The sequence below is a fragment of the Bacillus sp. A260 genome (assembly GCF_009861435.1).
Classification (GTDB): Bacteria; Bacillota; Bacilli; order Bacillales; family Bacillaceae_G; genus Bacillus_A; species Bacillus_A cereus.
The window spans coordinates 4,189,067-4,246,737 of sequence record NZ_CP046398.1; the positions used below are offsets into that span (position 1 = coordinate 4,189,067).

Genomic DNA, 57,671 nt, shown 5'->3' on the forward strand with positions numbered 1-57,671 from the left:
CCATAACTCTTACTTACGGTTATAAAAGCTTTTCTTTATTTATGAGCTAAGCGAGTAGCTATTTTTTGACCAAGACGAAGCTCTTGTCCACTCTTTAATTCCTGCACTACTTCTATCATATCTTTTTCAAACAATAACACAACTGTTGAACCAAATGTAAAGTATGCCATTTCTTCACCTTTTTGAACAGTGTCTCTCTCATGCAAAAGCTCAATACTATTAACAAACATGGCACCTACTTTTACAAGAGCCATATGCTCGCCATCACTGCTTACTTCTGTAACAGAACGATAATTTTTTGACAGTGGTTCTTTCCCGTATTCCATACCAGCTGCATTTACCGGATATGATTTTCTACCGAGTACAAATCTTTCAGTCACAGAACCAGAAAGCGGACTATGAATGCGATGATAATGACTTGGACTCAAATAAATTACCATATATGTACCGCCTGCATATCGCGTTGCACGTTCTTCATTACCTAGCATATCCACAATCGAATAACGCTTTCCTTTAATATCAAATGTTTTTGTATCCTCAATAGGACCTTGATCTGCAAAAACACCATCAACAGGACTAACGATACTCGATGCATCTGTATCAATACTACGCTTTCCTTCTTTTAGCTTACGCGTAAATAATTCATGCAATGTTCTATATTCCTTCAAACCCTTTTCCATCTCATCTTGATTAATTTGAAAAACTTTCGCATACGATGGAATAATGATAGAGCTCAAACGAGATTGTGCAAATTTACGTAATATATAAGAAGTAAAGCGACCATTTGTAAGTTCTATCATAAGTCGATATAATGTACGTCGCAAATTGCGAAACCCCCTAATCAGTCTATAACTTTAGTTTTCCCTTCTTTTCTTTCTATATCATATGTAAAATTGGTTCTTATTCCCACATATCATATAAAGCAGCCTTATTATACATACAGAAAACTAAGTATGGTATTATTCTTAAATTATTTAGCACCTTCTAATATTACAGATAGAATCCGTCATTTTCAACAGTGAACATGTATTTCTTCTTAGCATAACGCGTTTTCTTTTCTTATTTACAATAAGAAAAGCAGCCCATTTTAAATATGGCTGCTTCTAATACACTTTACTCTTTCGCTTTTTTCTCTTTCTCTGCCCTTACAAACTCGTGGAACATTTTCATTAAAGCACGCTTTTCAATCCGTGATACATAGCTTCTAGAAATACCAAGCGCCTTAGCGATTTCCCGCTGTGTTTTCTCCTTATCTAGCCCAAGTCCAAAACGTTTCACAATCACTTCTTTTTCTCTTTCGTCTAAAATATCGATATACTCTTTAATTTTTTCTAACTCCATACTAAGCTGAATCATATCAATTACATCTTCAGACTCTGATTTTAATATATCAATAAGCGATATTTCATTGCCCTCTTTATCTTGCCCGATCGGATCATGAAGTGAAACATCTTTTTTCGTTTTCTTTAGTACACGTAAATGCATCAAAATTTCATTTTCAATACAGCGTGCTGCATACGTCGCAAGCTTCGTTCCCTTTCCAGCAGAATAGCTCTCGATCGCTTTAATGAGCCCGATCGTACCAATTGAAATTAAATCTTCTGCATCTTCTCCTGTGTTCTCAAATTTTTTAACGATATGAGCTACAAGCCGTAAATTATGTTCAATTAAAAGATTTCTCGCTTGAGCATCACCTTGCTCCATTAACTCTAAGTACTTTCTCTCATCATCTGATGATAACGGCTGCGGGAACGCATTATTCTTCACATAAGAAACAAAGACAAACACTTCTCGAACCATATATCCAATTGCGGCGAATAGACTCAAACCTTTCACCTCCGCCAAAATAGTGGTCTTTATTATGTGTATGTGGGCGTGAGGTTGTTTGTGTCTGTACAGTTTATTTATAAAACTCAACACTTCCAACATTTAAAATAATTTATTGTTATATTATAATTATATAAAATTGTTATTTATATATGAATATGCTATTAAAGGGGACATTATTCATGATTACATTAGAACGATTATTAAATGTAACAATTTATTTAGGAGTATTTTTACTTTTCATTTCGTTCATTACTTTTGTTATTAAAAGAGGGCCTGATTTATTATTTTTTCAATTTGGAATTTCTTTATTTTTTGGAGCTCAAATTATAACTGGAATAAAATTTTTTCATAACTATGGTTTCTCGTTTCACTCAAAACTAGAACTACTTATCTTTATTTTCTATGTAATTGGAATTATTACATGTATACTATTGTTCTTTCATTTTCAAAATCTGTATCGAATTTTTTTATTAATTTGTAGTTTTTTATTTTTAACTGGATCCAATTATTACTTTAAAGAAACATTAAATTTTAGTAAAAAAATTCCAAAGCAACATAAAACTTTTTTAAGTACACAAGAAGACTCTTTTCCAAAAGAAGTCCGTAAATTTTCAGAGGATTACAATAACATAATAAGGAATGACTTTTATGAAATACCGATGATTCCTACTGAATTACAGATTACAAGCAAAAAAGATTCTTCCCATAGTACATCTTTCTTAGTTGAACTTCATAATAGCGAGAATGAAATTACTGATGACTCTGTACAATTAACTCCATCAGACCGTTTTTATGTGCTGTTAAATACACAAAAAACAAAAATATCAAAAATAGTATATGAAGGGCAGAATTTTTTCACATTTACAGTCACACTAAAGGCTCTTAATTTACAGCAAGAACCAGAAATTCATAATATGTTTTTAGAAATAGATAAACGTAGAGCGATAAATCTTCTTAATTTTGAAATTAAAGCCCATACTAAAGAATGGAAAGTAATATTTAAAAGTGATAGTTCTCATTCCAATCTTCCTATCACATTTACTTTTGAAAAGCGAACAGGCAAATTATAAAAATAAAAAGAGTTATTTTTCAAAGAAAATAACTCTTTTTATTTTACTTACTCCAAATCTTTCTCCCAGTTTGGGCATCAATATAACGAATTTCCCGACTACAATCAAAAGGTTCTTTATATTTTTCATCTGTCGTTTGTTTGTACAGTAGTTTGTATTTCGTTTCCTCTGCATCATGATCTACAAACCATTCTAATTTAACTCGGATAGCCGCTCTGTATATTTCTAACGCTTTTTCTTTTGTTACTTTTGGTGTTGTTTCATATGTAAGTAATTTTTTTATAAAGTTGCTAGACTCCCCCGAGTAGTGCATAACAGCACCATTTTCTGCATTGATGTTGATCATAAATTGGTTATACTCTGCCAGAATATCATTTATATATACAGAAAAGATAAATCTTTCAATCCCATCTTCTTCTGCTTCCCGTTCCTCCCAAAGACGCAGATATTGTTTGATATCTGGAATAACTCGTTCTAAAAATTGAAGTGCTTTTTGTAAACATTCCTCTCTAGACAGTATTTGCTTTACTTCTTTATCATCTGTCAGTTTTATAAAACCAGTTAATTCATTGGTTAATTTATCAATTGTAACGCTAACTAAATTATTATATTTCAACATCGGTAAATGCTTGTTAAAGAATTCATTCATTAAATATGGATTCTTTTCTTCTTTCTGTTTTTGTAATTCCTCTTTCGGAACAAATTTCATCCTTATTTCATCATCATTTTCCGTCTCAACTACTTTTGTAAAACTTTCTTTATCCCAGTCAAATAAATCGAATACATCATCTTGTTGGCTACCCTTTTTTTGTTTTCTAACAGCCACTGTTGGCGGTAATTTATAATGATCTGGTCCAAATAAATCTTTACCTGTACTTGCATCAATAAATACATGACTAGGTTCTGGTACATACACAAGGTGGTACCCTTTTACTTCTTCTCCATTTTCATATTTACATAAAGAATGTGTTAAATCTACAAATACAAGCCTCATATCTTGTTTGGCCTTTAAGTTGTCTAAAACGATATTCTCCTCAACAATCTCACTTGGCCATAACGGCTTTTCTTTTATGCTTTCTCGTCCGTTATAATGAAAATTCACAACATTCCCTGAAGGATGCACTTGCACCACACATCCTGTATCCGGTAATGGATATCCATTTACTTCTTGCATATAATTTATTTCTTTCCAGCCACGCCAATCATCCTGGATAGTTACATATGTATAAAACTCTAATCCTTCTTCCACATGTTTTTTTATAAATACATTTGCAATCTCTCTTACCCTATTCTCCTCTATAACTTCCTTATCACTCGAAAAATAATTTCCATCATCTATCCTAAATTCAATTAAATTACCAGTATGTCTATTCAATGTAATTTGTATCGTTCTCTCCTGATCCTCTTTATGCTCCCACCATAATAGATGATACGGGTCATCAACCCCTTCTTGATCATCTACAACAAGACTATATTCATCTGGAATGTTAATAATATGAGCCACTCGCTCTTTTCTTTCCTTATCTTTTTGATTCATCATACCGCTCCCTTTATTACATTTTAAGGTAATTATAACAAACAAAACCAAGGAACTATAAAAAAAAGACTAGAGATATCTCTAGTCTTTTACTTCGTCTCACGATGTAACGTTACTCGCTTTAATCGTGGACAATATTTTTTTAGTTCGATGCGTTCTGGATTGTTTCGTTTATTTTTCTTAGAAATGTAATTACGATCGCCGCACTCCGTACAAGCTAATGTAATATTTACACGCATATTTAATTCTCCTTTCTTTCAAAGATCGCAACTAAAACGTAATGATTACGATTTATATATTATAAAACTTCATTCTATTTGTCAATTGCAAAAACAAGAAGATTCCATTTAGAATCCCCTTGTTTTTATAGTTAAATCAATTTTGTCCCGCATTAACGGGCAGTAAGACCCCCACTAATTAAAAGTTTCACTTTATTAAAACGATTCGTATGTAACAAATTCACTAATCGGCTTTCGATATCCTCGTGGGCGAGTTTTAGTCATATCACTTTTTCCTATCGTAATCATTAAAACAGGTACTATATGCTCCGGCATATTTAATTCACTTTGTACTGCTTTTTCATCGAAACCAATCATTGGACATGTATCATAGCCATAATATTTAGCTGCGTACATAAAAGTCATCGCGCTTAACGAAGCATTTCTAATCGCTTCATCCTCCATGAAACGCTCTCCTTTTCCTTCATATAAACCTTTCGTTTGCCTAATTGTATCTTCATATTCACATTCATCAATCATTTTTAAAACTTTCATACCGAAGTAAATATTTTCAACATTTTGGTATGCTTTTTTATCACCACAAACGAGCACTACCGCTGATGCACTCGATACTTTATATTGACCGAAAGCTAATTCTTTTAATCTTTCTTTTCGCTCTTGATCACGAATTACAACATAATGTGTGTGCTGCAAATTATAGCAAGATGGAGAAAGCTTAGTTAACTCAAATATTTTTTTAAAATCCTCATTAGGGATTTCTATACCTTGTATAAATTTCATTGCAGAACGTCTAGCGATTGCTAATTCTTCAAAGTTCACCATATATCCTCCTCAATAACTATAAATTCAAATATACATTAATTTATACAAATAGATAAATCAAATAAAAACACTTTAAATCCGAATAATAATTATGATTAACAGCAAAAAAGACAAAAAGCTGAAACAATTAGTTCATACGAAATTCACACGAATCTATTACTATAGAAACTGTACATAGTGAACTTATTAACAATCACGTTTATTTATATAAAATCTTACTCGAAAGGAGTTGAAAGTATGAAAACTAAATATCGCTTTATGATCTCATCATTTGCTGCTTGCGCTTATATGATTTGGTATTTAGTATAATAACGACCTCACTTGCAAATAGGAAAAGGTGTGTATATAAATGGAATATAATCAATCAACAGTTAACTACTGGAAAGCTTTTGTATTACCATATACATTTGCTTTAGAAGAGTTAAAAACTAAATTTGAAATTATGAACCGGGAAGCTCAATTTCTAGAGGATTACAACCCGTTTGAACATATAAAAACAAGACTAAAACAACCTGAAAGTATTATTAAAAAACTAGAGCGCAAAAGCTTATTACCAACAGTTGAAAACGCTCAAACACATTTACAAGATATTATTGGTATTCGTATTACATGTTGCTTCGTAGAAGATATCTATCATTTGAAAGAAGTCATTCAAAAACGCGAAGATATGGAAGTCATAGAAGTAAAAGATTATATCGCTAACCCAAAACGAAACGGATATAAAAGTTTACACATGATTATTAAATACCCTTTATCACTAAATTCTGGTACAAAAGATGTATTTGCAGAAATTCAGTTACGTACACTAGCAATGGACTTTTGGGCAAGTTTAGAACACAAACTTTATTATAAATATGAAGGGAAAATACCGGAGTATTTAAAAGATGAACTACATGATGCAGCAATGAAAGCTGAAGATCTTGATAATAAAATGGCCACAATCCGTCAAGATATTGATGATATTGAGGCATGCTCAAATCAAATTATGCTACCACTATAAAAAAAGGTTCTCGCCAATGAGAACCTTTTTTCTACCATTTTGGGAAGTACGACTCCTACACTTATTAAAGTTTCACGTTATTTTTTCTCTATTGTTCGAACCTCTTCAATCTTCCATTTATCCTCTTCTTTTCCAAGGGCATACTGTACTTTCTTTTGAAGAGTGATACTGTCGTCTACTTCCTTTTCTTTCGTTTCAACAATAACATACCCTACTTTACTAACTTTCATATCTATATGTTCCAATTCAATTTTCTTATTTCCCTTTTGAAATGCGGCTTCTTTTTGTGTTTTTAAGTCTTCAGCACTAGGCATCTTCTTTGAAAATAACTCCATATGTTCTGCAAGATTTTTTTCATTCGTCGTTCGCACAAATGTATGAATAACATCTTGAATAGATCTCTCTTCTTCTTTTGTTATTTGTACCTTTTCCTCAGTTTTTTTAGTAGTAGATTTTTGTTCTACATTATTCTCTTCTTGTTGACATCCAACTAGTAATACTACAAATACTAAAAGGAATCTTAATTTCCTAAATAAATTTTTCATATTCCCAACTCCTAAAAAGAAAAGTGAGGCATTTCGCCTCACTTTCGCTCTTAATTAGCGTCTTCCTTTATTCGGATCGCCGCCGCCAACAATATCAAAGACACGTTTCGCTATATTTGTATTCTCTTGAACGCCAGAGAACAAGTATTTACCTGGACCAAATGCATATACGTTCACATCTTCCCCTGTATGTCCACCCGTTGTCCAGCCTGTAACCGAGCGCTTATTGAAAATATCTTCAATTGCATTATCAATCTTTGTTACATCTTTTGAAGGAGCTATATCATTTACAGCTTGAATTTCTTCTGGAGTTAATTGTAAATCAATATACTTTTTCAATGTTTCTTCTACATTTGCACCTTTTGCAATCTCATTTGCCATAAAGTCTGGTGTACGCTTTGCAGCTTTAATTGGATCTACTTTAAAGTTATACTCGCCATTGGCACCTAAAGATAATCCACCAGTAGCGTGATCTGCCGTTGCAACAACTAACGTATTTTTATCTTTTTTCGCAAACTCAATCGCTGCTTTGAAAGCTTTTTCGAAGTCTTCCATTTCACTCATTGCACCAACAATATCATTATCATGTCCAGCCCAGTCGATTTGACTTCCTTCCACCATTAAGAAGAAACCATTTTTATTTTTGTTCAAACGCTCAATTGCTGCATTAGTCATTTCTTCTAATGAAGGTGTTTTCTCATTACGGTCAATCATTTTATCTAATCCACCTGGTGCAAATAAACCAAGAATTTGATCATTTTTATCATTTAACAATTGATCTCGATCCGTTACATAGCTATAACCAGATTTCTTGAACTCTTCTGTAAGATTACGATCTTTTCTAACAAAGTTCTTTACGCCGCCGCCAAGCATAACATCTACTTTATGCTTCCCTTTAATTTTCTCATCAAAATAATCATTTGCAATTGCGTCCATATTTTTACGGCTAATGTCATGCGCACCGAAAGCAGCTGGTGTTGCATGTGTAATTTCAGAAGTTGCAACGAGTCCCGTTGATTTCCCTTTCTCTTTCGCTTGCTCAAGAACTGTTTTCACTTCCGCTTTATCATTATCAACTGCAATTGCAGCATTATATGTTTTAATCCCTGCTGACATAGCTGTTGCTGCCGATGCAGAGTCTGTAATATTTTCATGTTCATCTTCTGGGTATGTTTTTTGTGTTCCTACAAGATGCTTATCAAATTCTGTAGATTCCATTTCAAAGGTTTTTGGATTATCTTTCATATAACGGTGAGCCGTCATATATGAAGGGCCCATACCATCCCCAATTAATACGATAACATTTTTAATCTTTGCATTGCTTCCGTTCTCATCTGCATTAACCTCACTAGAACGAGTAAAATTCCATGTTGCTACCGAAGTAACTGCTAATGATGCCACAACTGCAAATGGCCATGCTTTTTTCACAAACTTTTTCACTGTCTTGTCCCCCTAATTAGGTTATTCATTTCCCACTATCAAATTTAATGGAAGACTATTAAGAGAAAATTAGCTGTATGTAAATTTTTTGTTAACTTATGTAAATATCAGTTATAATTTGTATAACTTTGTCTTTTTGTATCAATCATCCCGCCCTTTACAATTTAAATATAAACAAGTTGGATTTCATTTAACGTAAATCTCTTTTTTTACATTTTGACTCTATTTTTATGAAAATAAATAGAAATGCGGTGAGCCTTTATGAAAATAGTAAAGCTAAATGAGTCTTTTATTTTTGAATTACTTAATCTTTGCAAATCTGTTGGATGGTTACACGATGAAATTTTTATGAAAAAACAATTCGAAATGTATCTTTCTATCGGCACACTTGTAGGTTACATTCATGAAAACAAACTCATTGCGACTGGAGGAGTATTTCCCTTTCCAAGTAACTTCGCTTCCATTGGTATGTTAATCGTTCACCCTAATTTTCAAGGACGCGGATTAGGGCGCATGTTGCTAAATCATTGCTTGGAACAAATTCATCCAAAACAACCCATTGCACTTATTGCGACAAAAGCTGGCGAACCTCTATACACATCATGTGGATTTCAAACAGCAACAACGATTCATCGTTTTGAAAAGCAGACTATTAAGACGTATCCTTCTCACTTACAACAAGTACAAGAAGAAGACCTTATATCTCTTACTTCTCTGGATCAAATTGCAACTGGTATGAATCGTTCTCTACTTTACTCTTTGCTATTACCAAGGGCCGTATACTCTTTTAAAATTGAAAGAAATAACTGTATAGAAGCTTTTTCATTATGCATACAAAAGGGCAATATATTATGTATCAATCCACTTATCGCCAAGCAAGAAGAAGATGCTATCCAATTATTAAAAAAGATATGTGAATGTTGGAATGGTATAGTACGAATTGATGTTCCACACTCACAATTTACATTTCGTCAATTTCTTCAAACAGAAAATTTCCAAGAAACGCTCCTTTCACCTCTTATGATAAAAAATGGTAGCCAACTTCCTGGAAATCGTAATATGCTATTTGCTATGATAGATACAGCGTTATGTTAGAAAGGAGACACCTAATTGAAGCGATTTAGCTATTTTATGGTAGGTTGTCTTACTCTTACACTATTAGTAGGATGTAGTGCAGCAGAAAAGCCAGTAGAACAAGTAAAACAAGTTAAAAATACAATTACAGCGAAACTAGCTACCGAGGAAAAAATGGTAGAAATAGATGGTCAAACCATTTACTTTAAAAAGATTGGTAATGAAAAACCACCTTTACTTATGATTCATGGCTTTGGAGGGTCATCAGATGGTTTTCAAAAGATTTACTCCGATTTAGCAAAAGATCATACAATTATTTCTGTAGATGCTTTAGGATTCGGGCGCTCATCTAAGCCAATGGATTTTTATTATTCTTTTCCAACTCATGCAAATTTGTATTATAAATTAATGAAAAAACTAGGGTATGATTCATTCGCAATACTGGGGCATTCCATGGGGGGAGAAATTTCTCTAAATTTAACATATTTATATCCTGAAGCAGTTACTCACCTTATTTTAACTGATGCTACAGGTGGCCCTCATACATTCGTTAATAAACAAGGCTCACCAAAACCACAATTGTCGACTGATTTAAATGCCGTTTCTTCTATTACAGATTATGATGAAAGCAAAGTGAAATTCAAACGTAATGATGAAGAGCATTATAATAAAATGAAATTATGGCCTAGACGTCTTAAAATTAATGCAAATGAAATAAAACAGCCAACTTTAATTATATGGGGCAGAAATGATAGTAGCGTTTCCTGGAAAGAAGGAGAAACGTATCATCAATTCTTAAAAAATAGCACTTTACATATTATTGAAAAAGGTTATCATGCACCATTTCGCCAAGAACCACAAGAATTTGTCGGGTATGTAAAAGATTTCTTTAAGAACAATCCGATTAAAGTTGAAAAATAACATAAACGGGTATCTCAAAATGAGATACCCGTTTTCATATATTAAGCAGCTTGCTTTTGGCGTTTTGGAGTTTTTGATCCTAATACTTTCGGGATAACGAAGCCATCCATTCCAAATTTCCCAGCGTTCATACCGGAAACAAGAACAAACATAGATAAGATAACCATCTCAGGGTTCACACCAATTGACCCACTAAACATATAGGAAAAGTTCATTACAAGACCAAAAAAGACCGCTGTTTTTGTTAAACAGCCTACAATTAAACCAATTCCGACTAAAATTTCTCCCCATGTTACAAGTGTATTAAACAAATCTACATTTGGAATTGCAAATTCTTGTAAGAATGATGCCCACCAAGATTGAACAGCCGGTTGTGCACCTTTAGATTTTTCAATTGCCCCTTGCAAATAACCTGTTGCATCGAATCCTTTTCCTTGTAGTTTACCGATTCCAGCCATTAACCATGTGTAACCAAGATATACTCGAATTACTGCTAATGCAAAAGAAACTGCTTTGTTTTCTCTTAAAAATTGAATAACCATATCTTCCTCCTAAAGTTGTAATTAAGTTAGTTACAGATAATATAATAACATTAGTTACTTATTTTTCAAACGTTAATTATGAATAATCTGTGACATGCGTATGAAACATTAAAAACTAACGTTTATATAGTAACTTTTATTACCTGTAAAAACTTGAACATATCATACCACAAGTGATAACCATTTTCATTGAAAAAATGTAAAAAAATGTGAGTTAAATGTGAAACACGTTTATTCGAATATAGAATAAACGTGTTTCACACTAATTATAGAATCGAAATGTATGTGTCTCCTCATCAATTAAACTCGCTTCTTGAAAGGCTTCTTCTAACGTTTTCCCATGGTTAATAACCCCATAAAATAAACGTATAGTAAACATAAGTGCTGCATTTCCATCTACATAATCAATCGATCCAATATATGATTTCGCACCACTATGTAAAAAAGATTTTGCTAGATTTTGCTCCCCTAACGTGCACCCGCTATTTACAATATGTGTATTATGCAATTTTGCATATTTATAAATTTCTTCTGTACCAAAATACCCTCTCGGTTCATCTTGTTCATATACTTCTTCGCCTAACTCTTCCATGACAAACTTCCCTTCTTCACCATGAAAGCAAAAAATAATATAATTAATATCGTTAAATAAGTTCTTTCCAGAAAGAACTTCCACAAAATCTTTCGGTCTACCAATCCAATATGTCACAACCCTTGCACCAAAATATTCAAGAGATGCTCGGATTGATTGCGCCTCTAAATCCGAATTAAAACCAACTACTAATGCAATATTCAACATACAACCCCCATCCTATAATCAGCCCTTATCAATCAGAATTTTATGGGATAAATCCATTTCATATATGCCCGTTTCTTTCAAAAAATCTGATCTAGTTAAAACGACTTTCTGTAAATATTGCCTATATGCTGTAATTGTTCCATCGTGAGATACAATGCAAATTCTTTCAGCACCCAGTTCATAACACCAAAGAAGAAATTTATCTACTATTTGCTGAAAACTATTCTCTGAAATAGTGTTTATACCTTCCTTCCATAACTGATTATTTGAGCTTTTCTCTATCGAAAAATGCGGAAATAACTTTGTTATCATTCCCTGATCTACTATATAATCGCACGGTAATGTTCTCGCTTCTTCTCGATAAGGAAAAATACGCGGAGATACATATGGATGAACGATTTTTTGACAAGCAACTTTCGCACTCCATATTGTCGCCGTTTGCAAAGTTCTAAGTGTAGGACTAGCAATTAATATATCCGCCTCTTGTAATGGCACATTGCATTGAAGTAATTTAGCCTGATTCCTTCCTTCATCCGTCAATGGCGGATGAAGCACTTTTAAACTTGATGGCAAATCCCTTGTATGTTCTCCTTCCCCGTGCCGAACAAAGACGATTTTCATCCCCTTCCTCCTCTCATTATGAAATCCTCTTACATATTTCTTCCCTATCTCATACTTTATTCCTGCTATATGAAAAACTGATATGTAAAACACTTTTTACAAGGGAGAAGTGAATCAAAAAATATAAAATGGATAACCATCTTAATTGGAATGATTATATGGGGATACATAAATGGATTTTTTAGTAGTGATAAAGTGAAACTTTAATCCGTGGGGGTTTTGTTCATCCCCCCACGGATTATTAGTTGAACCAATCGGGCTTTTACGGACAGTTGATCCCCACCTAACTTCTTTGCCTCCGCTGAATTTTGAGGTGGGGGTCTTACTGCCCGTTAATGCGGGATAAAACTGCTAATCCTTGGATTACAGATGATGAACGTGAAACAAAAATTAAACAAAAAGCAATTACGGCAAGCTGGTCCGGTGTTTTTATGTTTTGTACCATTAGCCTCTTAAATAAATGGTTAGGTTTAAGCACAAATGATAACTCACCGTACTTACCAGACCCTATCGCAGCTATTTTAAAGGCAAATGTAGAGTTACAAGTTTTACTCATGCTATTTGTTATGTATGGAATATTTTACTTACATTATCGAAGAAAATTAAGTGCCTAACTTCTAACTCATGATTATCCTCCTAAATGGTTATAGTAATCATGACAAAATGAAAGGAGAGATATAAACATGAGTAACTCGAATGAATTTTTAGATACACTACATGAAAAACAAGCAAAAGATGAACAAAATAGAAAGCGCCAAGGGAACGGAAACCCAGCGAAAAAAAAGCCAAATAAAACACATAAATAACAGTAAAAAACTGCCTAAAACAATCTTTTAGGCAGTTTTTTATTCTTCTTTTACCGAGATAACATTTCCCCAATTCCATCTCTCATAATACCATTCTGGTACATCTATATTTTCAATCCACTTCATTTCATGCTTTCCATCCTTATGAGCAAGCCATACATCCGCTTTCTTACGGTCTGAACGTATCCAAATTAATTGATTACTCTTCTTCATGAAGATCGGGTGGTAATCCCCTTGCTTGTTCGTTTTCTTTGTGATTTGATGCTGTGCATTACTTGTACTATCGACCTCATATAAAGATGGTAGTGGCCTTTTTTCTGGTGGAGTTTCTATCCCTGCCTCTTTTGCTCGTGAAACGATAATTACTCTATCGTTCTTCCATACAAAATCCCAATCAACATATCCTTTCGGCGTAAATATGTTCTGCTGAAGTGCTGGCAATTCCTTTACTTTTAAATGTTTATTTTCTAATGCAACTCTTCCGCTCCCTTCAATATAAGCTAATATATTTTTTGATGGTGCCCATTGAAACCATTGTGCGTTTAATAACATTTGATCTACTTTTTCAAACCGACTGCCGTCTGCACGAACTAAGCAAAGCGTATTACTATCAGCTGACCATGAAGCTGTCGGTACTGCTAAAAATGAAATCCACTTTTGATCTGGTGACCACTTAAAGCCACTTGCTACTAGCGCTAGGAAATCATCGTGTTCATTTGGCAATGCATACAAATGCTTCATTTTGTGAGGATTCATATGTGCATCTTTTTGCACTTCATATAGCTGAGCCCCTGTCCATCCTGTTGGAAGTAAGTGCGCTTCAGAGGATACAAGAAAGTTCTTTCCATCGGGGTACCATGCATAATCCCCTACACCAGCCGATACATTTTCAAAATCTGCATTCTTTTTTTCTACATCAAATGTATTTAATGTACCTGTAAATATAAATGCAATTATATTTTCTGTTGGTGACCATTGATAATTCGATGCTTCTGAGTGAAACGGCGTAACTTTCTTTCCATCTTTCAGCCGATATAACTCAAGAATATTTTGTTTCTCCCCTTTTACATATGCCAGCCATTCTCCATCATGTGACCACTTTGGCCCTGTTATGTTCTCTCCTTTTGTAAGTTGTTTTTCTTTCCCATCAACTTTAATCCAAAGGTTATGATGACGAATAAAAGCAACTTTCACACTATTATTTTCTGCGCTAGTAATAGCGATAGAACATAAAAACATAAACAACACTACACTACCACTTACTATTAGCCTTTTCATACCATCACTCCATTTCCCTCATAGCATTCCTCACTTTCTTCCTACAATATGTGAAAAATATCGATTCGACATAATCAGAAAAAATCCCCCAAGAAATTTCCAATTCATAGAGGATTGGTATGAATTATGTCGAAAGTATAGTTTAGCCAACATTTATATGTATAAGTTCTAACTAAAATGTAAGATTACATTTCTGAATATTGGCACTTTTTATTAGGGGGAGTATCAATGAAAAAAACTACATCTACACTATTAAGCATGGCGCTTGTCTTTTCTAGTTTTGGAGCTTTAAGCGCTCATGCTGAATCACTACAAAAGGAGAAGCAATTTAGTCCACAATTAAAAACAACGATTGAACAGTGGGGAGAACATAAAATTGCTCAAAATGTTGAAACGAAAACAACAAAAGAAATATCAGTAATTGTAGAATTGCAACATGCACCTCTCGCTGCTCAAAGTAATATTCAGCATGCTCCAGATTTACAAAATAGTAATGCGCAGTCTTATCATGCTGAGCTCAAAAAAGCACAAGAAGATACGACTAAGAAAATAAAAGAAAAAGCACCTGGTGCAAAAATTAAAGAAGTGTATAATACGTTATTTTCCGGATTCTCTATTTCAGTTCCTGGAGATCAAATTACCTCTCTTGCCTCTTTACCTGAAGTAAAAGCAGTCTATCCGAACTTAACATATAAATTGCATGAAACATCAAAAAGTACTACTAACGAAGAAGCACCAAATATCGGTGGACCGACAATTGGTGCACCTGAAGCGTGGAATTTAAAAGATCCATCTGGCAAACCGCTTGATGGAAAAGGCATGAAAGTAGCCATTATCGACTCTGGCGTAGACTATACACACCCTGACTTAAAGGCAAATTATATCGGTGGATATGACACGGTTGATGAAGATAGCGATCCAATGGATGGTAACGTACATGGTACTCATGTAGCTGGAATTATTGCTGGTAACGGAAAAATTAAAGGCGTTGCTCCAAACGCTTCTATTCTAGCCTATCGTGTAATGAATGACGGTGGAACTGGTACAACAGATGATATTATCCAAGGGATTGAGCGAGCGATTCAAGATGGTGCGGATGTGTTAAACCTCTCCCTTGGGCAGGATTTAAATGTACCTGATCAGCCTGTAACATTAACGTTAGAACGAGCAGCGAAACTTGGTGTTACTACTGTCGTTTCAAATGGAAATGACGGACCAAAACCTTGGTCTGTTGATGCTCCCGGTAACGCAAGTAGTGTCATTTCTGTTGGAGCATCTACGGTTTCTATCCCGTTTCCAACATTCCAAGTAGCTGGTTCCAGCAAAACATATCAAGGGTTACCGTTATCAAAATCCGATTTTCCAATAGGAAATGCTTCCCCTCTTGTATACGTTGGTTATGGCAATCCAAGTGATTATGCAAAACAAGATGTGAAAGGGAAATTCGCACTTATTTTACAAGGTACTTCTAGTACATTAGTAAAAGCAGAACAAGCGAAGCAAGCTGGGGCACTTGGTGTGTTATTAATCTCTAGCGAAAAAGAAATTAATATGATGCCGGAATATTTTTCACGTGAACATCTAGCTGTCCCAGTAATGCAATTATCAAATACAAATGGGGAAGAATTAAAAACTTTAATTACAAAACGAAAGAAAAATATAAAAATTGGACAACCAAAGCAAACAGAACTTATCGGTAACTTTAGTTCAAGAGGACCATCACAAGGAAGTTGGCTAATAAAGCCTGATGTTGTTGCACCTGGAGTACAAATTACTAGTACAGTACCGCGAGGCGGCTATGAATCGCATAACGGAACAAGTATGGCTGCTCCGCAAGTAGCTGGAGCGGTTGCCCTCTTGCGTCAAATGCATCCTGATTGGACGACAGAACAATTGAAAGCGGCTCTTGCTAACAATGCAAAAACATTACATGATGTCAATGAAAATACATACCCTGTTATGGCACAAGGATCAGGTTTAATTAACATTCCGAAAGCAGCTCAAACAAATGTATTAGTAAAACCTAACAATGTCAGCTTTGGTCTTATTAAGCCAAATAGCGGAAAAGTAAAACTGACGCAAAATGTTACATTACAAAACCTTTCTAGTAAAAAGAAAAGTTTTTCAACTCGTGTGGAGTTACTAGATGCAAACACAAAAGTAAAAGCTTCTGTCCCTTCATCTATTAGCATTCAACCGAATAGTAGTACCGAAAAACCATTTACTATCACTGTAGATAGCTCACTACCACAAGGTGTGTATACTGGAAATGTATATGTAAAAGAACAAGGGGCAAAAGAAGAAATTCGAATTCCATTCACATTTAGTATCGATCCTAAAGATTATAAACGTATCGATGGACTTGAAATTATTAATTCTACTTTTAGCCCAAATGGCGACCACGTACTAGATGATAATCTCATCAACTACTATTTAGTTGCGCCTGTGGATGATGTCACATTGCATGCAAATTTAGTTATGAAAGAACGTGTAACGTATCAAGGGATTATCCATCAAGCTAAAAATGCAACTCCTGGATACAAACCTTTCAAATGGAATGGTACAAAAGCCGATGGCACTCCTTTAGCTGACGGGCTATATCAAATCGAAGCAGTTGCTTCTAATTCTGGCGGAGAAACAAAACAAACAGCTGCTGTATTTCTTGATCGAACTGCACCTAAGTTAACATACGAAGTTGACCAAGAAAATCTCGTAATTAAAGGAAAAGTTGATGATATTCTACTAGATTGGATGTCAGAATCTGGTTGGATAGCACCTGGTATTCCAGTGAGAATGCAATATGAAATTAATGGAAATGGTGTATGGGACCAGGCATTCCTGAACCCTTGGGAGAAAAGCTATGACATTTATTTCGATCGTACTCAATTACAAGAAGGAAAAAATACTATTCACATTGTAGCAACTGATGCAGCTGGCAATACCTCTAATTTAACTGTTAATTTAGAAGTGAAATAAAGTGAAACTTTAATCAGTGGAGATTTCGTTCATCCCCACTGATTATTAGCCTTCACCAATCGGGAGTTACGGGCAGTTGATCTCCCCTCTCACTTCTTTACTCCAACCGAATTTTGAGGTAGGAATTTTACTGCTCATTAACACGGGATAAAAAATTTTTGTTGACAATTTTTTTAATATAGTTTTATAATACAAAACATAGTTTAGTTGAACGAATTATATATCGGCTTTGAAGGAATACTAGTAGCGACTTATATCACTGTCTCAGAGAACTGATGGTTGGTGCGAATCAGTACATATACAAGCGTGAATTACAATTCTGGAGCTTCTTTCCCGTAATGCTTTTTATGCATGAAGAGAAAGACGGATCTTTCCGTTATCGTAAAGTGAGTGGTAAACAATTAGTTGTTTACAAATAGGGTGGTACCGCGATTTTTATCGTCCCTATCGGATTTTCCGATAGGGACTTTTTTGCGTCCATCCTCTTACACAATTTCATATATACGCGTTGAAAGAATCGCAGTAGTATCTTATATCCCTGTTACAGAGAGCTAATGATCGGTGGAAATTAGCACATATATAAGTATGAATTACAATTCTGGAGCTTCTTTTTCGTAGTGCTTTTATGCATGAAGGAAAAGACGGAATTTTTCCGTTATCATTAATTGAGATGTAAGTATATTTTCACTTACAAATAGGGTGGTACCGCGATTCTTTCGCCCCTATCGGACTTTCCGATAGGGGCTTTTTCTATTTCTCACAGAAACAGATGTTAAATAATTCCGAATCTTATGATAAAATTTTATAAGCGCTTACAAAAATGAAAGGAGGTGATACAAGCTATACGAAATCGATATTCAATTTTATTGAAAAAAAGGAGGATGTCTAAATGACAAAGAAAACAGAAATTCCATCACATTTAAAACCATTCGTATCCACACAACATTATGATCAATACACACCGGTGAATCACGCTGTGTGGCGTTATATTATGAGACAAAATCATAGCTTCTTAAAAGACGTTGCTCATCCAGCCTATGTGAACGGACTACAATCATCTGGTATTAATATAGATTCAATTCCAAAAGTAGAAGAAATGAATGAGTGTTTGGCACCAAGTGGCTGGGGTGCTGTAACGATTGACGGACTTATTCCCGGCGTAGCATTCTTCGATTTCCAAGGACACGGATTACTACCGATCGCAACAGATATTCGGAAAGTAGAAAATATCGAGTACACACCAGCGCCAGATATCGTACACGAAGCCGCAGGACACGCACCGATTTTACTTGATCCTACATATGCAAAATATGTGAAACGTTTTGGGCAAATTGGTGCAAAAGCTTTCTCTACAAAAGAAGAACATGATGCATTTGAAGCTGTTCGTACATTAACGATAGTAAAAGAAAGCCCTACTTCTACTCCTGATGAAGTTAAGGCTGCTGAAAATGCTGTAATTGAAAAACAAAACTTAGTTTCTGGTTTATCAGAAGCTGAACAAATTTCACGTCTTTTCTGGTGGACAGTAGAATATGGATTGATTGGAAATATAGATGATCCAAAAATATATGGTGCTGGTCTCCTTTCTTCTGTTGGCGAAAGCAAACATTGCTTAACAGACGCTGTAGAAAAAGTTCCATTTTCTATCGAAGCATGTACAGGGACAACTTATGACGTAACAAAAATGCAACCACAACTATTCGTTTGCAAGTCCTTTGAAGAATTAACAGATGCGCTTGAAACATTTTCTAAAACAATGGCCTTTAAAACAGGTGGAAAAAAAGGTTTAGAAAAAGCAATTCGCTCTGAGAACTATGCAACAGCTGAGCTAAATAGCGGATTACAAATTACAGGTACATTTAGCGAGACAATTGAAAACGATGCAGGTGAATTAATTTACATGCGAACAAATTCGCCAACGGCATTAGCACTTCATAATAAACAGTTAGCGAATCATTCTACTTCTGTACACAGTGACGGATTTGGAACACCAATTGGATTACTCACTGAAAATATTGCATTAGAAAATTGTACAGACGAACAACTACAATCATTAGGAATTACAATTGGAACTATCGCTGAGTTTACTTTTGCAAGTGGTATTCATGTAAAAGGAACAGTAACAGATATTGTAAAAAACGATAAGAAAATTGCTCTTATTTCCTTTATCGATTGCACAGTTACTTATAACGCCCGCGTTTTATTTGATGCTTCATGGGGCGCATTTGATATGGCTGTTGGCTCACAAATCACTTCAGTATTCCCAGGTGCCGCAGATGCAGCAGCATTTTTCCCAATGGATGAAGAAGTTCAAGAAATTCCTGCTCCACTTGTACTGAATGAACTTGAACGTATGTATCAAACAGTTCGAGATATTCGAAGTGAGGGGATTTTACACGAAGCGCATATCGATCAATTAGTAGCAATTCAAGAAGTATTAAATAAATTTTATGCGAAAGAATGGTTGCTGCGCCTTGAAGTATTAGAGTTACTTTTAGAGCATAACAAAGGGCATGAAACATCTGCAGCATTACTACATCAACTTTCTACTTTCACAACTGACGAAGCTGTAACACGCCTTATTAACAATGGTCTTGCGTTACTTCCAGTAAAGGATGTGAAAAATGATGCTAAGATTAACTGAAGAAGAAGTTCACGAGGAATTATTGAAGGTAGATAAATGGATGGTAAAAGATGAGAAATGGATTGAACGAAAATATATGTTTTCCGACTACTTAAAAGGAGTCGAATTTGTCTCTGAAGCCGCCAAACTATCAGAAGAACATAATCACCATCCATTTATCCTTATCCAGTATAAAGCAGTTATTATTACTTTGTCATCTTGGAATGCAAAAGGTTTAACGAAACTAGATTTTGAGCTTGCAAAACAATTTGATGAACTATTTTTACAAAACGAAAACGCAATTATAAGAAAATAAAAAAGAGAAGCCTTTTTAGGCTTCTCCTTTTATTTTGAAATGGATACAATGTCCAAATGGATCCTCGACTTGTAATATTCCATCTTTGTACGTAGCAATCTTGCCAATATTTTTTAAGCTTTCACATACTTGCTCTTTTTGTTTTTCATCCGCTAGTACAATTGTGAAATATTTTAAACCAACAGAACCTGGCATTTGCGGTGGTACCCCTTCACCTTGCCACGTATTTAAACCGATATGGTGATGATAACCACCTGCTGATACGAACAACGCTCCATTACGAGCTGGGATCGTTACTTCAAAACCAAGACCATCAACATAGAAACGTTTCGCTTCCTCTAAATCAGCTACATGGAAATGAATATGCCCCATCACAGTACCAGCTGGAAATCCATTCCATGTACTTCCTTGCTGTAATAATTCTTCACCAGCTAACGGGTTACTAACAAATGGGAGTTCTCCATTCTCATCACGCCAAACTTCTTTTTGTCGATCATGATAAATTTCAATCCCGTTTCCATCTGGATCAGCTAAATAAAGAGCTTCACTAAAGTAATGATCGGCTCCGCCATGTAGTGGATATACCATCTCTACAAGATGACGAAGAACATTCGCTAAATCCTGCCTACTTGGTAATAAAATTGCGTAATGATATAACCCTGTTCTTCCTCTTTGTTTCGGAAAAGCTTCTTTCTTTTCTTCAATGATAAGAAGTGGTTCATCATTTTCATTCCCAAATGTAACGACTGCTTCTTCTTCTTTTAGCACCTTCATACTTAGTACTTCCGTATAAAACTCTAGTGATTTCTTTACATTAGATACGTATAAATGAACAACATCAAGTGTTGTATCGGGATGAAGTTGAAAACTCATCTTGTTAGCCCCCCCATTTAAATTAGTTCTTCTTTGACATTTTTTCTTTTAAGAAATTATCTACAAAACCATCAGCTTTTGCAACAAATAAATATGCACCCATTGCTAATAATGCAAGTTCTAATTCGAAACCAGGATTTTTTCCATCTCCCAATAAACCAGCTGACCATTTCACTTTTACGATTGCTCCAACCATAACAAGCGCAAATAATAATCCAATATATCTTACACCTAAACCTAGAATTAATAATAGGCCTCCAACTAATTCAAATGTTGCTACACCGTATGCAAGTCCTCCTGGTAAACCAATGCTTGTAAACCACCCTGCAATATTGTCAATTCCTGATTGGAATTTTGTTAAACCGTGCATGAAGAATGTTACCCCTAACACGATACGAATAATTAAGTTACCAATATGTTGATTCATTTCTTTCTCTCCTTTATAGTTTTCTTATACAAAACTTTTATTTACATTACAAAACATACACTAATTTTTTTTATTCGTCAATTCATTTTCACTGGGAAAAAATATATTTTTTTTGCTATGATACAAATAGTTGTTTACAAAAAGGAGCTTGATTTTATGAATATTGGTTCTGCAATACGTGAAATTCGTCAACGTAGGGGCATAACAATCGCACAAATTTGTGAGGGAACAGGTCTTTCTAAAGGATTTATGAGTCAGGTTGAAAATAATAAAACATCACCATCTATCTCAACTTTAGAAACGATCTCCAATTTTTTAAACGTTCCCCTTCCCTATTTATTGTTAGAGCAAAAAGATCGATTAAAAATTGTCAAAAAAGAAGAACGGAAATACAGTGTATACGGCAAAGATGAGCAAAGAATTGAACATGTTGCGGAGCAAGGGGGCCTTCGCCTATCTTTAGTAGAAATCCCTACTGGATTCCCGAAAGAAAACTCACCAAATGCCCATGAAGGGGAAGAATGTCACCTTGTATTACGCGGAAAACTAGAAGTTCAGCACGGTGAAGATATTGCAATTGTAGAAGAAGGTGATTCTTTCTCATGGAATGCATGCGTTCCTCATATTGTTCGTAATATAGGAGAAGAAACTGCATTATTACTCATCTCTAGTTATGCGGAAAATCGAAAACGTGTTTATTAAATAATAAAAAAAAGAAGCCTGTTAAACAGGCTTCTTTTTTATCCCCTTATAATTCCATAACTTGTCCCAACTAGTACAGTCTTTTCATGCTGATTGCGATAAACTGACTCGATTGAAACTTTTTTATAGCCTTCCATTTGCTCAACATTTGTTAAAGTTAGTTCACAAGTGATCGTATCTCCTGTGAAAACTGGTCTAATAAACTCACTTACTAATTCTCTTGCTATGTAATGTAACTCTTCTCCCACTTTCGTTCCAATGCTAGCAGTCAATAAACCATGAACCATTAATCTTCCATTTTCATCGTATTCCACATGGTGTCTACCTTTATCACCGGTAATATTTGCAAATTCAAAAACTTCTTCCTCAGTAAATCTTCTTTCATATTTAAATACATCCCCAGCTTTTACACTCATTTTTATCCCCCTAATAATAAACAGAATTTTCTTTTATTTTATCATAAAACGAGCCTCAATCCATTCTCTATTATCAAAAGTCTCAAAATTACCTCGCTATACTTTTTTACTTTCCATTCATTTATCGGTGACCATCTCTTTTCGCGACTTGGTATCCATAATACGCACATGTTCCATTTCTCGATAGCTCTCTAACTTCAAATCCACAACTTCTATAAAAATCAAAATTGTTCGCTGATGTATGCGCAAACCAATCACCGTGGGGAAGTTTTTGCAGGCAAAGAGCTACAAGCTTCTTACCTAATCCCTTCCCTCTATATTCACACTTCACAACTAAATTTACTATGTTCGCAATCATAATTCCATCAGAAATGACTCTAACCATCGCAATCATCTCTTCCTCATCCCAAATTGTGAAAGCCCATGTTGAATTTTCGAATGCTATCGTAAATTTTTCAATTTGCCAAGAAGGGATATTATCATTACTCCAACCGGCATCTTCAAATAAAGCTTTAATTGCATATGCTGGTACACTACTCGTTCCCTCACGAATAATAAGTCCATTATGATAAATGTACATGTAACCCCTCCCTTTATTTTCATATACCATTCTTCAAAAAATGCAATTTACCTTTAAAAAAGTAATTTTTTCATCCAACACGCTTAATAGAATAAACTAGAGCATCGATTCCATGAAATGACGTTGTTTTCTCGTAGCTGAGCCCAGTTTTTCTAGCAACAAATATTGAGGCAGGATGATTCGGATTAATAAGAGAAATTAATTTATTCATTCGTAATGCTTGGAAACCATAGTCACGAAATGCTGCCGCCGCTTCTTTTGCATACCCTTTTCCCCAATACTGAGGAAGTAACCAATAACCAATTTCAATTTCCTCTTTTCCATCTATTTTCTGCTTTACCAGCCCTGCATGACCAATTCTTGTTCCCGTTTCCTTTTCAATCAATACAAATAAACCGAGACCGTTTTTATAGCTAGGAATCACCCATTCCTCCAGACTTTTTTTACACTGCATATATGTTTTTAATGTCCCATTTCCAATATAACGCATTACCTTCTCGTTCCCCCATAGTGAAGCGTAGAACTGTAAATCATCCATTGTATATTTGCGAATTTGTAAACGTTCTGTATGAAACATGCTGGCACTCCTTTCCACTAATTTATTCTTCATTTCACGATCATGTTTTGTATGTATACGGTATGTTACTATTTATTATAAAGTGAAACTTTAATCAGTGGGGAATTTTGTTCACCCCACTGATTATTAGCCTTTACCAATCGGACGTTTACGGGCAGTGGATCTCCCGTCTAACTTCTTTGCTTTAACTGAATTTTTAGGCAAGAGTCTTACTGCCTGGAAAATAGCGGGATAAATGAACCAACGATAAAATACACAATATTCATTCCAAATAACTAAAAAAAGCAGTAGACAAATATTGTCCACTGCATCCATATCATAACTAGCATAAAGAAAACTACAATTGAGGGGGGTGTAGGATTTTCAAATATACTAGATACTTATCCCGTTCTAACGGGCGGTAAACTTTCCAATTGTTTCAAGTGAAAAGTTTACCGCTCATAAGAACTTCCTTCGTTCATTAAGATAGTATTGCTAGATAATCATATACACGCTTAGATTTCTCTCCACCCATTCGTGCATGTTGAAGAAGAGAAATACCATGAGGGCCAGATGCACGCAATGCTTCTGGTTGAGCTACTAAAATAGCTTGTACAACTTCTAATTCACCAAGCATAGCTGCTGCAAAAATATCCATCCGAGCACCCTTTTCTAGTAAATAAAGAGCAATATCTTTACGACCTACATGTGCCGATGCGCCTAACGCACTTTCCCAATCTGATCCACCCCAATTATAAGAAGCGTGAAGTAAGCTTGGTGATTCAACCAATAGCTCTTGTACTTTCTCTAAATCCCCGTGAGCTGCCATAACAAATTCTCTTACTAATTCAGTGGTAATACGCTCTTCTGTTTGCATCGCTCTTCTCCCCTTTTAGAAATTCGTTTCGGTGTAAAAAAAGGCTTGTCACTTCCCTGAAAAATATCTACATCTATGCCAAATACATGTTGAAACATTTCATGGCATAGTACTTCTTCTGGTATACCATCATACTGAATCTTTCCTCGCTTTAATACAAGTAAACGATCACTATATTGAGCAGCTTGGTTAATGTCATGTAAAACCATTATAATTGTCATTCCAAACTCCTCATTTAATCGTTTCACAAGTTCCATTACTTCCAACTGGTGAACGATATCTAAAAAGGTTGTTGGTTCATCCAATAATAAGACATTTGTACGTTGCGCTAGCGTCATCGCAATCCAAGCACGTTGCCGTTCCCCTCCTGATAAAGAATGTAAAAGACGATATTCATACCCTTCAAGATTTGTAACAGACAATGCCCAATCAACAATTTCTTCATCTTCTTTATTTAAGCGGCTACTCCATGATTTATGTGGACCTCTTCCGAACTCAATTAGTTCTTTCACTGTTAAGTCTAATTGATGATCATGCATTTGTGGTAACATTGCTAATTGCTTCGCTACATCAGCACTCTTCATCATATGAATATTTTTCCCATCTAAAATGATGTCCCCTTCGCTTTGTTTCAGTAGCCTTGCTATTAAACGAAGCAAAGTAGATTTTCCCGATCCATTCGGACCAATTAAACTAACGATTTCTCCAACCTTAATATGTACATTCATATTTTGCATTTGAAATCTTTCAGAGTGTGCGTAAAACACTTTGTTAACGGAAATCACTTTGTTTTCCTCCTCTATGAATTAAATATAAGAAGAACGGACCACCTAAGAAGGACAGTAAAATACCAACAGGCAATTCGATTGGGTCAAACCAACTTCGAGCTATTGCATCCGCAAAAACAAGTAATACCCCGCCGCCAAGGCATGATAAAGGTAGCAAATATCTATAATCATTTCCAACTAATAAACGTAGCATATGTGGTACGACAAGACCGACAAATCCAATAAGACCAGACACACTTACTGCAATTCCAGCTAATAATGTACTTACTACGATTAAATAAAACCGACTTTTTTCCACATTATGTCCTAATAACTTTGCCATTTCATCTCCAAGCATTAACACTCGAATATGCTTAATACCAAAGAAAGCTAATATAATGGCGACTATTGCATAATAAATAATCATGTTTAAATGTGCCCAACTTACACCACCAATACCGCCCGCTAACCACGGTAACACCGATTGTACTTTGTCACTATGTAATAACATTAATGCTGACGTTGCTGCACCAATTAATGCATTGATCGACACCCCTACTAAGACGATCCTTGAAGGTGGTGCCCCTTTTTGCCATGATAAAGCATAAATAACCATCGCTGTTATGAAAGCTCCTAAAAACGCCCCTAGTGGTAAAAAAGCTAGATGCTGTGGGAATAAAATCATGATGACAATTGCTACAAAGCCTGCTCCAGATGAAACTCCGATAATACCAGGATCTGCAAGAGGGTTTCTCATAACCCCTTGTAGCAGTGTACCAGATGCAGCTAAACATGTTCCTACTATAAACCCAATAAGCACTCTCGGTATGCGAAGATCCCATACAATTCGATGAACTGTCGAACCTTCCTCTTGTATACCTGTTAAAATATCTCGTATAGAAAAGGATAAACTTCCTGCGAAAAGACCGTACAAGAGACCTAGGATTGTTAATATAACTAAAGTAACTGCTATTATCCATCTTTTTTTCGCAAAAGGATGTTCCTTTTCTCTTACTACTTCACTACTTTCCATACGTATCATTTCCTTACATCTTGTATACTTTTATACATAAAATCCATTGCTTCTGTAACTTTTGTACCAGGATTAGATCCAAATAAATCAGGTGGCAAAATAACTACACGGTTTTGTTTTACTGCCTCTAAATTTTTCCACGCTTCATTTTTCATCATTTCGCCTTCGAATGCTTTTTTCACACTTTTTGGATCTCCGTGTGTAATTAAATAAATCACATCTGGATTCGCCTCAATAATACGTTCTACACTTAGCTGTGCATATTGCGGATATTCTTTCGTTTCTGGAAAATCAGAAGCAATATTTTTTCCGCCTGTTTTTTCTAAAATATCACCTGATAAAGATGTTGGTAATGCCGCTAAATAAGTACCTGGTGCGCCATACACTAGCAATGCTTTCACATCGCTCTTTTTCTCATATTTCTTCATTTGATCATTCATTTTTTGATTAATTTCTTTTGCTTTATCTTCTTTCTTCATTACCGTTCCATATAATTCAATATTCTTTTGAATATCTTGTACAGAATTCGCAGAAGAAATGATAACTTGCGTTCCTTGTCCTTCAACCGTTGGCACATTCTTTTGGAATCCATTGTTAGCAACAAGTACATCGGGCTTTAAACTAGCAATTTGCTCAAAATTCGGTTGATGTGCATTCCCAATTACTTGTGCTTTCTTTAACTCCTCTGGAAGAGTTAATTTCGTATCCGGGCGACCTACTATTTTTCCACCTAAAGCATGAATAATATCCATGTCCCCCATACTTAATGTTGCAAAATTTTCTGGCACTTTATCGAATGTTACCTTTCTTCCTGATAGGTCAGTAATTTCGATTTTCTCTTTTCCTTTTTCTGTTTTGGTTGCAGACGCTTTTTCGTCCCCTTTGGCACTGCAACCTATTAACAAGAAAAAAATAGATAAAATCGCTGTAAATAGCGTAATAGATTTTTTCATTCCTTCACCTCTAATTGATAATGATAATCATTAACTACTATTCTACTTTAATTGATAAGGATTATCATTGTCAACACGAAACGCATACATTTTTCTACAAAAAACAAAAAGCGTGACAAAAAGATTTTTTCTTTTCGCCGCGCTCTACTTAACAATATTATTCACATTCATTTTCCTCTAGCTGGTCACGCATCACTTTCACACGCTGAAAGAAAAAGAACGATAAACTTAAAAATATAACGATGCTCCCCATCATAACAAAAAATTGGATTGTCTCTTTTGCTCCATTCGGAATCAACAAGCCAACCATTAACAATGTACTTACAGCGAGAAGAATTTGTCCGAACCGAGTATAGTCTTCTATTTTTCCTTTTAATTCTTTCATTATATTCTCACTCCTCCATTTCACTGTATCATATTCTATGAAACTGAAAGACCAGTAAATACAGCCATTCTGGGAGATGTTTTCCAATAAAAAAAGAGCCGCTTTACTGCGGCTCTTTTGTAATCATTATTCACCTTTATATGCTTCCATATAAATTTCTTTCAGTTCTGAAATAAGTGGCAACTTTGGATTAGCAGTTGTACATTGATCTTCAAAAGCTCTTTCTGCTAATACTCCAACAACCTCTTCAAATTGCTCTTTATCTACTCCTTGTCCTGCAATACTCATATTAATATTTAAGCTTTTTCCAAGCTCAATAATTGCTTTGACGAGTGATTCCACCCCTTCTGCTGCCGAGCTTGCTGGAAGCCCGAGCATTCTCGCTATATGTGCATATCTTTCATCTGCCACAAAGTGCTCATATTTTGGGAACAATGCGTGTTTTCTTGGCTTAATAGCATTATAGCGGACTACATGCGGCATTAGAATGGCATTTGCGCGTCCGTGCGGAATATGGAATTCTGGTCCAATTTTATGTGCTAAGCTGTGATTAATACCGAGGAAAGCATTTGCAAATGCCATACCTGCAATTGCAGAAGCGTTATGCATTTTTTCTCTTGCTTCTTCATCATTTCCATCTTTATATGCTCTCGGTAAATATTTGAATACGAGATCAATAGCTTTTAATGCTAATCCATCTGTATAGTCATTTGCCATAACAGACACATACGCCTCAATTGCATGTGTTAAAACATCCATACCAGTATCTGCTGTTACATGTGGTGGTACTGTCATTACAAATTGCGGATCAACAATTGCTACATCTGGTGTTAATTCATAATCTGCAAGCGGATACTTTATATTATTTTTCTTATCGGTAATAACCGCAAATGGTGTCACTTCTGATCCCGTTCCTGATGTCGTTGGAATCGCAACAAACTGCGCCTTATTTCCTAATTCCGGATATTTACATGTACGTTTTCTTATATCTAAAAACTTCTGTTTAATGCCATAGAATGTCGTTTCTGGATGCTCATAGAATAACCACATTCCTTTTGCTGCATCCATAGCTGAACCACCACCAAGTGCGATAATTACATCTGGCTTAAAGCTTCTCATCATTTCCGCACCTTTAAAAACAGTTTCATCTGATGGATCTGGTTCGACCTCAAAGAAAACTTCAACTTTCACATCATTTGCATGCTTGTTTAAATAGTGCGCGACTGTATCGACATAGCCATGTTCAACCATTCCAGGATCCGTTACAATAAATGCACGTGAAATGTTAGGCATATTTGCTAAATAAGCTGTAGCATGTTTTTCAAAATAAATTTTTGGTGGCAATTTGAACCACTGCATATTCTTTTTTCTATTTGCCAGCCTTTTTATATTTAATAAATGAGTGGCTGTTACATTTTGGGAAACTGAATTCTTTCCGTATGAACCACAACCAAGTGTAAGTGATGGAATAAATCCATTATATATATCCCCTATTCCACCTTGTGATGAAGGTGCATTTACAATGAGACGGCAAGCTTTCATACGTAACCCAAATTGCTTTTGCACATCTTTATTTGTAGAATGGATAACTGCTGAATGTCCTAAACCACCTAGGTTCAACATTTCTTCGCAATATGTAAATCCTTCTTCTAATGAATTCGCCTTCACACAAGCTAATACTGGACTCAGTTTCTCACGAGATAACGGATATGCTGCTCCGATACCTTGAATTTCAGCTACAAGCATTTTTGTATGTTCAGGAACAGTAATCCCAACTAAATCGGCAATATACTGTGCTGATTTCCCTACAATATCACTATTTACAGCACATGTATTTTCATTTATAACAAGCTTTTCTAATTTTTTTCTTTCTTCTTCTGTTACAAAGTAACAATTGTTTTCAATCATTTCTGTTTTAACATCATCATAGATTTCTTTATCGACAATGATTGCTTGTTCCGATGCACAAATCATACCGTTATCAAATGTTTTCGATAAAATTAAATCATTAACAGCTCGTTTTACATGTGCTGATTTTTCTATATAACACGGTACATTACCAGGACCAACACCTAACGCTGGTTTTCCAGTAGAGTAAGCTGATTTCACCATACCAGCGCCTCCAGTTGCTAGAACGAGTGCTACACCATCATGGTTCATTAATTGTTTCGTCGCTTCAACAGACGGTCTTTCAATCCATTGAATACAGTGTTTTGGTGCACCAGCTTTCATCGCTGCATCATATACTGTTTTCGCCGCTGCCACAGAACATTTTTGTGCGGAAGGATGAAATGCGAAAATAATTGGATTTCTTGTTTTTATCGCAATTAACGCTTTAAACATTGTTGTCGACGTTGGATTCGTTACTGGCGTTACCCCAGCTACTACACCGACAGGTTCCGCGATTTCTATTATTTCTTCATGAGAATCTTCGTGAATAATTCCTACCGTTTTATCTTGCTTTATACTATGCCAAATATATTCAGTGGCAAAAACATTTTTAATGCATTTGTCTTCATATACACCACGGCCAGTTTCTTCAACTGCCAATTTTGCTAGCGGCATATGTTGATCAACACCTGCTAATGCCATTTCATGAACAATGTTGTCAATTTCCTCTTGTGTAAAACTTTCTAATGCTTGTAAAGCTTGTTGACCATTATTTACTAGCGTATCAATCATCTTTTTTACTTCCTGCATTTCATTTACAACTTTCTCTTTGACTACCATGTAAATTTCCTCCTATTCTACTATCACGGTCCTTATATGTCCCTATAGGTCAAAATAAGTCCCAATTAACATAAAAAAATAGAGATGCTTTCCTACATGAATTTCATTGTTTGTGAAATGTTTCACAAGTTTGTTCGTGAGTAACATTTCCTGAATTCAATATACATGAAATCATTTCGTTTGTGTATGTCTATTTTGTGAAATATTTCACAAAATGATGTAATAAAAAAACGCACTGCTCTATATTAGCAGTGCGTTTTTTTATTATGCTAGCGCTTGTGCTAAATCTTCAATTAAATCTTCACCATCTTCAATACCGACAGAAATACGAATTAATGTATCTGTAATTCCTAATTCTTTGCGGCGATCAGCTGGGATTGATGCATGTGTCATTTGAGATGGAATAGAAATTAAACTTTCTACTGCTCCTAAACTTTCAGCAAGTGTAAAGTACTGCAATTTCTCAAGTACTTTATTTAATGTCTCTTCACTATCTACATCAAATGAGATAATAGCACCAAATCCATTTGCTTGTTCTGTTGCTAATTCGTGGTTTTGATGTGATTCAAGACCTGGGTAATATACTTTATTTACTTTTGGATGATTATTTAAGAACTCAGCAATAGCGCGTGAATTCGTTTCATGTTCTTCCATACGAATTCCTAATGTTTTTAAACCACGAAGTAGTAAGAAGCTATCTTGCGGCCCAAGAATACCTCCTGTTGAGTTTTGTACAAAGTGAAGATCTTCTGCTAGTTGTGGGCTATTTACAACTACTAGACCTGCAACTACGTCACTATGACCTCCTAAATATTTCGTTGCACTATGAAGCACAATATCTGCTCCTAAAGAAATCGGCGACTGCCAATATGGCGTCATGAATGTGTTATCAATAATTGTTAATAAGTCTTTCTCTTTAGCAAGAGTAGATATTTTCTTAATATCAGTAATTTTTAGTAGTGGGTTCGTTGGTGTTTCCACATAAATTGCTTTCGTATTTGGACGAATCGCTTCTTTAACTTCCTCTAAGTTTGTTGTATCTACAAATGTATGCTCAATACCGAAACGGTTTAATACTTTTGTAATAACGCGGTATGTTCCGCCATAAACATCATCTGTTAAAATAACGTGGTCACCTTTTGAGAACAACATAATTGTCGCTGTAATAGCAGCCATTCCTGAACCAAATGCAAATCCAGCATGCCCATTTTCTAATACAGCAATCATTTCTTCTAAAGCTGCACGTGTTGGGTTACCTGTACGTGAATATTCATATCCTTGATGCTTACCAACTGCTTCTTGTTTGTACGTACTTGTTTGATAAATCGGTACGTTTACAGATCCAGTTGAAGGTTCTCCTATGCGAATACCATGAATTAACTTTGTCTTTGCTCTCATTTTTTATTCCCATCCTTTGTATATGTCTTTACTTAAATAGCGCTCACTGCTATCAGGAAAAATGGTTACAATATTTGTACCTGGTGCTGCCTTCTCTGCCTCAAGTAAGCTCGCATGAAATGCTGCTCCTGAAGAGCTCCCAACGAGAAGTCCTTCTTTTTGCGCTAATTCTTTCACTCGTAAAAATGCATTTCGATCAGAAATCGTATGAATTTCATCAAAATAAGATGTCTTCAAAAATGGCGGGATAAATTCCAGTCCAATTCCTTCGGTCTCATGTGAACCAGCCTTACCACCATTTAAAATAGATCCTTCTGGCTCTACGATAACTGTTTTAATATCTATATTTTTTTCTTTCAAATAAGATGCAGTCCCCATAAATGTACCGCCAGTTCCTGCTCCAGCAACAAATATGTTAATCTCTCCATTCAATGCGTCCCACAGTTCAGGTCCTAATGTTTTAAAATATGCACGAGGATTTGCCTCATTTGCGAACTGACTTGGAGAGTATGAATTCGGTATTTCATTTACTAACTCTTTTGCTTTGGCAATTGCACCGGTCATTCCTTGCTCAGTCGGTGTATGCACGACAGTTGCACCTAGTGCTTTCATTAATTCTTGTTTTTCAATACTAAATTTCTCTGGTACACAAACAATAACACGTAAATCATGCTCTAATGCTGCAAGTGCCAGTCCAATACCAGTATTCCCAGCAGTCGGTTCAATAATTGTTCCACCCTGGGTAACAAGCCCTTTTTCTAGCGCATCTTCGATTAATTCTCTTCCTAAACGATCCTTAACGCTTCCGCCTGGATTATAAAATTCAAGCTTTGCAAATAAACGGACCCCTGTTGGAAGTGAAAAACGAGTAATTTCTACAATTGGTGTATGACCAATTAACTCATGAACTCCACGATATACATTCATCGTGTTCTCCCCCTTGTTTGCCAATAAAGAAAAGGCAACTGTATGTATTTTCTTTATATGAGACAGTTGCCTTTTTGTTACATTACTTTAACTCTTCTAACACTTTTACGATAAAGTTTGTAGAATGAAGAGCTGCTTGATCTAAAAACTGATCAAATGAAACATTTGATTCTTTACCAGCAATATCAGAAAGTGCGCGAATGATAACAAACGGAATTTCATATTGGTGGCATACTTGTGCAACAGCTGCTGCTTCCATTTCTACCGCATAAAGATTTTCAAATTTATCACGGATGGCTGCAACGCGGTTCGGATCACTCATAAATGAATCACCTGTTGCAATCATACCTTTTACAACTTGAATATTTTCTTCAGCCTGCATACATTTCTCAGCTAATGCAACTAACGCCTCATCAGCTTTAAATCCAGGCGGCATTCCTGGTACTTGACCATATTCATAGTTAAATGCTGTTACATCTACGTCATGGTGACGAACTTCAGTGGAAATAACTACATCACCAACGTTTAGAGAATGATGGAATCCACCAGCTGAACCAGTATTAATTACTTTTTCAGGCTTATATTTTTCTAATAAAATTGTCGTTGACATCGCTGCGTTTACTTTACCAATACCGGACTTTAACAAGATTACTTCATGCCCTGCTAATAGCCCTTTCGTAAATTCACAACCAGCAACCGTTTCTGTTTCTGCTTGTTCTAATTTGTCACGTAAAATACGTACTTCTTCTTCCATTGCTCCAATTACAGCAATTCTCAATCTAATCCCTCTTTCTATTGCTTAGTTGCCTCCATTACCCAAACGAAATGATTTAATCTCGTGAATGTTACATGGAAGCCATTGTTTTCAAAAATAGTCTGCATAACTGGAATACGTGTATAGTATTCCGTTTGCAAATCGTTTGCTAACTGGTGGAAACCTCTTTCTTGTGCTGTTTCAACAGTTTTATCATATGCATCTTGATCTGCAAATATCGTATCAGCAAACACTATTTTACCACCTTTGTTTAGCAATTGACTATACTTCGCAATCGCTACATTTTTTTCATCATCTGTTAAATGATGAAATGCATAGGTGCTTACAATGGTATCAATTGAATTTGGAACTTCAAACGAAAGAAAATCACCCTCTGTAATTGAAAATTCTTTTGGCAATTTCTCTTTTGCAATCATGCGCATTTCACGCGACGGTTCTATACCGTAAACTGTGCGGCCAGCAAGTAATAATTTATTTGTTAAATTACCTGTACCGACACCAAATTCTAATACATTACCAAATGACTTGTTAACTACATCCTCTAGAATGTCCTCATAATGGGCGAAAACTTCTTTATATTGTATATCTTCGCCTTGTACAAATGAGTCGTACGTATGAGCCCACTCATCAAATAAACCATTAAATTCTGTACCCATAAAAATTCCCCTTTTTCTTATCGGTTTTATCAGTATGATATTCCCTCTTTCTAAAAATGTCAATTGAAATGTACATGGTATTTCCTTCTTTTCTTTGTTACACTATAGTTGATTACATAGGAGAGGGGCCGTCTTCATGTCATTTACCTTTGAAATGTTAGAAGATAAAGTAGAGTTTTTTGAAGCGGGAGACTTAGCTTCTTTAGAACGAAAAATTAGTGAACAAATCGATAATAATAAAGCGCTTATGCTTGAAGTTCATCACATCTCTCATCAAATGGTTATGGATCCTGAAAGCAAAAGACCGTATTATAGCGCGGTTGTTCATTTTAAATTAAAGAAATTGCGTTAACAAAAAAGAGAAGCTCCTAAGGAGCTTCTCTTTTTTAGTTTAGAGTTTGAACAAGTACTGGTTTCCAGCCCTCATTGTCTACCCAATCAATATTTACGTAATATCTTTTCCCACTTTGCTTATCTTGAACATCACCATAAGCTTTGCTCTTTCCAGTTTTGTCTCTTCCAACAAAATGGAATACTAATTGCTCTTTCGGTATCTCAACACCTGCAGCAATTGCACTTTGCATCTCATTCCAATCTGATGACCCTTGTTTAAACGTCATCGCCGGTGATGAACCTTGTTCTGTTCCTACAGCTTTCCAAGAAGGTTTTGTGTAAGCCTCTTTTGCCTTAGATACAGTTTTTTCAGCTGATACTTTCTCGTTAGCTTTCGCTTCTTCTTCAGCTTTTTTCTGTTCTTCTTCAGCCTTTAGCTTCTCTTCTTCAGCTTTTTTCTTAGCTTCTGCTTGCTCTTGTTCTTTTTCTTTTTTCTTAGCAGATTCTTTATCTTCTGATTTTCCAGCTTTCTCATTCTTTGTTGTTTGTTGAGAGACTTTCTTATCAGTAGAAGATGCTTGCTCTTTCGTACTAGGAACGAACAATTGATATGCTACAATAGCTACTAATAGTAATACAATAGCGATTGCAATATTTAAAACACCGTTTTGACGACGTTTTTGTTGTTTCTGTTGGAATCTTGATCCTCCTGCCATTCTCCAAACCTCCATGCAGTTTTTCCTAATTGCTATTGTAACATTAAATCTAGAAAGGTTGAACATTTACAATGATATTTTCATGAAATGAAGACATTTCACTATAAATTGCAAGATTACTTTTCATTCTCCAATTGATAGATTGCTCCCACCATATCTTTAAAAATAGGTGTAACTTTATTCACTTTGCTATCAGTCTCTAGATCAACAACAACTAAAGCATATCTTGGATTCTCATACGGAAAATAACCTGCAAACCAGCGATTCACCCTCGTCCCTTTCCCCGTTTGCGCTGTCCCGGATTTTCCAGCGACACTTAGTGGCAACGAACGGAATGCCGTTCCTGTTCCTTTCTCCCTTGTTACAACGCCTCTTAATAACTCTTGTAATGTTTTCACTGTTTCATACGAAAGCTGTTTTCCATTTAACGTATGGCTCTCAAATGTAAAAAAATCCGCTCCATTTTTATATACTATTTTTTCAACAGCTTTCACTTCCATCTTTTCTCCATTCCTCGCAATCGTCGCCATCATATTGGCAATTGCTAGAGGTGATATACGTACATCTTTCTGTCCAATCGCTGTTTGTTCTACCGCTTTTTTATTACTTTTATTTTCTTCATTCCCCCAAATAGTAGTGCCTTTCTCTTCTGACATTTGCTCAAAATGAGGTGTATGAAATACAGAACCTTTCCATCCAACCTTTTCATTTGCTCCTAGAGCTGCTACGTATGTTTCTAACACCGTCCTATCCTTTTGTAATAGCTCGTTACCTAACTCGGAAAATGTCCTGTTACAGCTCCTAGCAAAGCTCTCTTTAAAGTTAAGCGTACCCATCCTAACTTGCGGGTCGTTTTCACCATATAAATCTTTATTACAGTTAAATGTCCGATTAAACAAATTTACTTTTTGATCAATGACTGCAACTGCAACTACTGTTTTAAAAACCGAGCCTGGAAAATGTGGCGTTAACATTTGATTTTCAAGTGTAGTTTTATATAAATTCTCATCCCTTACTTGTAAAGACGGCTTACTAACCATCGCTAATATTTCATTTGTCTTTACATCAAGTAATACTAATCCCCCCTTCTTTATTTCGTTTGCTTCAATCACTTCTTCTGCTTTTTGCTGCAACTCTTTATGTAAAGTAGTTTGAATCCTAACTGGATAAAATGGATTTCCTGGTGAAGTGTATTTCGCTTGCTTTCCGAAAATTGGTTCTCCTTGCCGATCTACTTGATATAATACTTTTGCCTCTCCATCAGTCAATAGAAATTCATCAAATGATTGCTGTAATCCTGAAATACCTATCGGCGTTTGTTTTGAAATTTTTTTCAATTCTCCATATCGCTTTTGAAATTCCCTTTCGTTCTCCCCTACATCACCAATTAAATGACTTATCTCTCCAGTTTGTTTTAATCGCACTTCAGCTGCTACAATACCTAATACATGTAATTCATTTACCTTCTCCATCTGCTCTCGTGTCACTCGAAATGGAGCAGTTTCTCCTTGTAGGGTAAATGCATTTTTGTTATTTTTCATTTGTCTTCTAATCTCTTGTCTCGACACACCAATGATATGCGCGATTTTCTCTAACATGTCATTTTTTATTTGTAAAAATGGAAAAATAATTAAAACAGGATATTTTTCCTCACCTATTTCTTTACCATTACGATCTATAAACTGCCCACGTCCATCGTCTACTGTAATGGATTGTGTGCGTTGCGTAACACTTTTTTCAATTAAATTTATTTTGCGATCAGTAAATGATTCTGTATCTATAATTTGAATTTGGATTAAACGACAAAGCAATAAAAACATAACGCTCATAAAACAAATTAAAACAATTGTAATTCTCCGTTTTATTTTCATAAAAAACACCTCGTCTATTGTAGTTTAGACGAGGTACTATTTTATTTATACAAGCTCCAAAACAAAAATAGATATTATATAAAGCTATTATTGTTTTTTTGGCTTCTCTAAAAATTTCGTAAGAAGCGATTTAAATTCAGTTTCATTCACTCCAGTGTTTTTAGCAACTTCAATTACAGTAGTTGTTACATTAGCCGCTACTTTTAAATAGTCCTTACTGAAATTATCCATTTCATTTCTTTTTTCTTTTGCATTCTCAACTGTTACAGAATCAATACAAGTAATCATCTTATCTACAATATGTAAATAATTATTTTGTGCATCTATTATTTTTTGAACGTCATCTTTATTACTTACTTTCGATTGTTTTAAATATGTATATGCTTGATTCACTTCATCTTTTAAAATTTTATCATTATTTTTCGCCTGTTCTTGTAACATATTCTTCATATCATCTATTGTTTTTTGATCCATCGAATCTCGCAATAAATAATCTGGATTCCCAATCGCATAATCGTACTTAATCGTTACATCTTGAAATATTTTCATCACAATAGCTAATTGATACGCTACATCAAAATCATTGAATTCCTTTTTATCTTGTGGATTTGCTAAGGCTTTTGAACTCTCAGTTGCTTTTGAACTCTCAGTTGCTTTAATATCCTGTTTTTCTTCTTGCTTCACTTTTTCTCCCTTTGATGATGTAGTTTCCTCTTTCGTTCCGCAGGCAGCAAGTCCTAATATAGAGATACTACAAACCAATCCTGTAAAGATTTTATGTTTCATAATTAGCCCCTTTTCCCTTTTGAAACCTATATTCTCCAATTATGATATCAAAGTTTAAAATGTTTTTTTGACATTTTTTGTCGAATCACTCCCAGGTTTACACAATTTTTTCTATTCTACAGATAAAGTGAAACTTTAATTAGCCCTCACCAAGCGGGCGTTTACGAGCAGTCCGACGCCCACCTAACTTCTTTACTTCCGCTGAAGTTTGAGATAGTGGTCTTACTGCCTGGCAAATAGCGGGATAAAAAAAAGATTCTCCCGATAGGAGAATCTTTTTTTTATTTTACAGAGACAATCTCTACTTGCATTTCTCCGCCTGGTGTTTGGATTGTTACTTTCTCACCAATTTGCTTACCTAATAAGCTTTTTGCGATTGGAGAATCGTTAGAAATTCTTCCTTCAAATGGGTCAGCTTCCGCGCTACCTACGATTGTGTACGCTTCTTCATCTCCATTTGGTAATTCTTTAAATGTTACTGTTTTACCTAATGTAACAACAGTAGATACTTCGCCATTATCTTTAATGATAACTGCGTTACGAATCATATTTTCTAATTGTGTAATACGTCCTTCTACGAACGCTTGCTCATCTTTCGCTGCATCGTACTCAGAGTTCTCAGAAAGGTCCCCGAAGCTACGTGCGATTTTAATACGTTCTACTACTTCTTTACGTCTTACTGTTTTTAATTGCTCAAGTTCGTTCTCTAGTTTTTGCTTACCCTCTTGCGTCATAGGGTATGTTTTTTCTGTTGACATATTTTCCACTCCTTTTATATACCAATCCCCCGAAAAAAAGAGGAGTTCCATATGAAAACTCCTCCGCTTCCATTGTTAGCGGAGGTTTCTAGTACCCTTGCACTAGCGGAGTTGTCACATACAACCCCGTATTTCCAATTCTTCTTTATATAAAGAAGATATGTATGGAAAGTTGATATAAATATGCCCTCACCTATATATAGATGAGGTTGCATGTTTCATTGTATTCGATAGGAAGGGAAAAAATCCCTTCCTACCGTATATCTTTTACTATGCTATTACAAATTTACTTTTTGTTCAAGAATTGTTGCAATTTTTGTCACCATAATATCAATTGCAACGTGGTTTTGTCCACCTTCAGGGATAATAATATCCGCAAATTTCTTAGAAGGCTCAATAAATTGATTGTGCATTGGACGTACAACATTTACGTACTGATCAATAACTGAATCCATCGTACGACCGCGCTCTTTAATATCACGCTGCATGCGACGCAGAATACGAAGGTCAGCATCCGTATCAACGAATAATTTAATGTCCATTAACTCGCAAAGACGTGGGTCTTCTAAAATAAGAATTCCTTCTAAAATAATTACATCTTTCGGCTCAACTGGAATAATTTCTTCTGAACGCGTATGCAATGTATAGTCATATACAGGCTTATCAATTTGCTCATATGCAAGCAACTGCTGCAAATGTTCAATTAACAGATCATTATCAAACGCAAGCGGATGATCATAATTTGTTTTTAAACGCTCTTCCATTGGTAAATGGCTTTGATCTTTGTAATAATAATCTTGCTCTAAGATTAAAATAGAATGACCTTTAAAATGGTCAAAAATCGCTTTCGTTACACTCGTTTTACCTGATCCCGAACCACCAGCAATTCCAATTACAACAGGCTTATTCGTCCCCATTCGACTATCACTCTTTCTTATTGAAGTATGCTTTTGCGCATCATATTATTCACATACACTCGTTGATCCACTTTGAATTTCACGATTTGCAACGGATGTCTCGCTGCATCTAATTCGTTTCCATCCTCATCCCAAATTTTCTCCACCGTTTGCGTAAAGTTTTCTATTTCTGGTCCAAAGAACTCCACTTCATGTCCTGGTTTGAAATGATTACGTTGCTCAATCGTTACGATGCCCGTTTCTTCATTATAATCTAACACTAAACCAGCAAAATCATACGTTGTTTTCTTACTATGATTTCCAAACATTTGCTCTTGATGTCCTGGAACCCCTTCAAAGAATGCAGGAGCTGTATCACGATTTGCACATTTATCAAGCTCATCTAACCATTCTTGTTTAAACTCAAAGTTATCTGGATCCGCACAATAAGCATCAATTACTTTACGATATACAGTTGCTACAGTCGCTACGTAATGGATTGATTTCATACGTCCTTCTACCTTTAAGCTATCGATTCCGATTTCAATCATTTTCGGAATTGATAAAATTAAATTTAAATCTTTTGGACTCATCGCAAAGTGAGCATCTCCTTCTTGGAATAGAGGAAGCTCTTTTGCATCTTTATGTTGTGATACTGTTTGAACTAAATCATAATCCCAGCGGCAAGATTGGCAACAACCACCACGATTAGAATCACGCGCTGTCATATGGTTACTTAATGTACATCTTCCTGAATATGCGATACACATTGCACCATGTACGAATGCTTCAATTTCAATATCCACTTTTTCTTTAATTTCTTTCATTTCTTCATAGCTTGCTTCACGAGCTAATACAAGACGATGTAAACCTTCTTCTTTCCAATACTGTGCTGCTTTCCAGTTGGATAGTGATTGCTGTGTGCTTAAATGCACCTCAACAGAAGGCGCTACGCGTTTACAAGTCTCAATGATAAGCGGATCAGCAACGATAATTCCCGTTACGCCAGCTTTTTCAATCCCTTTTAAATATTCCTCTAGCCCGTCCATATTTTCATTATGTGCAAAGATATTTGTTGTTACGTATATTTTTGCTCCATACTTCTTTGCAAACTCAACGCCTTCTGCCATTTCTTCTAGCGTAAAGTTACCTGCATTCGAACGAAGACCAAATTCTTGTCCACCTAAATATACAGCATCTGCCCCGTAATGGATAGCTACTTTTAATTTTTCTAAGTTACCCGCAGGGATTAACAGTTCAGGTTTCTTCACAATAACACGTTTGCCATCGATCACTCGTGAAATTTCTTGTACAGTCATTTCCTACACCCTCCTCGTTTAGTAAACCGTTTCTTTAAAGAAGAATCCTGTATCTAACGGACGATTTACTGGTTGCATTTCTTCTATTTCTTTATATAGATCATCTTTCACGTCATAATATGCACCACGATCTTCTACGCATAAATCAATCGCTTGACGATATTTCTTCGTTACTTCAATAATGTATTCAGAGCTTTTTAGTACACCGTCGATTTTTAAGCTATCAACTTCAGCTTCGATTAGTTCCTCTAATTCATCGATGAAACAAATATCGTTCGGACTCATAATGTGAGTACCATTTTCATCTTCATAAATTGGATATTTATTGTTACGCTCTGGGTCATATAAGAACATATTCTCTTCATATTTTTTCTTTTCAATGTCAAGATTACGTCCTTGATACTCAAAGTAGTTTCCTACTAATGAACGCTTCGATTGGAACATACAAGTCATACCGTGAATTTGTACTTCTAGTTCCACTTCAGCATTTTCTTTTAAATCAACAATTTCATCTAAGCTCAGCTCACGAGCTAATACAGCGCGCTTCGCTCCTCTTTGTCCCCAGTAGTTACAAGTGAACCAGTTTGTTGCTGTCGTTTCTGTATTCCAGTGCAACTGCATATTTGGTGCTACTTCGCGAACAGCCATTAATACCGCTGGATCTCCGAAAACAATTGCATCTACATTTACTTCGTTTAAAAATGAAACGTAATCTGTTAATTCTTCTACTTTATCGTTGTGGAACATAGCGTTCATGGCTACGTATACTTTCACACCATTTTCATGTGCAATCTTCACAGTTTGTTTTACATCTTCACGTGAAAACTCCCCTGCTAAACGTAAACCAAACTTTTGCTCACCGATCATTACCGCATCTGCTCCTGCTTTCGCAAGAGGTTCGATATCCGCCACCGCTCTTGGCGTTACTAACAATTCAGGTTTCTTCATACCTTGGTCACCCTCTCTTTTTACTAACAGCTACTCCATCACCAATTGGGAAAATCGTTGTATCATATCCTTCATGATTCATAAGCCACTCATTGTACGTCTTAATACGACGGATTAAACCACGTGTACGTCTGTTTTCAATTTTCTCTTTTGTCGTTACAAGACCGTGATACATAACATTATCTGAAATAATTACTCCACCAGGATTTAATAACGGTTCATATAAGTCAAAAAAGCGACGATACTGTCCTTTTGCTGCATCAATAAAAATAACGTCAAATGTCCCGTGTTCTTTTACTTGTTCACCTGTCTCTAACGCATCACCGTAAATAACTGAAATACGATCTGTTACTGGGGAACGTTCTATATATTCAAGTGCTTTTTCATATCTCTCACGATTGCGCTCAACTGTCACAATACGTGAATTTGGAATAGCTTGCATCATACGAATACTAGAATAACCGATTGCTGTTCCAAGTTCTAAAATGCTTTTCGGTCCAATTAAACGTAAAAATTGCAGCATAAATTCCATTCCAAGTCGATCCATAATCGGCACATGATTTTCTGTTGCATATTCTTCCATTTCAAGAATTAATTTATCTTTCGGATCAATAAATGATAATAGGTACTCGTTAACTGCATCCTCCATAAATGGTCCTCCTTATTTACATGGAGAAGTGCCTCTATGACGTCTTTTCACACATAGAATGCAATAAAAATACAAGCCAGCTTTACCCTTAGCTTGTACGTCCCGTTTTGATATTAAAAACGATTCTTCTGCCAGTTTTTAACCCGATATATTTTACCACAAAAAAGAGGGATGTGCGACTTTTTTCGCTATCCCTCCCCATTTCACTGTTTTTTCGTAATGTATTTTTGCTTTAATGCATTATGCTCTTCTAATGTTTTCGCATAATACACTTCACCACTTGGTGCAGCTAAGAAATAATAATAATCTGTTTGCGCAGGTTCTAACGCAGCTTCCACTGAATGTTTACCAGAGTTTGCGATCGGCCCTACCGGCAATCCTTTTACAACATACGTATTATACGGTGAGTTGACCTTTAAATCTTCGTATAATACACGTTGTTTATGCTTTCCAAGTGCATATAATACCGTTGGATCCGTTTGAAGTGGCATGCCTTTTGTTAAACGATTATAAAAGACACTAGAGATCTTTTGACGATCTGTAAAACCAGTTGCCTCTTCTTCAATAAGTGAAGATAATGTTAAAAGCTGATGAACATCCCAATTCTTCGCTTTCATTTTCGCCTCATTTTGAACAATGATTGCATTTGTTTTCTCAAGCATTGGAATTACAATTGCTTCTAACGTCGTATCTTTCTTATAAAACGAATACGTTGCAGGATATAAATAACCTTCTAATGGGTATTTAATATTACTATCAAAGATTTTATCTGTTAATAACTTCGGATACTTTTGCTGCATTTTTTGAATAAATGCTTTATCGTTTAATTGACGCGTAACATCATCTTTATTCCACTTTAGTTCTGTCGCAATCGTTTCTGCAATTTCAGTTACTTGCGCCCCTTCTTTAATCGTCACTTTATAAAGAGCTGGACGATGCACGTTGCCAGATGACATTTGTTCGATCACATCTTCAGCATTCATTGAAGGATTTAATAAATATGTACCTGCTTGTAAACTTTTCGATTTAGCCTTTGTATAAAAACTAAAAACTGTACCGTTTTTTACAGCGCCTTTTTCTTCTAAAATTTCTCCAATTTTACTTGTAGATGATCCTTTCGGAATTTCTACTTCAATCTCTTTTTTATTCCCGCTATCAACTGGTCCTAATGCGGATGAAATATACGCATAGACTGAACCACAAACTAAAAGCAGTGCAATAATCGAAAATAAAAAGATGCGTCTACGCTTCTTTTTCACTTGATTCTCTATCAAAACATTTCCTCCTTACTTAATTGTAGACCGTATGTACACCTTTCTATACAGCACGATGTAAAAACGCAACAAATTCACTTATCTTTTTTAATTGATACTTTATTTTTCTACAATCCGTCTCATTATACTACAAAGACTTACACAGTTTCGACAAAAAATCTTTCATTTTACATATAAATACAAAAAAAAGATGGACTGTATGTCGTCCATCTTTTCAGTACTTATTATTCAGCTTCTTGCTCATCAGCAATAGTGTTAAACGTTTCTTGTACCATTTCCCACTCTTCTTCTGATTCGATTGGAAGTAAAACTCCGCCCTCTTCTTCATTTTGCTCATAAGCCATTGCATCATAAATTGGGTCTCCATCTTCATCTACCTCACCGATTGGAGAGAAGATTACGTATGATTTTTTACCAAATTTGTCAGCATCAAAAGTGAAAATAATTTCACATAAATGTTCGTTACCTTTTTCGTCTACAATTGTAATTTGACGTTCTTCCATTTTGGTCACCTCTTATTTTCTATCTAAAAATCCTTGTAAGATTACGACTGCAGCCATCTTATCGATTACTTGTTTTCGCTTCTTACGACTTACATCAGCTGAAATGAGTAGACGTTCCGCTGCCATTGTTGACAAACGCTCGTCCCACATTACAACGTCTAATTGTAACAGCTCTCGTAGGTTTTCTGCAAATTGTTGGCACGCTTCACCACGTGGGCCAATTGTACCATTCATATTTTTAGGTAAACCTACTACTATTTTGTCCACATTGTACTGCTTTACTAACTCAGAAATACGATCAAAACCAAAGTGACCTCGTTCTTCGTTAATCTTAATTGTTTCTAATCCTTGTGCTGTCCAGCCCATCTCGTCGCTAATTGCAACTCCGACTGTTTTTGTACCTACATCTAAACCTAATATCCGCATAAACTACTCCTCACGATGATGTTTCAAGTAAGACTTCACAAGCTCTTCAATTAACTCATCACGTTCAAGCTTGCGAATGATGCTACGTGCATCTTTATGGCGAGGTATGTATGCTGGGTCTCCACTTAATAAATAACCGACGATTTGGTTAATCGGATTATAGCCTTTTTCTTGAAGTGCATCATACACAGTTAAAAGTACATCATTTACATGGACACTCTGTTTTTCATCTTGAATGCTAAACTTCATTGTTTTATCAAAACCGTCCATTTCAAGCACCTCACTTATATAGTAAGTATAGGGAGAAGAACTTCTCCTCTCCCTACCATTGTACACTACTATCTCTTTATTTTGAAACAGATTTAACGTACTCTTGTACAAATGCTAAAGCTTCTTCGACTTGAGCTGGGTTTTTACCGCCTGCTTGTGCCATATCAGGACGGCCACCACCGCCACCGCCGCAACGAGAAGCTACTTCTTTCACAAGTTTACCAGCATGGTAACCTTGGCTAATTAAGTCTTTCGTTACACCTGCTAGGATGTTTACTTTATCGTCATTAACAGACGCTAATACAACAACTGCTGACTCTAATTTATTTTTCAGATCATCCATCATCGTACGTAAGTTGTTCATATCTGCAACATTTACTTTCGCTGCTAATACATTCACACCATCAACTGTCATTACAGAATCAGTTAAGTTTCCAGCTTCGATATTGCTTAATTTCGCAGCAAGAGATTCATTTTCTTTTTGCAGTTGTTTCACTTCAGCAAATAGACCATCAACTCTTGTTAAAATATCTTTCGGATTTGTTTTCATTTTTCCTGCTGCTTCTTTTAATAAACCTACTTGATCGTTCATTAATTCGTATGCAGACTTACCAGTTACTGCTTCAATACGACGAGTTCCTGCACCAATACCAGACTCAGCAACGATTTTGAAAATACCGATAGAAGCTGTATTATCAACGTGACAACCACCACAAAGCTCTAAGCTGTAATCGCCAACTTGTACAACGCGTACAACATCTCCGTATTTTTCACCGAATAATGCCATTGCGCCCATTTCTTTCGCTTCTTCGATTGCTTTTTGAGAAATCTCAACATCAATACTTTCCCAAATTTTTTCGTTTACCATACGCTCAATTTTTTCTAATTCGTCAGCTTGTACTTGACCGAAGTGAGAGAAGTCAAAACGTAGACGTTCAGAAGTTACAAGAGAACCTGCTTGGTTAACGTGTGTTCCAAGTACGTCTTTTAATGCTTGGTGTAGTAAGTGAGTTGCTGTATGATTTTTTACAACGCTACTACGGTTTTTCGTATCGATAATAGCTTTTACAGCCGCATCTTTCGTTAATGTACCTTCTTCAACAACAACTTTATGCAAGTTTTGGCTGTTTGGTGCTTTTTGTACGTCTTTTACAAGAACTTTCACACCATCTGCAAGAAGGTAACCACGGTCTGCAATTTGTCCACCACTCTCAGCATAGAATGGTGTTACATCAAGAATTAACTGTCCTTCTTCACCAGCTTGTAAGCTGTCTGTGTATTCGCCGTTTTTCACAAGTGCAACAACGTTACTTTCTGTTGCAACTGTACCGTAACCAACGAATTCGCTCGCTACTTTAATTTCTCCAAGGACACCACCTTGAACTTGCATAGAATCAACGTCTTGACGAGCAGCACGTGCACGCTCACGTTGTTTTTCCATTTCATTTTCAAAACCTTCATGATCAACTGTCATGCCAGCTTCTTCTGCATATTCTTCTGTTAATTCAATTGGGAAACCGTATGTGTCATATAGACGGAACGCATCTACTCCAGAAATAACAGTTGTTTTTTCTTCTTTTGCTTTTGCAATTACTTCAGCTAAAATCGCTTCACCATCATGAAGTGTTTCATGGAAACGCTCTTCTTCGTTCTTCACAACTTTCGCAATGAAATCTTTCTTTTCAAGTACTTCTGGATAGAAGTCTTTCATTACTTCTCCAACAACCGGTACTAATTCAAACATAAATGGACGGTTGATGTTTAATTTCTTCGAATAACGAACAGCGCGGCGTAATAAACGACGTAATACATAACCACGGCCTTCGTTAGATGGAAGAGCACCGTCACCAACAGCGAATGTTACTGTACGGATATGGTCAGCAATTACTTTGAATGCCATATCTTTTTCTAAATCGCCATTACGATATTTTTCACCAGAAATTGTTTCTGTTGCACCAATCATCGGCATGAATAGGTCTGTATCAAAGTTCGTAGGTACATCTTGAACGATAGATGTCATACGCTCTAGACCCATCCCTGTATCAATGTTTTTCTTAGGAAGTGGTGTATATGAACCGTCTGGATTATGGTTAAATTGAGAGAATACAAGGTTCCATACTTCTAAGTAACGCTCGTTTTCTCCGCCTGGATATAATTCTGGGTCACTAAAGTCATTACCGTAAGCTTCTCCGCGATCATAGAAAATCTCTGTATTCGGTCCACTTGGCCCTTCACCGATATCCCAGAAGTTTTCTTCTAAGCGGATAATACGCTCTTTTGGAACGCCCATTTTCTCATTCCAAATTGTGAATGCTTCTTCATCTTCTGGATGGATTGTAACTGATAGTAATTCTTTATCGAATCCGATCCATTTGTCGCTCGTTAAGAATTCCCAAGCCCATGTAATTGCTTCTTCTTTGAAGTAATCACCAATTGAGAAGTTTCCTAACATTTCAAAGAATGTATGGTGACGAGCTGTTTTCCCTACGTTTTCAATATCGTTTGTACGAATTGATTTTTGAGCATTTGTAATACGTGGATTTTGTGGGATTACACGTCCATCAAAATATTTTTTTAATGTAGCTACACCACTATTAATCCATAGAAGAGATGGATCTTCATGTGGAACTAGTGATGCACTAGGTTCTACTGCATGTCCTTTTTCTTGGAAAAAGTCTAAAAACATTTGACGAATTTGTGCGCCTGTTAGTTGTTTCATTGTATTTTCCTCCTTAAATATAAAAAACTCCCGTCCCTATAAAAGGGACGAGAGTTAACTCGCGATACCACCCTAATTATGAATTGATTACAATAACAATCAATTCATCACCTCATGGTGCCGTAACGTGGCAAGACGGCAGTGATTAGCTGCTCTCAGGATTAGCTTTCTGTTACCCTTCATTTAAAGCTTCTTTCAGCCATATGGAAGCTTCTCTCTATAAATGGACTGTAACGTACTTGTTCCGTCATTGATTTAATGTATTATATGACTAAATATAATAGAATTCTCTTAAGTTTGTCAATGTAGATAATCATTTATATTGTATTAATTGCTTATTAATCATAGGTATTCTACTATTCATTCTTAACAGCCTTTTCATATATTATGCGTTTATTAACAAATCGGAATCTCCTTATAAGAATGATTTATAAAAATTTCTAAATATTACTTTTTTTGCTACAATTAAATTATTGTTAATAAAATAAAGGAGCTATCACAATGACAACCTTACTTAGCAAAGCTAAAAACATATTAGCGACTGACGAAACGATATTATTTTACGCAGCATGTTCATTAGACATATTTATTTATCGTTCCGTCGCAAGGCCAGGATTGCTAATTTTAACGAACAAAAGACTATTCTTTTATGGGCCAGATGTAAGTAAGAATCCAATATTTGAAGAGTACTCTTTCGCAAAAATTTCTAATCTAAAAGAACAAAAGCGTCTTTTCAACAATCAAATTATATTTATGTATGATAACGAATGGAAAAAAATAAAACATATTCAAACAAATGATGTGAGCTCCCTCGTTCAAAAAATACACGAGCAACTTTCTAAATAAATATATGATTAGCCCTCTATTTCTTACATAGAGGGCTTCTATACTTACACATCTTCTTTTTTCAAGAGCGGTCTCACATGAACAATGACAGTGCGAATAACTGCTAAAATCGGAACCGATATTAGCAATCCTACAATCCCAGCTACCTCTCCCCCAACTAGTAAGGCAAGCATAATAATAACGGGATGCATACGAAGTGACTTACCAACGATGTAAGGCGATAAAATGTTACTCTCCACAAATTGCAAAATCGCAATCGTGATCCCCGCCTTAATAAGTAAACTCGTTGATACTGTTGCTGCAATCATTAACGTCGGGATCGCTCCTAAAATAGGACCGAAGTATGGGATTATATCCGTTACCCCAATAATAATGCCAAGCAATAATGGATATTTCATACCGATAAACCAAAAAGAAAGAGCTGATACTCCCCCTAATACTAAACAAACAAATAACTGTCCTCGAATATAGCTTCCAAGTGACTTATCAATTTCTTTCGCAAGCATTTGCCCCGTACCTCGCCATTTACTTGGGACTAGTTTCCAAAAGATATGATAAAACTCACCATAATCTTTTAATATGTAAAATACAATAAACGGTATTAAGAAAATAATGAGCAATGAATCGAGTACACCACGAGCTGTACTCATCACTTTATTTAAAAGCGCTTGAATCTTCGTTTCCACACCCACAAAAAGTTGCTTCACCTTTTCATGAATGAACGAAGGGAAATTCGCTGTTTGTTCTGTAACGCCATCCATCCACGAATCGTACATCTTTGTAAACTGGGGAAATTGTTCATTAATCTCTTGTAACTGTTTAATAACAACTGGTGTTCCTTTATAAATCCCATAACCAATTCCGCCAAAGAAAAGGATATAAATGAGCAAAATGGCAAGTGTACGGGGCATCCCTTCCTTATGAATTTTTTCAATTAAAGGGTGCAATAAATACGCAATAAAACACGCGATAAGAAACGGCGTGATTGCTACTTTAAATACAAAAATAATCGGTGCCCATAGCGGCTTAATTTTTAAAAAGACGAGCAGACAAAGAAAAACAAGTAACAATAATCCTAAACGATATATCCAAATGATTTTAAGATTCTTCACATGAAAAACCTCCTCCACCTTTATTTTGAAAATAAATGGGGTAGGTTATGTGCGAAACTTTTAAAATCTTTTCATACGGACCATACTGTTTTTTAAAGACGTACATATAAATAACATAACAAGGACAACCACCCCTGAGAATACAGCATGAATTAATATAATCAGGAGGGCTAATTATGGTTTTGTTTATGCTTGGATTATCAGCACTTTTTATGATTCTTGAATGGATTTGTATCGGGTTCGGTATTTGGAAGGGGTTCTTTATTCATTCCTCACGTAAAGAAAAAGCGAAGCAATTATGGCAGTATGGAATACTTGGCGTTGGCTGCTACGGTCTATCTTATCTTTTCTCAGAGATCGGACTTTTTTATTTGCATATGGGTGCATAAAAAAACTCCCTTGTCTACAAGGGAGTTTTTCAATTTATCGAAATGATTATAAGTAAGACTTAATCATCTTACGTGCTTTTTTCATATTGCGTTTTGAAAATACATCTTGTTTACGAGCATATTGATATGCTGCAGCTCCAACACCTAATGCGATTAATGAATTGCGTAGATTCAAAGTAAATCCCCCTTTTCGTTATCCGATCGTTCTTTCATTCTCATCAAATAAATCATCAAGAGAGCTTAATGAACCGTCTTCCTCAACTTGATGTGTATGGATTTTCCCCTTTGAAACCGATAATTCGATATAACAATTCCAGCAATAAAATTGGTTGACACCTATTTTTCCAATGTCTTTCCCTTTGCAATTTGGACAAATGAACATATGGCTTTCATCTCCTTACAGTCTCCCAGATTCTATTCGCCATTATGTCCAAACTGCATTCATTTATACATTACTGGAGCCTTTCAACGCTATGCGTTTGAAAGTTTCACTATATAATTTCACCTTGTTACATGAAATCATACGGTGAAATGTTTTCCACGTCCATTTCCTCGCCATTAACTGTGACCATCTGTACTTCTCCTTGTGATTCTTGCAAGCGACTAGCTAAAGTTGTTTGACGCATTGCATCATCAAGGCGATTTACACCAGATTGGAAAGCTGCTTCCTCCCCGCAAATAATAAGGAACTTCTTACTTCTTGTAATACCCGTGTAAATTAAATTACGACGTAACATACGGTTGTAACTTTTCACGATTGGCATAATAACAATCGGAAATTCACTACCTTGTGATTTATGAATGGAACAACAATATGCATGCGTAATTTGATTTAAATCGGGCTTCGTATACGTTACCTCAATTCCATCAAATGAAACGATAATCATATCTTGTTGCTCAACGTTTTCTTTTGCATAAAACACCGAAACAATTTCCCCAATATCACCATTAAACACTTGGCTCTCCGGCTGATTCACGAGTTGCAGTACTTTATCACCTCTTCGGTACACAACATCACCGTAAGCAATTTCTTTACTCTTTTCCCTCTTCGGATTAAATACTTGTTGCAGCGCTTCGTTTAATACATTAATACCAGCAGGCCCGCGGTACATCGGTGCTAATACTTGAACATCCCTTGCACTAAAGCCTTTTGTTTTAGCATTTTCGCAAACTTTTTTCACAACCTCAACAATTTGAGCCCCTGTACAGCTGATAAACGAACGATCTTTTTTGTTTTGCGCTAAATCTGGTGGTAGAGTTCCATTTTTTATCGCATGGGCAAGTTGAATCACTGATGAGCCTTCCGCTTGACGATAAATTTCAGTAAGCTTCACTGTCGGAACTGCGCCTGCATTTAATAAATCTTTTAATACTTGTCCAGGTCCTACAGATGGCAACTGATCTTCATCACCTACAACGATAACTTGAATATTCGTCGGCAACGACTTAAATAGCTGATTTGCAAGCCAAATATCAACCATTGAAAATTCATCGATAATAAGGAGCTTACCTTGGACAGGATCCGTTTCATTACGCTGGAAAGATCCTTCTGGCGTCCAACCAAGTAAACGGTGAATTGTGCAAGCTGGAAGTCCTGTCGATTCACTCATCCGCTTCGCTGCTCTTCCTGTTGGAGCTGTTAATAGTATTGGAAATGGATTATCATCACTGTATTCATTCGGATTTAACGATAATCCGTGAAGTGACGCATACATTTCAACAATCCCTTTAATAACTGTTGTTTTCCCTGTTCCTGGTCCACCTGTTAATAACATCATCGGTTTATGAAGTGCCGTTTGAATTGCTTCTTGCTGAAACGGTGCATATTGTACGTTCAGTTGTTCTTCAATTTCACCTAACGTTTTTAACACTTCCGCTTCTGGAAATGAAGGTGTTTCTTCTTGATTCATAAGCCTGCGAATAGACTTTACAACACCTTTTTCAGAGTAGAATAACGTCGCTAAATACACTCGTTCTTCTTCTATGATGACTTTCCCTTCACTTTGCATCGTTTCAATACAACCTATAATATCTTCCTCAGTCACTCTTCCTTCTTGATTGTTTAAAAGTGACATCGTTTCTCTTACAAGTTGATCTTTCCTCATATAAACATGACCAAGTTGTAATGAGACATTCTCTAATGTGTAAAAACATCCCGCTCGTACACGGTCGTCATGATTACCCGATATCCCTAACGCACGCCCTATATCATCCGCTCTTCCAAAACCAATCCCGTCCACTTCTTCAATAAGTTGATACGGATTATTACGAATCACTTCTAATGTCATCTCTTTATATTGCTGGTAAATCTTAATAGAAAGTTTCGTTCCAAAACCGTAGCCATTTAAAAAGCTCATTACTTTCTCTAATCCTTGATGTTCAACAATTGTCTCATATATTTCCTGAGCCTTTTGTTTATTAACAACACCATTTAATGCCTCAGGGTCATCCATAATTTTAGAAATAGCATGTTCTCCGAGATGGTCCACAATTTTTTCAGCTGTACGCTTTCCTATCCCTTTAAATAAATCACTCGCTAAATATTGCACCATACCTGCTTTTGTTTGCGGCAATTCTTTTTTAAATGTTTCAACCATATATTGTTTTCCATACTTTGGATGGTCCTTAAAATGACCAGTCAATGTAAACACTTCATCTTCATGCATGCGGGGAAAATGACCGTTTATCATTACTTTCTTTTCGTCATACGTTTCATTCGTTTCAATGACTTTCATACTGACAACGGAATAGAGGTTTTCTTCGTTGTGGAAAATGGTATGAAGAACTTGCGCTTTTATAAACTTTTTCTCTTCCTCAAACAAATCCATTGCATGTTGATTTCCCATCTTTCCTCTCCTTTCCGATATTTTCACTTTAATGAGCAGTACATCCCCCACCTTTTTAGATGAGGGATAACTACCCATTAAACTATATTTTTATCTTATTCAGCTTCTTGCTCTAATAAACGAACGCCATTACCCGCTAAAAAGTGATCTGGCTGAATTTCAGTTGCTTTCTTAAATAAAGCGAGAGCCTTCTCATTATTTTCCTCAAATACGTACGCAACACCTAAATTGTAATACGCATCTGCATGCTCTTCATCCATTTCTAATACCTTTTCAAAATAAGGTTTCGCCTCTTGAACATGTTCTAATCGCGCGAAGCAAAGTCCGCACTGGAATACAGCTTCTACATCGTTTTCATCTAATTCTGTTGCTCTTTGTAAGAATGGTAGTGCAAGACGATCATTTCCAAGCTGTACATGTGTGATACCTAACATAAATGTTACATCAGCTGATTGTAATCCAGCTTGCATTGCTTGTTCAAATACAGCTTTCGCCTCAGTAAATTGCTCTTGGCCATAATATACATTTCCTAAACCATAATAGGCAGCTGCAGATTTATCATCTAACTCTAGTGCGCGTTTATAAAATAAAATCGCTCGCTCGCTATCACCTAATACGTCTAATAAATTTGCAAAATTAATGTATCCAAGCGCATCTTTCGGATTTTCTTCGATTGCTTCTGTAAAATTTTTAGCTGCTTCTTCCCAGTTTCCTTCTTGCATATATTGAATACCTGTTTCAAGTTTGTTTGACATTTCCTTCACCTCTACAACAAATTATAACAAAGAATGTATTTTCCAAGCGAACGAAAATTCGCTTTATGTAAAAGAAACCTCTAACCGCTAATCGGCAGAGGCTTCTCGTTTATCCTAAATAATCCAATTTCTTACCACTACGGTATACTTCATCAATTGTAGCACCGCCTAAGCACTCATCTCCATCATAGAAAACGACTGCTTGTCCTGGTGTAATTGCACGAATTGGCTCATCACAAAGAATACGAACTGTATTTTCATCAACGATTTGAACCGTTACTTTATTGTCTTCTTGACGATAACGGAATTTCGCCGTGCACTTAAATTCTGTTTCTTTTTCTTTGTTACTTACCCATCCTACATTCGTAGCAATAACTTCATCACCATATAGAAGTTCGTTATGGAATCCTTGATCAACATATAAAATGTTTTCTTTTAGATTTTTCCCAACAGCAAACCATGGATCACCATTACCACCAATTCCAAGGCCATGACGTTGTCCAATTGTATAATACATTAAACCGTCATGCTTCCCTTTTACTTCACCAGATAATGTTTGCATTACACCTGGTTGTGCCGGTAAGTAGTTACTTAAGAAATCTTTAAAGTTACGCTCACCAATGAAGCAAATACCTGTACTATCTTTTTTCGCCGCTGTCGCTAAGCCAGCTTCTTTCGCCATTTCACGAATTTGCGGTTTCTTTAATTCACCTAACGGGAACATTGTTTTTGATAATTGCTCTTGGCTTAATTGATTTAAGAAATATGTTTGATCTTTATTGTCATCAACGCCGCGAAGCATTTTATATTCGCCGTCCATATAAGCAACGCGTGCATAATGGCCTGTTGCCACATAATCCGCACCAAGCGCAATTGCATGCTCTAAAAATGCTTTAAATTTAATTTCTTTATTACACATTACATCTGGGTTTGGTGTACGACCAGCTCGATACTCATCTAAGAAGTACGTAAATACTTTATCCCAGTATTGTTTTTCAAAGTTTACTGCATAATACGGAATACCAATTTGGTTACACACTTCAATTACATCATTGTAATCTTCTGTTGCTGTGCAGACACCATTCTCATCTGTATCATCCCAGTTTTTCATAAAAATTCCGATTACATCATAACCTTGCTCTTTTAATAAAAGTGCTGCTACAGATGAATCGACGCCACCGGACATTCCGATGACAACGCGTGTTTCGTGAGGTAGTTTGTTCATCATGTCACCTCCCATGCTAATTTTGTGTTAATCGCTTCACGATTTTCACTGTTTCGTACGCCGCTTTTTCAATTTGCTCTTTCGTATTTCCAAGTCCAAAACTAAAGCGTACGGATGAACGTATTTGATCGGAGTCTTTTCCAAACATCGCTACTAATACATGTGATGGATCAATCGAACCAGCTGTACAAGCAGAACCGCTTGATACTGCAATGCCAGCAAGGTCTAAGTTCACAAGAAATGGTTCAATGTTCATTCCTGTAAAACTTACATTAAGTACATGCGGTAAGCGATGTTCTAAGTTTCCGTTTACCTCGAAAGTAATGCCTTCATTTTTGAAGACAGATACCATTATATCTTTAAACTCTTCATATTGGGCATTTTTTTGCTCACGAGTTTTTTCAGCTATAAGAATTGCATGCTGAAGCCCAGCAATACTAGGCACATTTTCCGTACCAGCACGGCGTTTTCTTTCTTGCTCTCCGCCTATTAATAACGGTTCAAATTTCACATTTGCACCAGCGTATAAGAACCCTACACCTTTTGGCCCATTAATTTTATGAGCTGAAATTGATAATAAATCAATTCCAAACTCTTTCACATTAATTTCTACTAAACCGTAAGCTTGTACCGCATCTGTATGGAAATAAGCTTGATGATCTTTTAGCAACTTTCCTATTTCCACAATTGGTTGCATTGTCCCTACTTCATTATTCCCAAACATAACAGATACAAGAATCGTCTCTTCTGTTAATGCCTTTTGTATGTCAGAAACTTGAATAAGCCCTGTTTCATCGACAGGTAAATATGTCACTTCAAACCCTTCACGCTCTAACAATTCGCACGTATGCAAAATCGCATGATGTTCAATTTGCGTCGTTATTATGTGGTTACCTTTATGACGGTTCGCACGTGCTACACCGATAAGCGCTAAATTATCAGCTTCTGTACCACCGCTCGTAAATATAATTTCATTCGGATTCGCATGAATGCTGCGTGCACACACTCGTCTCGCCTCATCTACTGCATGGCGAGTTTGACGTCCATAAAAGTGAATACTAGACGGGTTCCCGAATATTTCTGTCATATATGGAATCATCTTTTCGACCACTTCTGGGTGAGTCGGAGATGTCGCAGCATGATCTAAGTAAATGCGTTCCATTAAATCTCCTTCTTTCCAAATCGTTTCACAAGGAATTAAATGTAAAACATATAGCCCCCGTGATTTTCTTCCTCATAACGTACTAAATCTTCTAACGTTGTACTATCTAACACTTCTTGCACCGCATCACGAACACGCATCCATAACTGGCGCTGTGCTGGCTCTTCTTCTTCTATCATTTCTACAACACTAATCGGTCCCTCTAATACACGGATTACATCCCCAGCTGTAATGTTAGCCGGTTGATCAGATAATACATATCCGCCGTATGCCCCGCGCGTACTCTTTACAAGACGAGCGTTACGAAGTGGTGAAATTAATTGCTCTAAGTAATGCTCGGATAAGTCATGCGCCTGCGCAATTGATTTTAATGAAATCGGACCTTCACCAAACTTTTTTGCAAGATCAATCATAATTGTTAAGCCATAGCGGCCTTTTGTTGAAATCTTCATCTATTTTGCACCTCTTTTCAAATTTTCACTTCTATTGGTTATATCTTATTTATAAAAAGAACACAATTTAAAATCCTATGAAATTATAGCATAATATAGTATTATAAGAAATTTCAACTTGTGTATCAAAATGATAACATAAAATCACATTGAAAAACTCGGAAATTATTACAATTGAAAGAAAAATGAAAATATTAATCTTCATTTTTCCCATAAAACAGCATCCTATTTCAAATTCCGTAGAAAAAAATGATACGATAGAACGAGATTATATATTAAGGGAGACGGTCCAAATGAAACAACCACTCGCACATCGAATGCGCCCTACAAATATTCAAGAAATTATTGGGCAACAACATTTAGTTGGTGAAGGAAAGATTTTATGGCGAATGGTCCAAGCCAATCATTTTCAATCTATGATTTTATACGGTCCTCCAGGTACAGGAAAAACATCCATTGCCAGTGCAATTGCAGGAAGTACCGGTACCCCGTTTCGTCTATTGAACGCTGTTACTCACAATAAAAAAGATATGGAAGTTGTCGTACAAGAAGCGAAGATGCATCGACATCTCGTTTTAATTTTAGATGAAGTTCACCGTCTAGATAAAGCAAAGCAAGACTTTCTATTACCTCACTTAGAAAGCGGACTTCTTACTTTAATTGGTGCTACGACAAGTAATCCATTCCATGCAATAAACTCCGCTATTCGAAGCAGGTGTCAAATTTTCGAATTACACGCACTAACAGAAGAAGATATTTTAATTGGGTTAAAAAGAGCTTTAGAAGATAAAGAAAAAGGGCTTGGAGAATATGCAGTAACGGTAACAGATGAAGCACTACATCACTTTGCAAACGCCTCTGGTGGTGATATGCGTTCCGCTTATAACGCACTTGAGCTTGCTGTATTATCTAGCTTTACTAC

At 35.9% G+C, this 57,671-nt stretch carries 61 protein-coding genes and 3 other annotated features (1 of these 64 cut by a window edge); of the genes, 14 read left to right on the top strand and 47 right to left on the bottom strand.

All coding sequences use genetic code 11. The features are described 5' to 3' along the window. Nucleotides 1-35 precede the first annotated feature (35 nt). Together GD442_RS21275 and sigK are read right to left on the bottom strand one after the other, a co-directional pair. Nucleotides 36-824, bottom strand: coding sequence for a phosphatidylserine decarboxylase (locus tag GD442_RS21275; RefSeq protein WP_001255003.1), 789 nt, complete (start codon nucleotides 822-824; stop codon nucleotides 36-38). Between the two features lie 289 nt (nucleotides 825-1,113). Further along, entirely contained in the window at nucleotides 1,114-1,827 is a 714-nt protein-coding gene (gene sigK / locus GD442_RS21280) for an RNA polymerase sporulation sigma factor SigK (RefSeq protein ID WP_000051382.1), read from the bottom strand. A 152-nt stretch (nucleotides 1,828-1,979) separates the two neighbouring features. Between sigK and GD442_RS21285 the strand changes: the two genes are divergently transcribed. Beyond that, nucleotides 1,980-2,900, top strand: a complete 921-nt coding sequence (locus GD442_RS21285; RefSeq protein WP_002198192.1) for a hypothetical protein — start codon at nucleotides 1,980-1,982, stop codon at nucleotides 2,898-2,900. A 43-nt stretch (nucleotides 2,901-2,943) separates the two neighbouring features. Here GD442_RS21285 and GD442_RS21290 read toward each other — a convergent pair whose 3' ends face one another. The 3 genes from GD442_RS21290 to GD442_RS21300 all read right to left on the bottom strand — a co-directional run bounded on the left by GD442_RS21290 (nucleotide 2,944) and on the right by GD442_RS21300 (nucleotide 5,498). Beyond that, nucleotides 2,944-4,440: a YcdB/YcdC domain-containing protein gene (locus GD442_RS21290; RefSeq protein WP_033690635.1), complete on the bottom strand. Its 1,497-nt coding sequence runs from the start codon at nucleotides 4,438-4,440 to the stop codon at nucleotides 2,944-2,946. Between the two features lie 86 nt (nucleotides 4,441-4,526). Next, entirely contained in the window at nucleotides 4,527-4,676 is a 150-nt protein-coding gene (gene rpmG / locus GD442_RS21295; RefSeq protein ID WP_001265617.1) for a 50S ribosomal protein L33, read from the bottom strand. Between the two features lie 195 nt (nucleotides 4,677-4,871). Next, nucleotides 4,872-5,498: a nitroreductase family protein gene (locus GD442_RS21300; RefSeq protein ID WP_000245983.1), complete on the bottom strand. Its 627-nt coding sequence runs from the start codon at nucleotides 5,496-5,498 to the stop codon at nucleotides 4,872-4,874. A 349-nt stretch (nucleotides 5,499-5,847) separates the two neighbouring features. Between GD442_RS21300 and GD442_RS21305 the strand changes: the two genes are divergently transcribed. Next, nucleotides 5,848-6,498, top strand: a complete 651-nt coding sequence (locus GD442_RS21305) for a GTP pyrophosphokinase (RefSeq protein ID WP_000456230.1) — start codon at nucleotides 5,848-5,850, stop codon at nucleotides 6,496-6,498. Nucleotides 6,499-6,575: 77 nt separating this feature from the next. Here the strand turns inward: GD442_RS21305 and GD442_RS21310 are convergent, their stop codons facing one another. Next, a complete protein-coding gene (locus tag GD442_RS21310; RefSeq protein ID WP_000792894.1) occupies nucleotides 6,576-7,043 on the bottom strand; it encodes a hypothetical protein in 468 nt (155 codons plus the stop codon). Between the two features lie 54 nt (nucleotides 7,044-7,097). Then, complete coding sequence (locus GD442_RS21315) at nucleotides 7,098-8,483, bottom strand: alkaline phosphatase (protein ID WP_000714912.1); 1,386 nt, start codon at nucleotides 8,481-8,483, stop codon at nucleotides 7,098-7,100. A gap of 261 nt (nucleotides 8,484-8,744) precedes the next feature. On the opposite strand from GD442_RS21315, the gene GD442_RS21320 reads away from it, so the two are divergent. Then, entirely contained in the window at nucleotides 8,745-9,578 is an 834-nt protein-coding gene (locus GD442_RS21320) for a GNAT family N-acetyltransferase (protein WP_000706687.1), read from the top strand. A 15-nt stretch (nucleotides 9,579-9,593) separates the two neighbouring features. Further along, a complete protein-coding gene (locus GD442_RS21325) occupies nucleotides 9,594-10,478 on the top strand; it encodes an alpha/beta fold hydrolase (RefSeq protein WP_000819810.1) in 885 nt (294 codons plus the stop codon). A gap of 41 nt (nucleotides 10,479-10,519) precedes the next feature. Here GD442_RS21325 and GD442_RS21330 read toward each other — a convergent pair whose 3' ends face one another. The 3 genes from GD442_RS21330 to GD442_RS21340 all read right to left on the bottom strand — a co-directional run bounded on the left by GD442_RS21330 (nucleotide 10,520) and on the right by GD442_RS21340 (nucleotide 12,440). Further along, nucleotides 10,520-11,020 (bottom strand): DoxX family protein, encoded by a 501-nt coding sequence (locus GD442_RS21330; protein WP_000236592.1) that lies wholly within the window; start codon nucleotides 11,018-11,020, stop codon nucleotides 10,520-10,522. Between the two features lie 262 nt (nucleotides 11,021-11,282). Further along, nucleotides 11,283-11,819 (bottom strand): hypothetical protein, encoded by a 537-nt coding sequence (locus tag GD442_RS21335; RefSeq protein WP_000931925.1) that lies wholly within the window; start codon nucleotides 11,817-11,819, stop codon nucleotides 11,283-11,285. An 18-nt stretch (nucleotides 11,820-11,837) separates the two neighbouring features. After that, complete coding sequence (locus GD442_RS21340) at nucleotides 11,838-12,440, bottom strand: histidine phosphatase family protein (protein WP_000706238.1); 603 nt, start codon at nucleotides 12,438-12,440, stop codon at nucleotides 11,838-11,840. Between the two features lie 335 nt (nucleotides 12,441-12,775). Between GD442_RS21340 and GD442_RS21350 the strand changes: the two genes are divergently transcribed. Both GD442_RS21350 and GD442_RS21355 read left to right on the top strand, forming a co-directional pair. Next, a complete protein-coding gene (locus tag GD442_RS21350) occupies nucleotides 12,776-13,054 on the top strand; it encodes a hypothetical protein (RefSeq protein WP_002026353.1) in 279 nt (92 codons plus the stop codon). 69 nt (nucleotides 13,055-13,123) lie between these two features. Then, nucleotides 13,124-13,246, top strand: a complete 123-nt coding sequence (locus GD442_RS21355; RefSeq protein ID WP_000071866.1) for a DUF4023 domain-containing protein — start codon at nucleotides 13,124-13,126, stop codon at nucleotides 13,244-13,246. Between the two features lie 39 nt (nucleotides 13,247-13,285). On the opposite strand, the gene GD442_RS21360 is transcribed toward GD442_RS21355, so the two are convergent. Continuing rightward, complete coding sequence (locus tag GD442_RS21360; protein WP_000825719.1) at nucleotides 13,286-14,524, bottom strand: TolB family protein; 1,239 nt, start codon at nucleotides 14,522-14,524, stop codon at nucleotides 13,286-13,288. Nucleotides 14,525-14,752: 228 nt separating this feature from the next. Between GD442_RS21360 and GD442_RS21365 the strand changes: the two genes are divergently transcribed. From GD442_RS21365 to GD442_RS21375, 3 genes are all read left to right on the top strand, one after another. Next, nucleotides 14,753-17,500: a S8 family peptidase gene (locus GD442_RS21365; protein ID WP_000754160.1), complete on the top strand. Its 2,748-nt coding sequence runs from the start codon at nucleotides 14,753-14,755 to the stop codon at nucleotides 17,498-17,500. Nucleotides 17,501-17,720: 220 nt separating this feature from the next. Continuing rightward, nucleotides 17,721-17,949: a binding site (T-box leader), on the top strand. 50 nt (nucleotides 17,950-17,999) lie between these two features. After that, nucleotides 18,000-18,227, top strand: a binding site (T-box leader). Between the two features lie 162 nt (nucleotides 18,228-18,389). Further along, nucleotides 18,390-20,144 carry an aromatic amino acid hydroxylase gene (locus GD442_RS21370; protein WP_159365191.1) on the top strand — a complete coding sequence of 585 codons (1,755 nt, stop codon included), beginning with the start codon at nucleotides 18,390-18,392 and terminating at the stop codon, nucleotides 20,142-20,144. Continuing rightward, complete coding sequence (locus GD442_RS21375) at nucleotides 20,125-20,439, top strand: 4a-hydroxytetrahydrobiopterin dehydratase (protein WP_000979538.1); 315 nt, start codon at nucleotides 20,125-20,127, stop codon at nucleotides 20,437-20,439. The genes GD442_RS21370 and GD442_RS21375 overlap by 20 nt, the downstream gene beginning before the upstream one ends. 15 nt (nucleotides 20,440-20,454) lie before the next feature. Here the strand turns inward: GD442_RS21375 and GD442_RS21380 are convergent, their stop codons facing one another. Next, nucleotides 20,455-21,312: a VOC family protein gene (locus GD442_RS21380; protein WP_000009840.1), complete on the bottom strand. Its 858-nt coding sequence runs from the start codon at nucleotides 21,310-21,312 to the stop codon at nucleotides 20,455-20,457. A 22-nt stretch (nucleotides 21,313-21,334) separates the two neighbouring features. Next, nucleotides 21,335-21,739 carry a DoxX family protein gene (locus GD442_RS21385; protein WP_001071553.1) on the bottom strand — a complete coding sequence of 135 codons (405 nt, stop codon included), beginning with the start codon at nucleotides 21,737-21,739 and terminating at the stop codon, nucleotides 21,335-21,337. A 156-nt stretch (nucleotides 21,740-21,895) separates the two neighbouring features. Here GD442_RS21385 and GD442_RS21390 point away from each other — a divergent pair, with 156 nt between their 5' ends. Then, the gene (locus GD442_RS21390) at nucleotides 21,896-22,441 is read left to right on the top strand and encodes a helix-turn-helix domain-containing protein (RefSeq protein ID WP_001020693.1); all 546 of its coding nucleotides are present in this window, start codon (nucleotides 21,896-21,898) and stop codon (nucleotides 22,439-22,441) included. A 38-nt stretch (nucleotides 22,442-22,479) separates the two neighbouring features. Here the strand turns inward: GD442_RS21390 and GD442_RS21395 are convergent, their stop codons facing one another. From GD442_RS21395 to GD442_RS21455, 13 genes are all read right to left on the bottom strand, one after another. Next, nucleotides 22,480-22,857 (bottom strand): hotdog family protein, encoded by a 378-nt coding sequence (locus GD442_RS21395; RefSeq protein WP_000111564.1) that lies wholly within the window; start codon nucleotides 22,855-22,857, stop codon nucleotides 22,480-22,482. Between the two features lie 121 nt (nucleotides 22,858-22,978). Continuing rightward, a complete protein-coding gene (locus GD442_RS21400; protein ID WP_000276126.1) occupies nucleotides 22,979-23,437 on the bottom strand; it encodes a GNAT family N-acetyltransferase in 459 nt (152 codons plus the stop codon). A gap of 70 nt (nucleotides 23,438-23,507) precedes the next feature. Further along, nucleotides 23,508-24,047 carry a GNAT family N-acetyltransferase gene (locus tag GD442_RS21405; protein ID WP_004408018.1) on the bottom strand — a complete coding sequence of 180 codons (540 nt, stop codon included), beginning with the start codon at nucleotides 24,045-24,047 and terminating at the stop codon, nucleotides 23,508-23,510. A gap of 427 nt (nucleotides 24,048-24,474) precedes the next feature. After that, nucleotides 24,475-24,870, bottom strand: coding sequence for an ankyrin repeat domain-containing protein (locus GD442_RS21410; protein ID WP_001192766.1), 396 nt, complete (start codon nucleotides 24,868-24,870; stop codon nucleotides 24,475-24,477). Next, nucleotides 24,837-25,655: an ABC transporter ATP-binding protein gene (locus tag GD442_RS21415; RefSeq protein ID WP_000626552.1), complete on the bottom strand. Its 819-nt coding sequence runs from the start codon at nucleotides 25,653-25,655 to the stop codon at nucleotides 24,837-24,839. The genes GD442_RS21410 and GD442_RS21415 overlap by 34 nt, the downstream gene beginning before the upstream one ends. Further along, nucleotides 25,642-26,670, bottom strand: a complete 1,029-nt coding sequence (locus GD442_RS21420; RefSeq protein WP_002204710.1) for a FecCD family ABC transporter permease — start codon at nucleotides 26,668-26,670, stop codon at nucleotides 25,642-25,644. Before GD442_RS21420 ends, GD442_RS21415 begins: the two co-directional genes overlap by 14 nt. 5 nt (nucleotides 26,671-26,675) lie before the next feature. Continuing rightward, on the bottom strand, nucleotides 26,676-27,623 hold the full coding sequence (locus tag GD442_RS21425) for an ABC transporter substrate-binding protein (RefSeq protein WP_000748452.1): 948 nt from the start codon (nucleotides 27,621-27,623) through the stop codon (nucleotides 26,676-26,678). 157 nt (nucleotides 27,624-27,780) lie between these two features. Continuing rightward, the gene (locus tag GD442_RS21430) at nucleotides 27,781-28,008 is read right to left on the bottom strand and encodes a YrhC family protein (protein ID WP_000661263.1); all 228 of its coding nucleotides are present in this window, start codon (nucleotides 28,006-28,008) and stop codon (nucleotides 27,781-27,783) included. A 126-nt stretch (nucleotides 28,009-28,134) separates the two neighbouring features. Beyond that, nucleotides 28,135-30,738, bottom strand: coding sequence for a bifunctional acetaldehyde-CoA/alcohol dehydrogenase (gene adhE / locus GD442_RS21435; protein WP_000260512.1), 2,604 nt, complete (start codon nucleotides 30,736-30,738; stop codon nucleotides 28,135-28,137). Between the two features lie 264 nt (nucleotides 30,739-31,002). Next, on the bottom strand, nucleotides 31,003-32,136 hold the full coding sequence (locus tag GD442_RS21440) for a bifunctional cystathionine gamma-lyase/homocysteine desulfhydrase (RefSeq protein ID WP_001201917.1): 1,134 nt from the start codon (nucleotides 32,134-32,136) through the stop codon (nucleotides 31,003-31,005). A gap of 3 nt (nucleotides 32,137-32,139) precedes the next feature. Next, on the bottom strand, nucleotides 32,140-33,063 hold the full coding sequence (locus GD442_RS21445) for an O-acetylserine dependent cystathionine beta-synthase (RefSeq protein ID WP_001103883.1): 924 nt from the start codon (nucleotides 33,061-33,063) through the stop codon (nucleotides 32,140-32,142). Between the two features lie 82 nt (nucleotides 33,064-33,145). Next, nucleotides 33,146-33,841 (bottom strand): 5'-methylthioadenosine/S-adenosylhomocysteine nucleosidase, encoded by a 696-nt coding sequence (gene mtnN, locus GD442_RS21450; protein WP_001217024.1) that lies wholly within the window; start codon nucleotides 33,839-33,841, stop codon nucleotides 33,146-33,148. Between the two features lie 14 nt (nucleotides 33,842-33,855). Further along, nucleotides 33,856-34,494 (bottom strand): class I SAM-dependent DNA methyltransferase, encoded by a 639-nt coding sequence (locus tag GD442_RS21455; RefSeq protein ID WP_000536321.1) that lies wholly within the window; start codon nucleotides 34,492-34,494, stop codon nucleotides 33,856-33,858. A 136-nt stretch (nucleotides 34,495-34,630) separates the two neighbouring features. Between GD442_RS21455 and GD442_RS21460 the strand changes: the two genes are divergently transcribed. Beyond that, the gene (locus GD442_RS21460) at nucleotides 34,631-34,846 is read left to right on the top strand and encodes a YrzA family protein (RefSeq protein ID WP_000010984.1); all 216 of its coding nucleotides are present in this window, start codon (nucleotides 34,631-34,633) and stop codon (nucleotides 34,844-34,846) included. Between the two features lie 34 nt (nucleotides 34,847-34,880). Here GD442_RS21460 and GD442_RS21465 read toward each other — a convergent pair whose 3' ends face one another. From GD442_RS21465 to alaS, 13 genes are all read right to left on the bottom strand, one after another. Continuing rightward, nucleotides 34,881-35,543, bottom strand: a complete 663-nt coding sequence (locus GD442_RS21465) for a YrrS family protein (protein ID WP_000897098.1) — start codon at nucleotides 35,541-35,543, stop codon at nucleotides 34,881-34,883. A 116-nt stretch (nucleotides 35,544-35,659) separates the two neighbouring features. Then, on the bottom strand, nucleotides 35,660-37,414 hold the full coding sequence (locus GD442_RS21470; protein ID WP_159365192.1) for a peptidoglycan D,D-transpeptidase FtsI family protein: 1,755 nt from the start codon (nucleotides 37,412-37,414) through the stop codon (nucleotides 35,660-35,662). 87 nt (nucleotides 37,415-37,501) lie between these two features. Continuing rightward, nucleotides 37,502-38,200 carry a hypothetical protein gene (locus GD442_RS21475; RefSeq protein WP_000680872.1) on the bottom strand — a complete coding sequence of 233 codons (699 nt, stop codon included), beginning with the start codon at nucleotides 38,198-38,200 and terminating at the stop codon, nucleotides 37,502-37,504. Nucleotides 38,201-38,481: 281 nt separating this feature from the next. Further along, nucleotides 38,482-38,958 (bottom strand): transcription elongation factor GreA, encoded by a 477-nt coding sequence (gene greA, locus GD442_RS21480; RefSeq protein ID WP_014894880.1) that lies wholly within the window; start codon nucleotides 38,956-38,958, stop codon nucleotides 38,482-38,484. 278 nt (nucleotides 38,959-39,236) lie between these two features. Continuing rightward, nucleotides 39,237-39,875, bottom strand: a complete 639-nt coding sequence (udk, locus tag GD442_RS21485; RefSeq protein WP_000537078.1) for a uridine kinase — start codon at nucleotides 39,873-39,875, stop codon at nucleotides 39,237-39,239. Nucleotides 39,876-39,892: 17 nt separating this feature from the next. Next, nucleotides 39,893-41,173 (bottom strand): peptidase U32 family protein, encoded by a 1,281-nt coding sequence (locus GD442_RS21490; protein WP_000217974.1) that lies wholly within the window; start codon nucleotides 41,171-41,173, stop codon nucleotides 39,893-39,895. A gap of 18 nt (nucleotides 41,174-41,191) precedes the next feature. After that, nucleotides 41,192-42,121: a peptidase U32 family protein gene (locus GD442_RS21495; RefSeq protein ID WP_075677870.1), complete on the bottom strand. Its 930-nt coding sequence runs from the start codon at nucleotides 42,119-42,121 to the stop codon at nucleotides 41,192-41,194. Nucleotides 42,122-42,128: 7 nt separating this feature from the next. Further along, on the bottom strand, nucleotides 42,129-42,770 hold the full coding sequence (locus GD442_RS21500; RefSeq protein WP_000389102.1) for an O-methyltransferase: 642 nt from the start codon (nucleotides 42,768-42,770) through the stop codon (nucleotides 42,129-42,131). A gap of 203 nt (nucleotides 42,771-42,973) precedes the next feature. Beyond that, nucleotides 42,974-44,044, bottom strand: a complete 1,071-nt coding sequence (mltG, locus tag GD442_RS21505; protein WP_000572134.1) for an endolytic transglycosylase MltG — start codon at nucleotides 44,042-44,044, stop codon at nucleotides 42,974-42,976. A 224-nt stretch (nucleotides 44,045-44,268) separates the two neighbouring features. Next, the gene (locus GD442_RS21510) at nucleotides 44,269-44,547 is read right to left on the bottom strand and encodes a DUF1292 domain-containing protein (protein WP_000392730.1); all 279 of its coding nucleotides are present in this window, start codon (nucleotides 44,545-44,547) and stop codon (nucleotides 44,269-44,271) included. Nucleotides 44,548-44,559: 12 nt separating this feature from the next. Next, nucleotides 44,560-44,973: a Holliday junction resolvase RuvX gene (ruvX, locus tag GD442_RS21515; RefSeq protein WP_001221192.1), complete on the bottom strand. Its 414-nt coding sequence runs from the start codon at nucleotides 44,971-44,973 to the stop codon at nucleotides 44,560-44,562. A gap of 3 nt (nucleotides 44,974-44,976) precedes the next feature. Beyond that, nucleotides 44,977-45,243 (bottom strand): IreB family regulatory phosphoprotein, encoded by a 267-nt coding sequence (locus tag GD442_RS21520; RefSeq protein WP_000348590.1) that lies wholly within the window; start codon nucleotides 45,241-45,243, stop codon nucleotides 44,977-44,979. Nucleotides 45,244-45,319: 76 nt separating this feature from the next. Further along, nucleotides 45,320-47,962, bottom strand: a complete 2,643-nt coding sequence (gene alaS / locus GD442_RS21525) for an alanine--tRNA ligase (RefSeq protein WP_075677868.1) — start codon at nucleotides 47,960-47,962, stop codon at nucleotides 45,320-45,322. 40 nt (nucleotides 47,963-48,002) lie between these two features. Then, nucleotides 48,003-48,222: a binding site (T-box leader), on the bottom strand. A 241-nt stretch (nucleotides 48,223-48,463) separates the two neighbouring features. Between alaS and GD442_RS21530 the strand changes: the two genes are divergently transcribed. Beyond that, complete coding sequence (locus tag GD442_RS21530; RefSeq protein WP_000209578.1) at nucleotides 48,464-48,808, top strand: PH domain-containing protein; 345 nt, start codon at nucleotides 48,464-48,466, stop codon at nucleotides 48,806-48,808. Between the two features lie 44 nt (nucleotides 48,809-48,852). Here GD442_RS21530 and GD442_RS21535 read toward each other — a convergent pair whose 3' ends face one another. Continuing rightward, nucleotides 48,853-49,920, bottom strand: coding sequence for an AI-2E family transporter (locus GD442_RS21535; RefSeq protein WP_000793128.1), 1,068 nt, complete (start codon nucleotides 49,918-49,920; stop codon nucleotides 48,853-48,855). Between the two features lie 176 nt (nucleotides 49,921-50,096). Here GD442_RS21535 and GD442_RS21540 point away from each other — a divergent pair, with 176 nt between their 5' ends. Then, the gene (locus tag GD442_RS21540) at nucleotides 50,097-50,309 is read left to right on the top strand and encodes a hypothetical protein (protein WP_000242535.1); all 213 of its coding nucleotides are present in this window, start codon (nucleotides 50,097-50,099) and stop codon (nucleotides 50,307-50,309) included. 46 nt (nucleotides 50,310-50,355) lie between these two features. Here the strand turns inward: GD442_RS21540 and GD442_RS21545 are convergent, their stop codons facing one another. From GD442_RS21545 to cymR, 7 genes are all read right to left on the bottom strand, one after another. Then, the gene (locus tag GD442_RS21545) at nucleotides 50,356-50,484 is read right to left on the bottom strand and encodes a YrzQ family protein (protein ID WP_001053553.1); all 129 of its coding nucleotides are present in this window, start codon (nucleotides 50,482-50,484) and stop codon (nucleotides 50,356-50,358) included. Between the two features lie 18 nt (nucleotides 50,485-50,502). Continuing rightward, nucleotides 50,503-50,691, bottom strand: a complete 189-nt coding sequence (locus tag GD442_RS21550) for a hypothetical protein (protein ID WP_000469281.1) — start codon at nucleotides 50,689-50,691, stop codon at nucleotides 50,503-50,505. A 127-nt stretch (nucleotides 50,692-50,818) separates the two neighbouring features. Beyond that, the gene (recD2, locus tag GD442_RS21555) at nucleotides 50,819-53,155 is read right to left on the bottom strand and encodes an SF1B family DNA helicase RecD2 (RefSeq protein ID WP_000528082.1); all 2,337 of its coding nucleotides are present in this window, start codon (nucleotides 53,153-53,155) and stop codon (nucleotides 50,819-50,821) included. A gap of 95 nt (nucleotides 53,156-53,250) precedes the next feature. After that, nucleotides 53,251-53,910: a tetratricopeptide repeat protein gene (locus GD442_RS21560; protein WP_000066409.1), complete on the bottom strand. Its 660-nt coding sequence runs from the start codon at nucleotides 53,908-53,910 to the stop codon at nucleotides 53,251-53,253. A gap of 109 nt (nucleotides 53,911-54,019) precedes the next feature. Next, a complete protein-coding gene (gene mnmA / locus GD442_RS21565) occupies nucleotides 54,020-55,135 on the bottom strand; it encodes a tRNA 2-thiouridine(34) synthase MnmA (protein WP_001038010.1) in 1,116 nt (371 codons plus the stop codon). Between the two features lie 16 nt (nucleotides 55,136-55,151). Further along, on the bottom strand, nucleotides 55,152-56,297 hold the full coding sequence (locus tag GD442_RS21570) for a cysteine desulfurase family protein (RefSeq protein WP_000439881.1): 1,146 nt from the start codon (nucleotides 56,295-56,297) through the stop codon (nucleotides 55,152-55,154). A 35-nt stretch (nucleotides 56,298-56,332) separates the two neighbouring features. Beyond that, on the bottom strand, nucleotides 56,333-56,749 hold the full coding sequence (gene cymR / locus GD442_RS21575; RefSeq protein WP_000704116.1) for a cysteine metabolism transcriptional regulator CymR: 417 nt from the start codon (nucleotides 56,747-56,749) through the stop codon (nucleotides 56,333-56,335). 293 nt (nucleotides 56,750-57,042) lie between these two features. Between cymR and GD442_RS21580 the strand changes: the two genes are divergently transcribed. Next, nucleotides 57,043-57,671: the start of a replication-associated recombination protein A gene (locus GD442_RS21580; protein WP_000812943.1), read on the top strand. It continues 658 nt past the right edge of the window; 629 of the gene's 1,287 nt are visible here — the first part of the coding sequence; it begins with the start codon at nucleotides 57,043-57,045; its stop codon lies beyond the right edge, outside the window.

Bases quoted from the DNA above. Each gene is read 5' to 3' on its own strand.
- GD442_RS21285 (WP_002198192.1), top strand. From the start codon at position 1,980: ATGAATATGCTATTAAAGGGGACATTATTCATGATTACATTAGAACGA.
- GD442_RS21290 (WP_033690635.1), bottom strand. From the start codon at position 4,440: ATGATGAATCAAAAAGATAAGGAAAGAAAAGAGCGAGTGGCTCATATT.
- rpmG (WP_001265617.1), bottom strand. From the start codon at position 4,676: ATGCGTGTAAATATTACATTAGCTTGTACGGAGTGCGGCGATCGTAAT.
- GD442_RS21300 (WP_000245983.1), bottom strand. From the start codon at position 5,498: ATGGTGAACTTTGAAGAATTAGCAATCGCTAGACGTTCTGCAATGAAA.
- GD442_RS21305 (WP_000456230.1), top strand. From the start codon at position 5,848: ATGGAATATAATCAATCAACAGTTAACTACTGGAAAGCTTTTGTATTA.
- GD442_RS21310 (WP_000792894.1), bottom strand. From the start codon at position 7,043: ATGAAAAATTTATTTAGGAAATTAAGATTCCTTTTAGTATTTGTAGTA.
- GD442_RS21320 (WP_000706687.1), top strand. From the start codon at position 8,745: ATGAAAATAGTAAAGCTAAATGAGTCTTTTATTTTTGAATTACTTAAT.
- GD442_RS21330 (WP_000236592.1), bottom strand. From the start codon at position 11,020: ATGGTTATTCAATTTTTAAGAGAAAACAAAGCAGTTTCTTTTGCATTA.
- GD442_RS21335 (WP_000931925.1), bottom strand. From the start codon at position 11,819: ATGTTGAATATTGCATTAGTAGTTGGTTTTAATTCGGATTTAGAGGCG.
- GD442_RS21340 (WP_000706238.1), bottom strand. From the start codon at position 12,440: ATGAAAATCGTCTTTGTTCGGCACGGGGAAGGAGAACATACAAGGGAT.
- GD442_RS21350 (WP_002026353.1), top strand. From the start codon at position 12,776: ATGCGGGATAAAACTGCTAATCCTTGGATTACAGATGATGAACGTGAA.
- GD442_RS21355 (WP_000071866.1), top strand. From the start codon at position 13,124: ATGAGTAACTCGAATGAATTTTTAGATACACTACATGAAAAACAAGCA.
- GD442_RS21360 (WP_000825719.1), bottom strand. From the start codon at position 14,524: ATGAAAAGGCTAATAGTAAGTGGTAGTGTAGTGTTGTTTATGTTTTTA.
- GD442_RS21365 (WP_000754160.1), top strand. From the start codon at position 14,753: ATGAAAAAAACTACATCTACACTATTAAGCATGGCGCTTGTCTTTTCT.
- GD442_RS21370 (WP_159365191.1), top strand. From the start codon at position 18,390: ATGACAAAGAAAACAGAAATTCCATCACATTTAAAACCATTCGTATCC.
- GD442_RS21375 (WP_000979538.1), top strand. From the start codon at position 20,125: ATGATGCTAAGATTAACTGAAGAAGAAGTTCACGAGGAATTATTGAAG.
- GD442_RS21380 (WP_000009840.1), bottom strand. From the start codon at position 21,312: ATGAGTTTTCAACTTCATCCCGATACAACACTTGATGTTGTTCATTTA.
- GD442_RS21385 (WP_001071553.1), bottom strand. From the start codon at position 21,739: ATGAATCAACATATTGGTAACTTAATTATTCGTATCGTGTTAGGGGTA.
- GD442_RS21390 (WP_001020693.1), top strand. From the start codon at position 21,896: ATGAATATTGGTTCTGCAATACGTGAAATTCGTCAACGTAGGGGCATA.
- GD442_RS21395 (WP_000111564.1), bottom strand. From the start codon at position 22,857: ATGAGTGTAAAAGCTGGGGATGTATTTAAATATGAAAGAAGATTTACT.
- GD442_RS21400 (WP_000276126.1), bottom strand. From the start codon at position 23,437: ATGTACATTTATCATAATGGACTTATTATTCGTGAGGGAACGAGTAGT.
- GD442_RS21405 (WP_004408018.1), bottom strand. From the start codon at position 24,047: ATGAAGAATAAATTAGTGGAAAGGAGTGCCAGCATGTTTCATACAGAA.
- GD442_RS21410 (WP_001192766.1), bottom strand. From the start codon at position 24,870: ATGCAAACAGAAGAGCGTATTACCACTGAATTAGTAAGAGAATTTGTT.
- GD442_RS21420 (WP_002204710.1), bottom strand. From the start codon at position 26,670: ATGGAAAGTAGTGAAGTAGTAAGAGAAAAGGAACATCCTTTTGCGAAA.
- GD442_RS21425 (WP_000748452.1), bottom strand. From the start codon at position 27,623: ATGAAAAAATCTATTACGCTATTTACAGCGATTTTATCTATTTTTTTC.
- GD442_RS21430 (WP_000661263.1), bottom strand. From the start codon at position 28,008: ATGAAAGAATTAAAAGGAAAAATAGAAGACTATACTCGGTTCGGACAA.
- adhE (WP_000260512.1), bottom strand. From the start codon at position 30,738: ATGGTAGTCAAAGAGAAAGTTGTAAATGAAATGCAGGAAGTAAAAAAG.
- GD442_RS21440 (WP_001201917.1), bottom strand. From the start codon at position 32,136: ATGAGAGCAAAGACAAAGTTAATTCATGGTATTCGCATAGGAGAACCT.
- GD442_RS21445 (WP_001103883.1), bottom strand. From the start codon at position 33,063: ATGAATGTATATCGTGGAGTTCATGAGTTAATTGGTCATACACCAATT.
- GD442_RS21455 (WP_000536321.1), bottom strand. From the start codon at position 34,494: ATGGGTACAGAATTTAATGGTTTATTTGATGAGTGGGCTCATACGTAC.
- GD442_RS21460 (WP_000010984.1), top strand. From the start codon at position 34,631: ATGTCATTTACCTTTGAAATGTTAGAAGATAAAGTAGAGTTTTTTGAA.
- GD442_RS21465 (WP_000897098.1), bottom strand. From the start codon at position 35,543: ATGGCAGGAGGATCAAGATTCCAACAGAAACAACAAAAACGTCGTCAA.
- GD442_RS21470 (WP_159365192.1), bottom strand. From the start codon at position 37,414: ATGAAAATAAAACGGAGAATTACAATTGTTTTAATTTGTTTTATGAGC.
- GD442_RS21475 (WP_000680872.1), bottom strand. From the start codon at position 38,200: ATGAAACATAAAATCTTTACAGGATTGGTTTGTAGTATCTCTATATTA.
- greA (WP_014894880.1), bottom strand. From the start codon at position 38,958: ATGTCAACAGAAAAAACATACCCTATGACGCAAGAGGGTAAGCAAAAA.
- udk (WP_000537078.1), bottom strand. From the start codon at position 39,875: ATGGGGACGAATAAGCCTGTTGTAATTGGAATTGCTGGTGGTTCGGGA.
- GD442_RS21490 (WP_000217974.1), bottom strand. From the start codon at position 41,173: ATGACTGTACAAGAAATTTCACGAGTGATCGATGGCAAACGTGTTATT.
- GD442_RS21495 (WP_075677870.1), bottom strand. From the start codon at position 42,121: ATGAAGAAACCTGAATTGTTAGTAACGCCAAGAGCGGTGGCGGATATC.
- GD442_RS21500 (WP_000389102.1), bottom strand. From the start codon at position 42,770: ATGGAGGATGCAGTTAACGAGTACCTATTATCATTTATTGATCCGAAA.
- GD442_RS21510 (WP_000392730.1), bottom strand. From the start codon at position 44,547: ATGGAAGAACGTCAAATTACAATTGTAGACGAAAAAGGTAACGAACAT.
- ruvX (WP_001221192.1), bottom strand. From the start codon at position 44,973: ATGCGGATATTAGGTTTAGATGTAGGTACAAAAACAGTCGGAGTTGCA.
- GD442_RS21520 (WP_000348590.1), bottom strand. From the start codon at position 45,243: ATGGACGGTTTTGATAAAACAATGAAGTTTAGCATTCAAGATGAAAAA.
- alaS (WP_075677868.1), bottom strand. From the start codon at position 47,962: ATGAAACAACTAACAGGCGCACAAATTCGTCAAATGTTTTTAGACTTT.
- GD442_RS21530 (WP_000209578.1), top strand. From the start codon at position 48,464: ATGACAACCTTACTTAGCAAAGCTAAAAACATATTAGCGACTGACGAA.
- GD442_RS21540 (WP_000242535.1), top strand. From the start codon at position 50,097: ATGGTTTTGTTTATGCTTGGATTATCAGCACTTTTTATGATTCTTGAA.
- GD442_RS21550 (WP_000469281.1), bottom strand. From the start codon at position 50,691: ATGTTCATTTGTCCAAATTGCAAAGGGAAAGACATTGGAAAAATAGGT.
- recD2 (WP_000528082.1), bottom strand. From the start codon at position 53,155: ATGGGAAATCAACATGCAATGGATTTGTTTGAGGAAGAGAAAAAGTTT.
- GD442_RS21560 (WP_000066409.1), bottom strand. From the start codon at position 53,910: ATGTCAAACAAACTTGAAACAGGTATTCAATATATGCAAGAAGGAAAC.
- mnmA (WP_001038010.1), bottom strand. From the start codon at position 55,135: ATGAACAAACTACCTCACGAAACACGCGTTGTCATCGGAATGTCCGGT.
- GD442_RS21570 (WP_000439881.1), bottom strand. From the start codon at position 56,297: ATGGAACGCATTTACTTAGATCATGCTGCGACATCTCCGACTCACCCA.
- cymR (WP_000704116.1), bottom strand. From the start codon at position 56,749: ATGAAGATTTCAACAAAAGGCCGCTATGGCTTAACAATTATGATTGAT.